Annotated in this window: 54 protein-coding genes and 2 pseudogenes (1 of these 56 only partly in view); 22 read left to right on the forward strand and 34 right to left on the reverse strand. The window is 50.5% G+C overall.

Features of this window, described 5'->3' with window-relative positions:
* The 4 genes in view from gyrB to dnaA are tightly spaced (at most 28 nt apart) and all read right to left on the reverse strand, a layout consistent with a single transcriptional unit that may run on beyond the window.
* On the reverse strand, nt 1-1,086 hold the start of the coding sequence (gyrB, locus tag C3D30_RS15575; protein ID WP_000072052.1) for a DNA topoisomerase (ATP-hydrolyzing) subunit B. The gene continues 1,329 nt to the left of window position 1, outside the view; only the first 1,086 of its 2,415 coding nucleotides appear in the window; it begins with the start codon at nt 1,084-1,086; the stop codon falls past the left edge of the window.
* Nucleotides 1,087-1,114: 28 nt separating this feature from the next.
* A complete protein-coding gene (gene recF, locus C3D30_RS15580) occupies nt 1,115-2,188 on the reverse strand; it encodes a DNA replication/repair protein RecF (RefSeq protein ID WP_000060089.1) in 1,074 nt (357 codons plus the stop codon).
* Nucleotides 2,188-3,288, reverse strand: a complete 1,101-nt coding sequence (gene dnaN / locus C3D30_RS15585; protein ID WP_000673456.1) for a DNA polymerase III subunit beta — start codon at nt 3,286-3,288, stop codon at nt 2,188-2,190. Before dnaN ends, recF begins: the two co-directional genes overlap by 1 nt.
* Before the next feature lie 4 nt (nt 3,289-3,292).
* On the reverse strand, nt 3,293-4,693 hold the full coding sequence (dnaA, locus tag C3D30_RS15590) for a chromosomal replication initiator protein DnaA (RefSeq protein ID WP_000059098.1): 1,401 nt from the start codon (nt 4,691-4,693) through the stop codon (nt 3,293-3,295).
* A 296-nt stretch (nt 4,694-4,989) separates the two neighbouring features.
* Here dnaA and C3D30_RS20875 point away from each other — a divergent pair, with 296 nt between their 5' ends.
* The 13 genes from C3D30_RS20875 to yieF all read left to right on the forward strand — a co-directional run bounded on the left by C3D30_RS20875 (nt 4,990) and on the right by yieF (nt 16,150).
* Nucleotides 4,990-5,061 carry a hypothetical protein gene (locus C3D30_RS20875; protein ID WP_123056761.1) on the forward strand — a complete coding sequence of 24 codons (72 nt, stop codon included), beginning with the start codon at nt 4,990-4,992 and terminating at the stop codon, nt 5,059-5,061.
* Nucleotides 5,062-5,299: 238 nt separating this feature from the next.
* Nucleotides 5,300-5,440: a 50S ribosomal protein L34 gene (gene rpmH, locus C3D30_RS15595; RefSeq protein ID WP_000831330.1), complete on the forward strand. Its 141-nt coding sequence runs from the start codon at nt 5,300-5,302 to the stop codon at nt 5,438-5,440.
* Nucleotides 5,441-5,456: 16 nt separating this feature from the next.
* Nucleotides 5,457-5,816, forward strand: coding sequence for a ribonuclease P protein component (gene rnpA, locus C3D30_RS15600; RefSeq protein WP_000239730.1), 360 nt, complete (start codon nt 5,457-5,459; stop codon nt 5,814-5,816).
* Complete coding sequence (gene yidD / locus C3D30_RS15605; protein WP_001307474.1) at nt 5,780-6,037, forward strand: membrane protein insertion efficiency factor YidD; 258 nt, start codon at nt 5,780-5,782, stop codon at nt 6,035-6,037. Before rnpA ends, yidD begins: the two co-directional genes overlap by 37 nt.
* A 2-nt stretch (nt 6,038-6,039) precedes the next feature.
* The gene (gene yidC, locus C3D30_RS15610; protein WP_000378258.1) at nt 6,040-7,686 is read left to right on the forward strand and encodes a membrane protein insertase YidC; all 1,647 of its coding nucleotides are present in this window, start codon (nt 6,040-6,042) and stop codon (nt 7,684-7,686) included.
* A gap of 71 nt (nt 7,687-7,757) precedes the next feature.
* Nucleotides 7,758-9,122, forward strand: coding sequence for a tRNA uridine-5-carboxymethylaminomethyl(34) synthesis GTPase MnmE (gene mnmE / locus C3D30_RS15615; protein WP_000019084.1), 1,365 nt, complete (start codon nt 7,758-7,760; stop codon nt 9,120-9,122).
* 241 nt (nt 9,123-9,363) lie between these two features.
* Nucleotides 9,364-9,438, forward strand: a complete 75-nt coding sequence (gene tnaC, locus C3D30_RS15620; protein WP_032147965.1) for a tryptophanase leader peptide — start codon at nt 9,364-9,366, stop codon at nt 9,436-9,438.
* A 220-nt stretch (nt 9,439-9,658) separates the two neighbouring features.
* Nucleotides 9,659-11,074, forward strand: coding sequence for a tryptophanase (tnaA, locus tag C3D30_RS15625; RefSeq protein WP_105287100.1), 1,416 nt, complete (start codon nt 9,659-9,661; stop codon nt 11,072-11,074).
* 90 nt (nt 11,075-11,164) lie between these two features.
* Entirely contained in the window at nt 11,165-12,412 is a 1,248-nt protein-coding gene (gene tnaB / locus C3D30_RS15630; protein ID WP_105287101.1) for a low affinity tryptophan permease TnaB, read from the forward strand.
* Nucleotides 12,413-12,546: 134 nt separating this feature from the next.
* Nucleotides 12,547-13,722, forward strand: a complete 1,176-nt coding sequence (mdtL, locus tag C3D30_RS15635; RefSeq protein WP_000085976.1) for a multidrug efflux MFS transporter MdtL — start codon at nt 12,547-12,549, stop codon at nt 13,720-13,722.
* The gene (gene yidZ, locus C3D30_RS15640; RefSeq protein ID WP_105287102.1) at nt 13,697-14,656 is read left to right on the forward strand and encodes an HTH-type transcriptional regulator YidZ; all 960 of its coding nucleotides are present in this window, start codon (nt 13,697-13,699) and stop codon (nt 14,654-14,656) included. The genes mdtL and yidZ overlap by 26 nt, the downstream gene beginning before the upstream one ends.
* A 156-nt stretch (nt 14,657-14,812) precedes the next feature.
* Entirely contained in the window at nt 14,813-15,562 is a 750-nt protein-coding gene (locus tag C3D30_RS15645; protein WP_010347267.1) for a 4'-phosphopantetheinyl transferase family protein, read from the forward strand.
* Between the two features lie 21 nt (nt 15,563-15,583).
* Complete coding sequence (gene yieF / locus C3D30_RS15650) at nt 15,584-16,150, forward strand: class I chromate reductase YieF (protein ID WP_105287103.1); 567 nt, start codon at nt 15,584-15,586, stop codon at nt 16,148-16,150.
* 56 nt (nt 16,151-16,206) lie between these two features.
* On the opposite strand, the gene adeP is transcribed toward yieF, so the two are convergent.
* Nucleotides 16,207-17,544: an adenine permease AdeP gene (adeP, locus tag C3D30_RS15655; protein WP_010354153.1), complete on the reverse strand. Its 1,338-nt coding sequence runs from the start codon at nt 17,542-17,544 to the stop codon at nt 16,207-16,209.
* A 166-nt stretch (nt 17,545-17,710) separates the two neighbouring features.
* On the opposite strand from adeP, the gene yieH reads away from it, so the two are divergent.
* A complete protein-coding gene (yieH, locus tag C3D30_RS15660) occupies nt 17,711-18,376 on the forward strand; it encodes a 6-phosphogluconate phosphatase (protein WP_000078046.1) in 666 nt (221 codons plus the stop codon).
* A gap of 69 nt (nt 18,377-18,445) precedes the next feature.
* On the opposite strand, the gene phoU is transcribed toward yieH, so the two are convergent.
* From phoU to asnC, 24 genes are all read right to left on the reverse strand, one after another.
* Nucleotides 18,446-19,177 carry a phosphate signaling complex protein PhoU gene (phoU, locus tag C3D30_RS15665; protein ID WP_000377802.1) on the reverse strand — a complete coding sequence of 244 codons (732 nt, stop codon included), beginning with the start codon at nt 19,175-19,177 and terminating at the stop codon, nt 18,446-18,448.
* Between the two features lie 14 nt (nt 19,178-19,191).
* A complete protein-coding gene (pstB, locus tag C3D30_RS15670) occupies nt 19,192-19,965 on the reverse strand; it encodes a phosphate ABC transporter ATP-binding protein PstB (RefSeq protein WP_000063120.1) in 774 nt (257 codons plus the stop codon).
* Nucleotides 19,966-20,055: 90 nt separating this feature from the next.
* Nucleotides 20,056-20,946, reverse strand: a complete 891-nt coding sequence (pstA, locus tag C3D30_RS15675; protein ID WP_001251991.1) for a phosphate ABC transporter permease PstA — start codon at nt 20,944-20,946, stop codon at nt 20,056-20,058.
* Nucleotides 20,946-21,905: a phosphate ABC transporter permease PstC gene (gene pstC, locus C3D30_RS15680; protein WP_000741620.1), complete on the reverse strand. Its 960-nt coding sequence runs from the start codon at nt 21,903-21,905 to the stop codon at nt 20,946-20,948. The genes pstA and pstC overlap by 1 nt, the downstream gene beginning before the upstream one ends.
* Before the next feature lie 85 nt (nt 21,906-21,990).
* A complete protein-coding gene (gene pstS / locus C3D30_RS15685) occupies nt 21,991-23,031 on the reverse strand; it encodes a phosphate ABC transporter substrate-binding protein PstS (protein WP_000867164.1) in 1,041 nt (346 codons plus the stop codon).
* A 246-nt stretch (nt 23,032-23,277) separates the two neighbouring features.
* The gene (locus tag C3D30_RS15690) at nt 23,278-24,345 is read right to left on the reverse strand and encodes a fimbrial protein (protein WP_016231524.1); all 1,068 of its coding nucleotides are present in this window, start codon (nt 24,343-24,345) and stop codon (nt 23,278-23,280) included.
* Between the two features lie 10 nt (nt 24,346-24,355).
* The gene (gene lpfC-O113 / locus C3D30_RS15695; RefSeq protein ID WP_105287104.1) at nt 24,356-26,878 is read right to left on the reverse strand and encodes a long polar fimbrial usher protein LpfC-O113; all 2,523 of its coding nucleotides are present in this window, start codon (nt 26,876-26,878) and stop codon (nt 24,356-24,358) included.
* Nucleotides 26,879-26,902: 24 nt separating this feature from the next.
* Nucleotides 26,903-27,634 carry a long polar fimbrial chaperone LpfB-O113 gene (gene lpfB-O113 / locus C3D30_RS15700; protein WP_105287105.1) on the reverse strand — a complete coding sequence of 244 codons (732 nt, stop codon included), beginning with the start codon at nt 27,632-27,634 and terminating at the stop codon, nt 26,903-26,905.
* A gap of 46 nt (nt 27,635-27,680) precedes the next feature.
* Nucleotides 27,681-28,253 carry a long polar fimbria major subunit LpfA-O113 gene (lpfA-O113, locus tag C3D30_RS15705; protein ID WP_000827799.1) on the reverse strand — a complete coding sequence of 191 codons (573 nt, stop codon included), beginning with the start codon at nt 28,251-28,253 and terminating at the stop codon, nt 27,681-27,683.
* 305 nt (nt 28,254-28,558) lie between these two features.
* Nucleotides 28,559-30,388 (reverse strand): glutamine--fructose-6-phosphate transaminase (isomerizing), encoded by a 1,830-nt coding sequence (gene glmS, locus C3D30_RS15710; RefSeq protein WP_000334113.1) that lies wholly within the window; start codon nt 30,386-30,388, stop codon nt 28,559-28,561.
* A gap of 161 nt (nt 30,389-30,549) precedes the next feature.
* A complete protein-coding gene (glmU, locus tag C3D30_RS15715) occupies nt 30,550-31,920 on the reverse strand; it encodes a bifunctional UDP-N-acetylglucosamine diphosphorylase/glucosamine-1-phosphate N-acetyltransferase GlmU (protein ID WP_000933710.1) in 1,371 nt (456 codons plus the stop codon).
* A gap of 405 nt (nt 31,921-32,325) precedes the next feature.
* Nucleotides 32,326-32,745 carry a F0F1 ATP synthase subunit epsilon gene (locus C3D30_RS15720; protein WP_001251965.1) on the reverse strand — a complete coding sequence of 140 codons (420 nt, stop codon included), beginning with the start codon at nt 32,743-32,745 and terminating at the stop codon, nt 32,326-32,328.
* A 20-nt stretch (nt 32,746-32,765) separates the two neighbouring features.
* On the reverse strand, nt 32,766-34,148 hold the full coding sequence (atpD, locus tag C3D30_RS15725; RefSeq protein WP_000190506.1) for a F0F1 ATP synthase subunit beta: 1,383 nt from the start codon (nt 34,146-34,148) through the stop codon (nt 32,766-32,768).
* 26 nt (nt 34,149-34,174) lie between these two features.
* On the reverse strand, nt 34,175-35,038 hold the full coding sequence (gene atpG / locus C3D30_RS15730; protein ID WP_000896498.1) for a F0F1 ATP synthase subunit gamma: 864 nt from the start codon (nt 35,036-35,038) through the stop codon (nt 34,175-34,177).
* A gap of 50 nt (nt 35,039-35,088) precedes the next feature.
* Nucleotides 35,089-36,630, reverse strand: a complete 1,542-nt coding sequence (gene atpA, locus C3D30_RS15735; protein WP_001176745.1) for a F0F1 ATP synthase subunit alpha — start codon at nt 36,628-36,630, stop codon at nt 35,089-35,091.
* A gap of 12 nt (nt 36,631-36,642) precedes the next feature.
* A complete protein-coding gene (gene atpH / locus C3D30_RS15740; protein WP_001288587.1) occupies nt 36,643-37,176 on the reverse strand; it encodes a F0F1 ATP synthase subunit delta in 534 nt (177 codons plus the stop codon).
* A 14-nt stretch (nt 37,177-37,190) separates the two neighbouring features.
* Entirely contained in the window at nt 37,191-37,661 is a 471-nt protein-coding gene (gene atpF / locus C3D30_RS15745) for a F0F1 ATP synthase subunit B (RefSeq protein ID WP_001052219.1), read from the reverse strand.
* A gap of 61 nt (nt 37,662-37,722) precedes the next feature.
* A complete protein-coding gene (atpE, locus tag C3D30_RS15750) occupies nt 37,723-37,962 on the reverse strand; it encodes a F0F1 ATP synthase subunit C (RefSeq protein ID WP_000429386.1) in 240 nt (79 codons plus the stop codon).
* 46 nt (nt 37,963-38,008) lie between these two features.
* Entirely contained in the window at nt 38,009-38,824 is an 816-nt protein-coding gene (gene atpB / locus C3D30_RS15755) for a F0F1 ATP synthase subunit A (protein WP_000135622.1), read from the reverse strand.
* An 8-nt stretch (nt 38,825-38,832) separates the two neighbouring features.
* Nucleotides 38,833-39,213, reverse strand: a complete 381-nt coding sequence (atpI, locus tag C3D30_RS15760; RefSeq protein WP_105287106.1) for a F0F1 ATP synthase subunit I — start codon at nt 39,211-39,213, stop codon at nt 38,833-38,835.
* Nucleotides 39,214-39,829: 616 nt separating this feature from the next.
* Complete coding sequence (gene rsmG, locus C3D30_RS15765; protein ID WP_000932852.1) at nt 39,830-40,453, reverse strand: 16S rRNA (guanine(527)-N(7))-methyltransferase RsmG; 624 nt, start codon at nt 40,451-40,453, stop codon at nt 39,830-39,832.
* 63 nt (nt 40,454-40,516) lie between these two features.
* On the reverse strand, nt 40,517-42,406 hold the full coding sequence (gene mnmG, locus C3D30_RS15770; protein ID WP_000499771.1) for a tRNA uridine-5-carboxymethylaminomethyl(34) synthesis enzyme MnmG: 1,890 nt from the start codon (nt 42,404-42,406) through the stop codon (nt 40,517-40,519).
* A 378-nt stretch (nt 42,407-42,784) separates the two neighbouring features.
* A complete protein-coding gene (mioC, locus tag C3D30_RS15775) occupies nt 42,785-43,228 on the reverse strand; it encodes an FMN-binding protein MioC (RefSeq protein ID WP_000763744.1) in 444 nt (147 codons plus the stop codon).
* 89 nt (nt 43,229-43,317) lie between these two features.
* Complete coding sequence (gene asnC, locus C3D30_RS15780; RefSeq protein WP_000432970.1) at nt 43,318-43,776, reverse strand: transcriptional regulator AsnC; 459 nt, start codon at nt 43,774-43,776, stop codon at nt 43,318-43,320.
* 151 nt (nt 43,777-43,927) lie between these two features.
* On the opposite strand from asnC, the gene asnA reads away from it, so the two are divergent.
* The gene (gene asnA, locus C3D30_RS15785) at nt 43,928-44,920 is read left to right on the forward strand and encodes an aspartate--ammonia ligase (protein WP_000845138.1); all 993 of its coding nucleotides are present in this window, start codon (nt 43,928-43,930) and stop codon (nt 44,918-44,920) included.
* A 4-nt stretch (nt 44,921-44,924) separates the two neighbouring features.
* Here the strand turns inward: asnA and viaA are convergent, their stop codons facing one another.
* Both viaA and ravA read right to left on the reverse strand, forming a co-directional pair.
* A complete protein-coding gene (gene viaA, locus C3D30_RS15790) occupies nt 44,925-46,376 on the reverse strand; it encodes an ATPase RavA stimulator ViaA (protein ID WP_105287107.1) in 1,452 nt (483 codons plus the stop codon).
* A complete protein-coding gene (gene ravA / locus C3D30_RS15795) occupies nt 46,370-47,866 on the reverse strand; it encodes an ATPase RavA (protein WP_105287108.1) in 1,497 nt (498 codons plus the stop codon). Before ravA ends, viaA begins: the two co-directional genes overlap by 7 nt.
* A 222-nt stretch (nt 47,867-48,088) precedes the next feature.
* On the opposite strand from ravA, the gene kup reads away from it, so the two are divergent.
* The 7 genes from kup to rbsR all read left to right on the forward strand — a co-directional run bounded on the left by kup (nt 48,089) and on the right by rbsR (nt 55,989).
* On the forward strand, nt 48,089-49,957 hold the full coding sequence (gene kup / locus C3D30_RS15800; protein WP_000102310.1) for a low affinity potassium transporter Kup: 1,869 nt from the start codon (nt 48,089-48,091) through the stop codon (nt 49,955-49,957).
* 163 nt (nt 49,958-50,120) lie between these two features.
* Nucleotides 50,121-50,540, forward strand: a complete 420-nt coding sequence (gene rbsD / locus C3D30_RS15805; RefSeq protein WP_105287109.1) for a D-ribose pyranase — start codon at nt 50,121-50,123, stop codon at nt 50,538-50,540.
* Between the two features lie 7 nt (nt 50,541-50,547).
* Nucleotides 50,548-52,053, forward strand: a complete 1,506-nt coding sequence (gene rbsA / locus C3D30_RS15810; RefSeq protein WP_105287110.1) for a ribose ABC transporter ATP-binding protein RbsA — start codon at nt 50,548-50,550, stop codon at nt 52,051-52,053.
* A gap of 4 nt (nt 52,054-52,057) precedes the next feature.
* Nucleotides 52,058-53,023 (forward strand): ribose ABC transporter permease, encoded by a 966-nt coding sequence (rbsC, locus tag C3D30_RS15815; protein WP_105287111.1) that lies wholly within the window; start codon nt 52,058-52,060, stop codon nt 53,021-53,023.
* 24 nt (nt 53,024-53,047) lie between these two features.
* Complete coding sequence (rbsB, locus tag C3D30_RS15820) at nt 53,048-53,938, forward strand: ribose ABC transporter substrate-binding protein RbsB (RefSeq protein ID WP_001056273.1); 891 nt, start codon at nt 53,048-53,050, stop codon at nt 53,936-53,938.
* Between the two features lie 125 nt (nt 53,939-54,063).
* Entirely contained in the window at nt 54,064-54,993 is a 930-nt protein-coding gene (gene rbsK / locus C3D30_RS15825; protein ID WP_024165201.1) for a ribokinase, read from the forward strand.
* 3 nt (nt 54,994-54,996) lie between these two features.
* Nucleotides 54,997-55,989, forward strand: coding sequence for a ribose operon transcriptional repressor RbsR (gene rbsR / locus C3D30_RS15830; protein ID WP_000224459.1), 993 nt, complete (start codon nt 54,997-54,999; stop codon nt 55,987-55,989).
* Here rbsR and C3D30_RS20650 read toward each other — a convergent pair.
* The 3 genes and pseudogenes from C3D30_RS20650 to C3D30_RS15840 form a co-directional block, all read right to left on the reverse strand.
* Nucleotides 55,955-56,074 (reverse strand): annotated as a pseudogene (locus tag C3D30_RS20650) (hypothetical protein); the annotation flags it as partial. The gene rbsR and the pseudogene C3D30_RS20650 sit on opposite strands and share 35 nt — an antisense overlap.
* A 4-nt stretch (nt 56,075-56,078) precedes the next feature.
* A pseudogene (locus C3D30_RS20655) lies at nt 56,079-56,207 on the reverse strand (hypothetical protein); the annotation flags it as partial.
* A gap of 27 nt (nt 56,208-56,234) precedes the next feature.
* A complete protein-coding gene (locus C3D30_RS15840) occupies nt 56,235-56,927 on the reverse strand; it encodes a FadR/GntR family transcriptional regulator (RefSeq protein WP_001131157.1) in 693 nt (230 codons plus the stop codon).
* Nucleotides 56,928-57,385 lie beyond the last annotated feature (458 nt).

Genomic DNA, 57,385 nt, shown 5'->3' on the forward strand with positions numbered 1-57,385 from the left:
CAGCAGGTATTCTGCCAGCAGTTCGTTCATCTGCTGTTCTACCGCCGATTTCACCTCAGAAGAAACCAGTTTGTCTTTGGTCTGGGAGGAGAATTTCGGGTCTGGTACTTTCACAGACACAACCGCAATCAGCCCTTCACGCGCATCGTCGCCGGTGGCGCTGACTTTGGCTTTTTTGCTGTAGCCTTCTTTGTCCATGTAGGCGTTCAGGGTACGGGTCATCGCCGCACGGAAACCTGCCAGGTGAGTACCACCGTCACGCTGCGGAATGTTGTTAGTAAAGCAGTAGATGTTTTCCTGGAAGCCATCGTTCCACTGCAATGCCACTTCGACGCCGATACCGTCTTTTTCGGTGGAGAAGTAGAAGATATTCGGGTGGATTGGCGTTTTGTTCTTGTTCAGATACTCGACAAACGCCTTGATACCACCTTCATAGTGGAAGTGGTCTTCTTTACCATCACGCTTGTCTTTCAGGCGAATGGAAACGCCGGAGTTGAGGAACGACAACTCACGCAGACGTTTCGCCAGGATTTCATATTCGAACTCGGTCACATTGGTGAAGGTTTCGAGGCTTGGCCAGAAACGTACCATAGTGCCGGTTTTATCGGTATCGCCGGTAACCGCCAGCGGTGCCTGCGGTACACCGTGCTCGTAGATCTGACGGTGAATTTTACCTTCACGCTGGATAACCAGCTCCAGTTTTTGCGACAGGGCGTTTACTACCGAAACACCAACGCCGTGCAGACCGCCGGACACTTTATAGGAGTTATCGTCAAATTTACCGCCTGCGTGCAGGACGGTCATGATCACTTCCGCCGCCGATACGCCCTCTTCCGGGTGAATACCGGTCGGAATACCGCGCCCGTCATCCTGTACGGAGACAGAGTTATCGGCGTGAATGGTGACGATAATTTCTTTACAGTGACCCGCGAGCGCTTCGTCGATAGCGTTATCTACCACCTCGAATACCATGTGGTGCAGACCGGTGCCGTCATCCGTGTCGCCGATATACATACCAGGGCGCTTACGCACCGCATCCAGCCCTTTCAGGACTTTGATACTGGAGGAGTCATAAGAATTCGACATCAACGTTTCTCGCTCATTTATACTTGGGTTAATCCGTTATTTTACCCTTTTCCACGGTAAACATCTTCGAATTTTCGTCCGACATGTCTATAACGTGTTCAGCACTGATCGCACTGACAAAGACCTGTGATTGCGTCGCTTTTAAGCGGCTGGCAAGCAGTCCGCGACGCTCATCATCAAGCTCAGAGGCAAAATCATCTATCAGGTAGAGACACCGCCGCCCGCTTTCACGGGTGAGGAACTCTCCTTGCGCCAGACGTAAGGCGCACATCAGCAGCTTTAGCTGCCCACGCGATAAGGTATCTTCCACCGGCGCACCGTCGGCGCGAATGCGTAAGTCCGCTTTGTGCGGGCCGTGCGCGGTGTAGGTTAGCTGGCGATCGCGTTCAAAATTACGTTCCAGCACCTCAGCGTACTCTGTCTCTTTCTCCCAGCCGCGCTGGAAAGAGAAAGTCAGAGAAAACTCAGGGAGAAATTGCTTACAGGTATCAGCCATATCAGCCGCGATACCGGCGCTATACTCCGCGCGCCAGGTGCTGATTTGCTCCGCCAGCGGGATCAGTTCTTTATCCCACGGGCGTAGCTGTTCGTAACGTGTCACCTGGCGCAGCGCCGCATTGCGCTGCTTGAGCAAACGCTTGAGATTGCTCCAGGCGGTGAAAAACCCGGGTTCGTTGTGAAAGCATCCCCAGTCGAGGAATGCTCTTCTGTATTTGGGGCCGCCGTTGAGTAAAGTAAACCCTTCTGGCGTTATCAGTTGCATCGGCATCAGGTGCGCCAGCTCCGCAACTTTATGCCCGTCAGTACCATCGATACGGACTTTGCTGTCGCCCTGTTTATCTTTGGTTAAGCCAATTGCCGTCTCACGCTCTTCACCCTGTAATCGCCCGTGGAGAATAAACGCCTCCTGCTCATGGCGAATGACGCGACCAATCTGCAAACTACGAAACGCCCGACCGTGACCGAGCGTATAGATGGCTTCCAGCACGCTGGTTTTGCCACTGCCGTTGGCACCCACCAGAAAGTTAAAGCCGGGAGATAAAGCGAGATCCGCGTTTTCGATATTGCGGAAATCGCGGATCAACAAGCGGGTGAGGGACATTACAGTCTCATTGGCATGACAACATAGGCAGCCGACTGTGATGCTGCATCTTCAATCTGTACGCTGGAAACCGAATCAGTCAGCATCATGCGCACGTTTTCGCATTTCAGCGCGTTCAGAACATCCAGCACATAGCTGACATTAAAGCCGATTTCCATCTCTGCGCCGCTGTAGGTGACGTCGAGGATCTCTTCCGCTTCTTCCTGTTCTGGGTTATTAGCGGTGATTTTCAGCTGATTTTCACTGACATACAGACGCACGCCACGGAATTTCTCGTTAGAGAGAATCGCCGCACGAGCAAAAGCCTGCTTGAGGAGATCGCAGCCTGCTTCCAGATGTTTGTCCGGGTTCTTCGGCAGAACGCGACGGTAATCCGGGAAGCGACCATCCACCAGTTTGGAGGTGAAAATAAAGTCGCCAACGTGAGCGCGAATGTTGTTGCTGCCAATTTGCACGCGCAGCGGATTGTCGCCGCCGTCGAGCATACGCATCAGTTCAATCACACCTTTACGCGGCACAATCACCGAATGACTCGGCAAAGACTGACCAATCGGCATTGAGCAGACCGCCAGACGGTGACCGTCGGTCGCCACGGTGCGCAGCTCTTCGCCTTCGGTTTCGAACAGCATACCGTTTAAATAATAGCGAACGTCCTGATGGGCCATGGAAAACTGGGTCGCTTCAATCAGACGCTTCATCGTCGCCTGCGGCAGGGTAAATTCAACTTCGCTCTGCCAGTCATCAAGGTTCGGGAAATCCGCCGCTGGCAGGGTAGAGAGTGAAAAGCGGCTACGCCCGGAGCGTACCAGCATCCGCTCACCTTCCAGTTGCACGGCGATTTCCGCGCCTTCAGGCAGACCACGGCAGATATCAAAGAATTTGCGCGCCGGAACGGTCGTCGCCCCTGGTTCGTGCGGCTGAATCAGCGCAACACGTGCCACCATTTCCATCTCGAGATCAGTACCGGTCAGCGACAACGTACCGTCAGCAACCTGTAACAGCAGATTACCGAGAATCGGCAGCGTAGGACGACCACCTAACGGACCGCTCACCTGTTGTAGCGGTTTTAATAAATGCTCACGTTCTACGGTAAATTTCATAGGATTAAGATGACAATGTTCTGATTAAATTTGAAAAATCTTCTTTGATATCATGGCTCTCTTCACGCAACTGCTCGATCTTACGGCAGGCATGAAGCACCGTCGTGTGGTCACGACCGCCAAACGCATCGCCGATCTCTGGCAGACTGTGGTTAGTCAGCTCTTTCGCCAGCGCCATCGCCATCTGGCGCGGACGCGCCACCGAGCGAGATCGACGCTTGGAAAGGAGATCTGCGACTTTGATCTTGTAGTACTCTGCCACCGTCTTCTGAATATTGTCGATGGTGACCAGTTTTTCCTGCAATGCCAGCAAGTCGCGCAGCGCCTCACGCACGAAGTCGATGGTGATCGCCCGTCCGGTAAAGTTAGCGTTAGCAATGACGCGGTTCAGCGCCCCTTCCAGCTCACGTACGTTAGATCGTAGACGCTTGGCGATAAAGAACGCCACTTCGCCCGGCAAACGAATGTCGTTTTCGTCAGCCTTTTTCATCAGGATCGCCACGCGAGTTTCCAGCTCTGGCGGTTCGATCGCCACAGTCAGTCCCCAGCCAAAGCGGGATTTCAAACGATCCTCAACGCCGTTGATCTCTTTCGGATAGCGATCCGAGGTGAGAATGATCTGCTGATTACCTTCAAGCAGGGCGTTGAAGGTGTGGAAAAACTCTTCCTGGGATCGTTCTTTATTAGCAAAAAACTGAATATCGTCGATCAGCAGCGCATCAACAGAACGGTAGTAGCGTTTAAACTCTTCAATCGCGTTGTTTTGCAGGGCTTTTACCATATCCTGCACAAAACGTTCGGAGTGCATATAAACAACTTTGGCATTGGGCTTGCGCGCCATAATGCCATTACCCACCGCATGGAGCAGGTGAGTTTTACCCAGCCCCGTGCCGCCATAAAGGAACAGCGGGTTATAGGCACCGCCAGGATTGTCTGCCACCTGGCGAGCCGCCGCGCGCGCCAGTTGGTTAGATTTACCTTCGACGAAGTTATCAAATGTATGTTTAACGTTAACGTTGGAACGATAGGTCGGTTCTGCCGGAGCCGGAACGTTATCCCAACCCGAGCGCGCCGCAGGTGCAGCACGTTGCGGTTGCACCTGAGCGGCCTGAGCTGGTGCAACGGTGTTACTGGCAGGGACTTTCAGCGTTTGTGTCACGGGCTTTGTGCCCACTTCAAAACGCAGCTGTGGGGCATCCGCTCCGCAGAAACTGGTTAGCAGTCCATTGATATTATTGAGGTACTTGTCCCGTACCCAGTCGAGGACAAAACGGTTTGGCGCGTACAAGGCCAGCGTGTTATCGCTCAGTTCCGCCTGCAATGGGCGTATCCACATACTAAATTCTGTGGCTGGTAACTCATCCTGCAATCGGGCAAGACACTGCTGCCAAAGCGAAAGTGACACGGCGGACTCCACTCGAACAAAAGTCGATTATGACTAAGGCTGAAACATTCATGATTGTTGACGCACGTCGAAAAGACCCTGCATGAGGGTGACGCACGAACCGCTGTCTGCGGTTATATGCCCGATCAAGATCCTGCAAAACGATCGGGACCGAGGATCATAGCCTAAACTGCGCAAGAGATCTTCTGTTTCTCACAGATTTTCCCGATTTATCCACAGGGCTTTCCAGAACCCGTTAAGTGTAAACGATCCAGGCACAAGGCGGGCACGATTTAGGCCGCATATTGGAAAATTTAATGACCATAAACAAAATTAGTCTTAATCGATCTAATAAAGATCCTGAGCGATCCTTGCGCTTTACCTGGTAGCCCGTATAATCCTCCACCCGGCGCGCAATGCTGGTTTTCACCGGTATACAGTTGCACTTTTTCCCTGTGAAAAGGTGCGCAAAAGCGCGGTAAATAAGGAAAGAGAATTGACTCCGGAGTGTACAATTATTACAATCCGGCCTCTTTAATCACCCATGGCTTCGGTGTCCATCGTTCGATTTTCGGACGGATATCCAATAAAGCCATTGAATTTATTCAAGTTTAGGTAGAAATCGCCATGAAACGCACTTTTCAACCGTCTGTACTGAAGCGCAACCGTTCTCACGGCTTCCGTGCTCGTATGGCTACTAAAAATGGTCGTCAGGTACTGGCACGTCGTCGTGCTAAAGGCCGTGCTCGTCTGACCGTTTCTAAGTAATAAAGCTAACCCCTGAGTGGTTAAGCTCGCATTTCCCAGGGAGTTACGCTTGTTAACTCCCAGTCAATTCACATTCGTCTTCCAGCAGCCACAACGGGCTGGCACGCCGCAAATCACCATCCTCGGCCGCCTGAATTCGCTGGGGCATCCCCGTATCGGTCTTACAGTCGCCAAGAAAAACGTTCGACGAGCGCATGAACGCAATCGGATTAAACGTCTGACGCGTGAAAGCTTCCGTCTACGCCAACATGAACTCCCGGCTATGGATTTCGTGGTGGTGGCGAAAAAAGGGGTTGCCGACCTCGATAACCGTGCTCTCTCGGAAGCGTTGGAAAAATTATGGCGCCGCCACTGTCGCCTGGCTCGCGGGTCCTGATAGCCCTCATTCGGGTCTACCAACGCCTGATTAGTCCGCTACTCGGGCCGCATTGTCGTTTCACTCCAACCTGTTCAAGCTACGGAATTGAGGCATTGCGCAGGTTTGGAGTGATAAAAGGCAGTTGGTTGACGGTGAAACGCGTATTAAAATGCCACCCTTTACACCCTGGTGGTGACGATCCCGTCCCGCCCGGACCATTTGATACCAGAGAACACTAACGATGGATTCGCAACGCAATCTTTTAGTCATCGCTTTGCTGTTCGTGTCTTTCATGATCTGGCAAGCCTGGGAGCAGGATAAAAACCCGCAACCTCAGGCTCAACAGACCACGCAGACAACGACCACCGCAGCGGGTAGCGCCGCCGACCAGGGCGTACCGGCCAGTGGCCAGGGGAAACTGATTTCGGTTAAAACCGACGTGCTTGATCTGACCATCAACACCCGTGGTGGTGATGTTGAGCAGGCCCTGCTGCCGGCTTACCCGAAAGAACTGAACTCTACCCAGCCGTTCCAGCTGCTGGAAACCTCACCGCAGTTTATTTATCAGGCACAGAGCGGTCTGACCGGTCGTGATGGCCCGGATAACCCGGCTAATGGCCCGCGTCCGCTGTATAACGTCGAAAAAGACGCTTATGTGCTGGCGGAAGGTCAAAACGAACTGCAGGTGCCGATGACGTATACCGACGCGGCAGGCAACACGTTTACCAAAACGTTTGTCCTGAAACGTGGTGATTACGCTGTCAACGTCAACTACAACGTGCAGAACGCTGGCGAAAAACCGCTGGAGATCTCCACTTTTGGTCAGTTGAAGCAATCCATCACTCTGCCACCGCATCTCGATACCGGAAGCAGCAACTTTGCGCTGCATACCTTCCGTGGCGCGGCGTACTCCACGCCTGACGAGAAGTACGAGAAATACAAGTTCGATACTATTGCTGACAACGAAAACCTGAACATCTCTTCGAAAGGTGGTTGGGTTGCGATGCTGCAACAGTATTTCGCAACTGCATGGATCCCGCATAACGACGGCACCAACAACTTCTATACCGCTAATCTGGGTAACGGCATTGCCGCTATCGGCTATAAGTCTCAGCCGGTACTGGTTCAGCCAGGTCAGACTGGCGCGATGAACAGCACCCTGTGGGTTGGCCCGGAAATCCAGGACAAAATGGCGGCCGTTGCTCCGCACCTGGATCTGACCGTTGATTACGGTTGGTTGTGGTTCATCTCTCAGCCGCTGTTCAAACTGCTGAAATGGATCCATAGCTTTGTGGGTAACTGGGGCTTCTCCATTATCATCATCACCTTTATCGTTCGTGGCATCATGTACCCGCTGACCAAAGCGCAGTACACCTCCATGGCGAAGATGCGTATGCTGCAGCCGAAGATTCAGGCAATGCGTGAGCGTCTGGGCGATGACAAACAGCGTATCAGCCAGGAAATGATGGCGCTGTATAAAGCTGAGAAGGTTAACCCGCTGGGCGGCTGCTTCCCGCTGCTGATCCAGATGCCAATCTTCCTGGCGTTGTACTACATGCTGATGGGTTCCGTTGAGCTGCGCCAGGCGCCGTTTGCACTGTGGATCCACGACCTGTCTGCACAGGACCCGTACTACATCCTGCCGATCCTGATGGGCGTAACGATGTTCTTCATTCAGAAGATGTCGCCGACCACCGTGACCGACCCGATGCAGCAGAAGATCATGACCTTCATGCCGGTCATCTTCACCGTGTTCTTCCTGTGGTTCCCGTCAGGTCTGGTGCTGTACTATATCGTCAGCAACCTGGTAACCATTATTCAGCAGCAGCTGATTTACCGTGGTCTGGAAAAACGTGGTCTGCATAGCCGCGAGAAGAAAAAATCCTGATTCGGTGAGTTTTCGCTAAAATAAGGGCGGTCAGTTGACCGCCTTTTTTATTTGTATTGATGAGATAAACCATGAGCCATAACGACACTATCGTCGCCCAGGCAACCCCACCGGGACGCGGTGGTGTGGGCATCCTGCGCATCTCCGGCCTCAAAGCCCGTGAAGTTGCCGAAACCGTGCTGGGTAAATTGCCGAAGCCGCGCTACGCCGATTATCTTCCGTTCAAAGACGCCGACGGCAGCGTGCTGGATCAGGGCATCGCGCTATGGTTCCCTGGCCCGAACTCGTTCACCGGTGAAGATGTGCTGGAACTGCAAGGTCATGGCGGTCCGGTCATCCTCGACCTGCTGTTAAAACGTATTCTGACCATTCCTGGACTGCGGATTGCTCGCCCTGGTGAGTTTTCAGAACGCGCGTTTCTTAACGATAAACTCGATTTAGCCCAGGCCGAAGCGATTGCGGATCTTATCGACGCCAGCTCAGAACAGGCGGCTCGTTCGGCGCTTAACTCACTGCAAGGCGCGTTCTCCGCACGGGTCAATCATCTGGTTGAAGCCCTCACCCACTTGCGCATTTACGTCGAAGCGGCGATTGATTTCCCCGATGAAGAGATCGATTTCCTCTCCGACGGTAAAATTGAAGCCCAGCTCAATGACGTGATTGCCGATCTCGATGCAGTACGTGCAGAAGCACGTCAGGGCAGTCTGCTGCGCGAAGGGATGAAGGTGGTGATTGCCGGGCGTCCTAACGCCGGTAAATCGAGCCTGTTAAACGCGCTGGCAGGGCGTGAAGCGGCAATAGTGACTGATATCGCCGGAACCACGCGTGACGTGCTGCGTGAGCATATCCACATTGACGGAATGCCACTGCATATCATCGATACCGCCGGGCTACGTGAAGCCAGCGATGAAGTTGAACGTATTGGTATCGAGCGAGCGTGGCAGGAAATTGAACAGGCCGACCGCGTGCTGTTTATGGTTGATGGCACGACGACAGACGCCGTTGATCCGGCAGAAATCTGGCCGGAATTTATCGCCCGTCTGCCTGCGAAACTACCGATCACTGTTGTGCGCAATAAAGCTGATATCACCGGCGAAACGCTGGGAATGAGCGAAGTGAACGGTCACGCGTTGATTCGTCTCTCTGCAAGGACTGGCGAAGGCGTGGATGTGTTGCGTAACCATCTCAAACAGAGCATGGGTTTCGACACAAATATGGAAGGTGGTTTCCTGGCGCGCCGTCGTCACCTGCAGGCGCTGGAACAAGCGGCGGAGCATCTGCAACAGGGCAAAGCGCAACTGTTAGGTGCATGGGCGGGTGAATTGCTTGCGGAAGAACTACGCCTGGCACAGCAAAACTTAAGCGAAATCACCGGGGAATTTACTTCTGACGATCTGCTGGGGCGAATTTTCTCCAGCTTCTGTATCGGTAAGTAACCCGTACCTACAAAGCCGCATCCAGATTGCCTGATGCGGCTTTGCTTTCTTGTTAGCACTCTTATTATTACTCAACCCTTTTTATAAACCTTAGCCTTCTTACGTAACTTATTTTCTTAAAAAAGCATTTAATATTGTTTCGCAACCGTTTGTGATTCGATTCACATTTAAACAATTTCAGAATAGACAAAAATCTTGAGTATTATACTGTAACGTTGTGTCTTTCGAGGATAAGTACATTATGAATACTTTACATATATGTGTGACCTCAAAGTGGTTTAATATTGACAACAGAATTGTCGATCACCGCCCTTAATTTGCCCTTCTGTAGCCATCATCAGAGTCAAACCGAATTAGATTCAATGTGATCTATGAGTTTGCTACGTCTTTATTTTCTTTTTTTATATACGCTATTACTGATTTAATTGCTTTCTTAAAGCAGTAACGGTTCTTGTATATATGTGGGAAATTAATAGATATTGCAAATGTAATATTCACAGGGATCACTGCAATTAAAATAAATGAAGGATTATGCAATGGAAAACTTTAAACACCTCCCTGAACCGTTCCGCATTCGTGTTATTGAACCAGTAAAACGTACCACTCGTGCTTACCGTGAAGAAGCGATTATTAAATCCGGTATGAACCCATTTCTGCTGGATAGCGAAGATGTGTTTATCGATTTACTGACCGACAGTGGCACTGGGGCGGTGACGCAGAGTATGCAGGCAGCGATGATGCGCGGCGACGAAGCCTACAGCGGCAGCCGCAGCTACTACGCATTAGCCGAGTCAGTGAAGAATATCTTTGGTTATCAATACACTATTCCAACTCACCAGGGTCGTGGTGCAGAGCAAATCTACATTCCGGTACTGATTAAAAAACGCGAGCAGGAAAAAAGTCTGGATCGCAGCAAAATGGTGGCGTTCTCTAACTATTTCTTCGACACCACTCAGGGCCATAGCCAGATTAACGGCTGTACCGTGCGTAACGTCTATATCAAAGAAGCCTTCGATACTGGCGTGCGTTACGACTTTAAAGGTAACTTTGACCTCGAAGGTTTAGAACGCGGTATTGAAGAAGTTGGCCCGAATAACGTGCCGTATATCGTTGCTACCATCACCAGTAACTCCGCAGGCGGTCAGCCGGTATCTCTGGCAAATATGAAAGCGATGTACAGCATTGCGAAGAAATATGACATTCCTGTAGTGATGGACTCCGCGCGCTTTGCTGAAAACGCCTATTTCATCAAGCAACGTGAAGCTGAATACAAAAACTGGACTATCGAGCAGATTACCCGCGAAACCTACAAATATGCCGATATGCTGGCAATGTCCGCCAAGAAAGATGCGATGGTGCCGATGGGCGGCCTGCTGTGCGTGAAAGACGACAGCTTCTTCGATGTCTATACCGAGTGCAGAACCCTTTGCGTGGTGCAGGAAGGCTTCCCGACTTATGGTGGGCTGGAAGGCGGCGCGATGGAGCGTCTGGCGGTAGGTCTGTATGACGGCATGAATCTGGACTGGCTGGCTTATCGTATCGCGCAGGTGCAGTATCTGGTCGATGGTCTGGAAGAGATTGGCGTTGTCTGCCAGCAAGCGGGCGGTCACGCGGCATTCGTTGATGCCGGTAAACTGTTGCCGCATATTCCGGCAGATCAGTTCCCGGCACAGGCGCTGGCGTGCGAGCTGTATAAAGTCGCCGGTATCCGTGCGGTAGAAATTGGGTCTTTCCTGTTAGGCCGCGATCCGAAAACCGGTAAACAACTGCCGTGCCCGGCAGAATTGCTGCGTTTAACCATTCCACGCGCAACCTATACTCAAACACATATGGACTTTATTATTGAAGCCTTCAAACATGTGAAAGAAAATGCAGCCAATATTAAAGGATTGACCTTTACCTACGAACCGAAAGTATTGCGTCACTTCACCGCAAAACTGAAAGAAGTTTAATTAATACACTCAGAGTGGCTATAAGGATGTTAGCCACTCCATTCCCTACATCCTCAATAACAAAAATAGCCTTCCTCTAAAGGTGGCATCATGACTGAACAAGCAGAAAAAAAACACTCTGCATTTTGGGGTGTTATGGTTATAGCAGGTACAGTAATCGGTGGAGGTATGTTTGCTTTACCTGTTGATCTTGCCGGCGCCTGGTTTTTCTGGGGTGCCTTTATCCTTATCATTGCCTGGTTTTCAATGCTACATTCTGGGTTACTATTATTAGAAGCAAATTTAAATTATCCCGTCGGCTCCAGTTTTAATACCATCACTAAAGATTTAATCGGTAACACCTGGAACATTATCAGCGGCATTACCGTTGCCTTCGTTCTCTATATTCTCACTTACGCCTATATCTCTGCTAACGGCGCGATCATTAGCGAAACGATATCAATGAATTTGGGCTACCATGCCAATCCCCGCATTGTCGGGATCTGCACGGCCATTTTCGTCGCCAGCGTATTATGGATAAGTTCGTTAGCCGCCAGCCGTATTACCTCATTGTTCCTCGGTCTGAAGATTATCTCCTTTGTCATTGTGTTTGGCTCTTTCTTCTTCCAGGTCGATTATTCCGTTCTACGTGATGCCACCAGCACGACTGCGGGGACGTCTTACTTCCCGTACATTTTTATGGCTCTGCCAGTGTGCCTTGCGTCATTTGGTTTCCACGGCAATATTCCCAGCCTGATTATTTGCTATGGCAAACGCAAAGATAAGCTAATCAAAAGCGTGGTTTTCGGTTCGCTGCTGGCACTGGTGATTTATCTCTTCTGGCTGTATTGCACGATGGGGAATATTCCGCGTGAAAGTTTTAAAGCGATTATCTCCTCCGGCGGCAACGTCGATTCACTGGTGAAATCGTTCCTCGGCACCAAACAACATGGCATTATCGAGTTTTGCCTGCTGGTGTTCTCTAACTTGGCTGTCGCCAGTTCGTTCTTTGGCGTCACGCTGGGATTGTTCGATTATCTGGCGGATCTGTTTAAGATTGATAACTCCCACGCCGGTCGTTTCAAAACCGTGCTGTTAACCTTCCTGCCACCAGCGTTGTTGTATCTGGTCTTCCCGAACGGCTTTATTTACGGGATCGGCGGTGCCGGGCTGTGCGCCACCATCTGGGCGGTCATTATCCCTGCGGTACTGGCAATCAAAGCCCGCAAGAAGTTTCCCAACCAGATGTTCACGGTTTGGGGCGGCAATCTCATTCCAGCGATTGTTATCCTCTTTGGCATAGCCGTGATTTTGTGCTGGTTCGGTAACGTCTTTAACGTGTTACCTAAATTTGGCTAAGCTCTTCAAGAAGTCAGCGAACATTCGCTGGCTTCTTGCCTGCCAGGAAATCACTCATGTCCAAATGGCAACTCGCCTGATTTTCCTTCACCACGTATGCTTTGCGTCACCTTTCCGTCAGGACGCTTTAGCTCATGTCCCGTTTCTTAATTTGTAGTTTTGCCCTGGTTTTACTTTATCCCGCAGGGATTGATATGTACCTCGTTGGTTTACCGCGCATCGCCGCCGACCTCAATGCCAGCGAAGCGCAGTTGCATATTGCGTTCTCCGTTTATCTGGCGGGGATGGCGGCAGCGATGTTATTTGCCGGTAAAGTGGCCGATCGTTCAGGGAGAAAACCGGTCGCCATACCCGGCGCGGCGCTATTTATTATCGCCTCGGTGTTCTGTTCACTGGCTGAAACCAGCACGTTATTTCTTGCCGGGCGATTTCTGCAGGGGCTGGGCGCGGGCTGTTGTTACGTGGTGGCGTTCGCCATTTTGCGCGACACGCTGGATGATCGACGTCGGGCAAAAGTGCTGTCGTTACTCAACGGCATTACCTGCATCATTCCGGTGTTAGCGCCAGTGCTCGGACATCTGATTATGCTTAAATTCCCGTGGCAGAGTCTGTTCTGGGCGATGGCAATGATGGGCATCGCGGTACTGATATTGTCTTTGTTTATCTTAAAAGAAACGTGCCCTGCCGCCCCCGCAGCTTCTGACAAACCACGAGAAAATAGCGAGTCGCTGCTTAATCGGTTTTTCCTCAGCCGTGTTGTTATCACCACCCTCAGCGTTTCGGTGATCCTCACCTTCGTCAACACGTCGCCTGTATTGATGATGGAAATCATGGGTTTTGAGCGCGGAGAATACGCCACCATTATGGCGCTGACCGCAGGCGTCAGCATGACCGTATCGTTCTCCACGCCGTTTGCATTGGGAATTTTTAAGCCGCGAACGCTGATGATCACGTCACAAGTATTATTCCTGGCAGCCGGTATCACCCTTGCATTTTCGCCTTCCCATGCGGTTTCTCTGTTTGGCATCACGCTGATTTGCGCCGGTTTTTCGGTGGGCTTCGGCGTGGCAATGAGTCAGGCATTAGGCCCGTTTTCGTTGCGCGCAGGCGTGGCCAGCTCGACCTTAGGCATCGCGCAGGTTTGCGGTTCATCACTGTGGATTTGGCTGGCGGCGGTGGTCGGTGTCGGTACATGGAATATGCTGATCGGGATTCTGATTGCCTGTAGCATAGTGAGCCTGTTGCTGATTATGTTCGTCACTCCTGGACGCCCCGTTACCGCTCATGAAGAAATCCATCACCACTCTTGACCTTAATTTGCTGCTCTGCCTGCAACTACTGATGCAGGAGCGCAGCGTAACCAAAGCGGCGAAGCGGATGAACGTAACGCCTTCGGCGGTGAGCAAGTCATTGGCAAAACTTCGGGCATGGTTTGATGATCCGCTCTTTGTGAATTCACCGCTGGGTCTGACGCCTACACCGCTGATGGTCAGCATGGAACAAAATCTGGCGGAATGGATGCAAATGAGCAACCTGCTGCTGGATAAACCGCATCACGAAACGCCGCGCGGCCTGAAGTTTGAGCTGGCGGCGGAGTCGCCGCTGATGATGATCATGTTTAACGCGCTATCAAAACAGATCTACCAGCGTTACCCACAGGCGACTATTAAATTACGCAACTGGGATTACGATTCGCTGGATGCGATTACCCGTGGCGAAGTGGATATCGGCTTTTCCGGTCGTGAAAGCCATCCCCGTTCGCGGGAGCTACTAAGTTCACTGCCGTTATCCATTGATTATGAAGTGCTGTTTAGTGATGTACCCTGCGTCTGGCTACGCAAAGATCATCCGGCACTACGTGAAGCGTGGGATCTGGATACCTTTTTACGTTATCCGCATATCAGCATTTGCTGGGAACAGAGCGACACCTGGGCGCTGGACAATGTGTTACAGGAGCTAGGCCGAGAACGTACGATTGCCATGAGTCTGCCAGAATTTGAGCAGGCGCTATTTATGGCGGCGCAGCCCGACAATATGCTACTGGCAACCGCGCCGCGCTACTGTCAGTACTACAATCAGCTCCACCAACTGCCGTTGGTTGCTCTTCCTCTCCCCTTTGACGAAAGCCAGCAAAAAAAGCTGGAAGTACCGTTTACTCTGCTGTGGCACAAACGGAATAGCCATAACCCAAAGATCGTCTGGTTACGGGAAACCATAAAAAATATTTACGCCTTGATAGCATAATAAAATCGTATAAAACGCGACCATATTTCACGATGGAATGTAAAAAACATGTAATAAACTTATCCAAATCGAACTTTTCGCCTCTTTAGTCTGTCCATAGTTCCAGCAAATGATTACTCTTGTATTCATAATGGACCATTAAGCATGGAGCGAAAAATGGCGACTCACTTTGCCCGAGGGATTTTAACGGAAGGACATCTGATATCTGTTCGTCTCCCCTCCCGGTGTCATCAAGAAGCCCGAAATCTACCCCCTCATCGTCAAAGTCGTTTTCTGGCGTCCAGAGGTTTACTCGCAGAACTGATGTCTATGCTGTATGGCATAAGCGAATTACCAGAGATCGTCACCCAGGCTAAAGGAAAGCCGGTTTTCCTAGATAAAAATTTGCCATCATTTTCAATATCCTATGCCGGAAATATGGTCGGCGTGGCGTTAACAACCGAAGGTGAGTGTGGTCTCGATATGGAGCTACAGCGCGCGACACGCGGGTTTCATAGTCCCCACGCACCCGATAACCCTATTTTTTCCAGCAATGAATCGTTATGGATCAGTAAGCAGAACGATCCTAACGAAGCGCGGGCGCAACTGATCACTTTGCGCCGAAGCGTGCTAAAACTTACCGGCGATGTACTGAATGACGACCCGCGCGATCTGCAATTGCTGCCCATTGCCGGACGCCTGAAATGTGCCCATGTAAATCATGTAGAAGCGTTATGCGACGCAGAGGACGTGCTGGTGTGGTCCGTGGCGGTCACTCCAGCGATTGAGAAGCTCAGTGTCTGGGAGTTAGATGGTAAGCAAGGCTGGAAAAGTCTGCCGGATATTCACAGTCGCGCCAACAACCCCACCAGCCGGATGATGCGTTTTGCCCAGCTCTCTACCGTGAAGTCTTTTTCGCCAAATTGATAGACAACCACAGGAGTCATCATGTCTGAAAAATTGAAGGTGGTTACGTTACTGGGGAGCCTGCGCAAAGGCTCATTTAATGGCATGGTTGCACGTACACTGCCGAAAATTTCCCCTGCGGGTATGGAAGTCAATGCGTTACCTTCCATTGCCGACATTCCCCTGTATGACGCTGACGTACAGCAGGAAGAAGGTTTTCCAGCGACAGTTGAAGCTCTGGCGGAACAGATCCGTCAGGCTGACGGCGTAGTGATCGTCACGCCGGAATATAACTACTCCGTGCCGGGCGGACTGAAAAATGCCATCGACTGGCTATCTCGCCTGCCGGATCAACCGCTGGCCGGTAAACCGGTGTTGATTCAGACCAGCTCAATGGGCGTGATTGGCGGCGCGCGCTGTCAGTATCACCTGCGCCAGATTCTGGTTTTTCTCGACGCGATGGTAATGAACAAACCAGAGTTTATGGGCGGTGTGATTCAGAACAAAGTCGATCCGCAAACCGGAGAAGTGATTGATCAAGGAACACTGGATCACCTGACCGGGCAATTGACCGCATTTGGCGAGTTTATTCAGCGGGTGAAACTCTAAATAAAAAAACCCGCCAGCGGTAACTCATGGCGGGTTTTTTTAACGAGTTATCGATTTTAGTGGGCGTCGATAAACACAATCTTCAGGATAAACAGCAGCGCAACGATGATTACGCACGGACTTAGATCACGCAGACGTCCGGTGCCGATTTTCATTACGCAGTAGGAAATGAAGCCCAGCGCGATACCTTCGGTAATAGAAAAGCTGAACGGCATCATCACGGCGGTAATAAACGCCGGAACAGATTCAGTAAGATCCTGCCATTTCACGCGAGCAAGACTTGAAGTCATTAGTACGCCCACGTAGATCAGCGCGCCAGCAGCGGCATAGCCAGGCACCATTCCCGCCAACGGTGACAGGAAGATAACCAGCAGGAATAGCAGGCCGACAACCACTGCCGTCAGACCGGTACGACCGCCAACGGAAACGCCGGAAGAAGACTCAATGTACGCCGTGACGGAAGATGTACCGATAAATGAACCGGTAACAGAAGAGATACTGTCGACATACAGCGCCTGCTTCATGCGCGGAAATTTACCTTTCTCATCCGCCAGACCCGCTTTATCGGTCACGCCAATCAACGTACCGGAAGAGTCAAACAGGTTGACCAGCATGAAAGAGAAAATCACCCCTGCCAGTCCGAGGTTAAACGACCCGGCCAAATCCACATGACCCACTACCGTCATCACGCTCGGCGGTGCGGAGACAATGCCGTTGTAGTGCACATCACCCAGCATCCAGCCCAGCAGCGTCGTCACCACGATGGAAACCAGTACCGCCGCGTGAATGTTGCGCGAGGCCAGAATAGCAATGATGAAGAAGCCGAGGATACCTAGCAGCACGCTGTGAGAAGTCAGGTTACCGATGCTAACCAACGTTTCCGGGTTAGCGACAATAACACCTGCGTTTTTCAGCCCCATCATACCAATGAACAGGCCGATACCGCTGGTGATCCCCACACGCAGACTCACCGGAATGTTGGCAATCATCCAGTAGCGAACGCGGAAAATCGTCAGTAACAGCAGACCAATCGCGCCCCAGAAGATTGCGCCCATCCCGACCTGCCATGGCAAGCCCATCGCCTGCACAACGACAAAAGCGAAGAACGCATTCAGACCCATAGCGGGAGCCAGCGCGACTGGCAGGTTAGCAAACAGCCCCATCAGAATACTGCCGAACGCAGCAATCAGACAGGTGGTGACGAAGACGGCGCTGGTATCCATGCCAGCGACGCCGAGAATTTGCGGGTTAACAAAAACGATGTAAACCATCGTCAGGAAGGTGGTAAAACCAGCGATCACTTCGGTCCGTGCCGTCGTGCCATGTTCGCGCAGTTTAAACACGCGTTCCAGCATCCCCTGGCCAGAAGCCTGGGTTGTGTGTTGTTGACTCATTATCTATTTCCGAACAAGGAGGGAAAATCCGTCGCTATCGTATACCAAAATGAGACAATATGGACGGCTGAAGATAACTTTTTTTCATTGTATTTGCTTATACGGCAACGATTGCGTCACGCCAATCTGCATGACGAAAACGTTAAACTAACGATAAAGGAAAGACATGTCCCAGATAGAAGCGGTATTTTTCGACTGTGACGGTACGCTGGTCGATAGCGAGGTCATTTGCTCTCGCGCCTATGTCACAATGTTCAGGGAATTTGGCATTCACGTTGACCTGGAAGAAATTTTTACCCGTTTTAAAGGCGTAAAACTCTACGAAATCATCGACATCATTAGCAAAGAACAGGGCGTAGAAATAGTTCGTGCCGATGCCGAGCACGTTTACCGTGCGGAAGTGGCGCGTCTGTTTGATAGCGAACTGGAGGTGATTGCTGGTGCTAACGAATTGCTGGCGAGCGTTAACGTGCCGATGTGCGTCGTCTCTAACGGCCCGGTCAGCAAAATGCAACATTCGCTTGGCAAGCTCAATATGCTGCACTATTTCCCGGAAAAACTGTTCAGCGGTTACGACATCCAACGCTGGAAGCCCGATCCGGCGTTAATGTTCCATGCGGCAAAAGCGATGAATGTGAACGTTGAAAACTGCATTCTGGTCGATGACTCCAGCGCCGGTGCGCAGTCAGGAATCGATGCCGGTATGGAAGTGTTTTACTTCTGCGCTGACCCGCACAATAAGCCGATCGTTCATCCGAAAGTCACTACCTTTACCCATCTTTCGCAGTTACCGGAACTGTGGAAGGCGCGTGGTTGGGATATCACTCAGTAAATAAAGAGACCGGTGATATATCTCACCGGTCAGATTACGTACTCGCAGATTGCCGGATGCGGTATACGCTTAGCGTGACGCTTTCGGATCTTTCTCTGCCAGCAGTTTATCCAGTTCATCGCCGCCGACGTGACGGAAATCCTGCCCTTTCACGTAGTAGAAGATGTATTCACAGATATTCTGGCAACGGTCGCCGATACGCTCGATGGAGCGCGCGCAGAACAGCGCGGTAAGTACGCTCGGAATGGTACGCGAATCTTCCATCATGTAGGTCATCAGTTGACGAACAATACCTTCGTACTCCTGATCGACTTTTTTATCTTCACGATAAATACGTACCGCTTCGTCAATGTCCATCCGCGCGAACGCGTCCAGCACGTCGTGCAGCATCTGGATTGTGTGACGCCCCAGAGACTCCAGACTTACCAGCAACGGCTGATGCTGCTGGGAGAATTTCTCCAGCGCGGTGCGGCAGATTTTATCCGCCACGTCACCAATACGCTCCAGCTCGGCAATGGTTTTACTAATTACCATCACCAGACGCAGGTCGCTCGCCGTCGGCTGGCGTTTAGCTATAATACGCACGCAGGCTTCATCGATCGCGACTTCCATCATGTTGACGTTTTTGTCGCCTTCGATCACGCGCTTCGCCAGATCGCTGTCCTGGTTGTGCATGGCGGTGATGGCATCAGTAAGCTGTTGCTCCACCATGCCGCCCATGGTCATCACCTGCGTGCGGATGCTTTCCAGTTCGGCATTGAACTGGCCAGAAATATGTTTATTAAGATTGAGACTGTCCATAACGCACTCCTGAATCAACCGTAACGACCGGTGATGTAGTCTTCTGTTTGTTTCTTCGCTGGCTTGGTGAACAGATCGTCCGTGTTGCTGAACTCAATCAATTCGCCCATATACATAAATGCCGTGTGGTCGGAACAACGCGCAGCCTGCTGCATGTTGTGGGTGACGATCACCACGGTGTAATCCTGCTTCAGTTCGGTGATCAGCTCTTCAATACGCCCGGTGGAGATAGGGTCGAGTGCCGAACACGGTTCGTCGAGCAGCAGCACTTCCGGGCGAATGGCGATACCACGTGCAATGCACAGACGCTGTTGCTGACCACCAGAGAGAGAGTAACCGCTCTGGTGCAATTTATCTTTGGTTTCGTTCCACAATGCCGCCTTGGTCAGTGCCCACTGTACGCGCTCGTCCATGTCGGCACGAGAGAGCTTCTCAAACAGACGGACACCAAAAGCGATGTTGTCGTAGATGGACATCGGGAACGGCGTCGGTTTCTGGAACACCATGCCCACTTTCGCACGAAGTAGGGCGATATCCTGAGTGTTAGTCAGGATGTTGTCGCCATCGAGCAGAATTTCACCTTCCGCACGCTGATCCGGGTACAGTTCAAACATTTTATTGAAGGTACGCAGCAGCGTCGATTTACCGCAGCCGGACGGCCCGATAAACGCCGTAACCTGGTTTTTAGCGATATCCAGGTTGATGTTTTTCAGGGCATGGAATTTGCCGTAGTAGAAGTTCAAATTACGAACCTGAATTTTACTCGGGGCAGTTTCAACCATACTCATTGCAATCTTTTCCTCATCGTGCCTGATGCACTTCGCTAATCAGGCTTACCGTAGGCCGGATAAGGCGCTCACGCCGCATCCGGCAAAGTGTTAACCGTGTTTATTCTTCGCAAAAACAACGCGCGCCAGAATGTTCAGCAGCAGGACGCACAGGGTGATGATCAATACCCCGGCCCAGGCCAGTTGCTGCCATTCCGCAAATGGGCTCATCGCAAACTTAAAGATCGTCACCGGCAGGTTGGCAATCGGCTGCATCATGTCGGTGCTCCAGAACTGGTTGGAGAGCGCGGTAAACAGCAGCGGCGCAGTTTCACCAGCAATACGGGCAATCGCCAACAGGATACCGGTCATGATCCCGGATACCGACGCTTTCAGCGTAATCGCGGAGATCATCTTCCACTTCGGCGTACCCAGCGCATAAGCCGCTTCACGCAGGCTGTCCGGCACCAGTTTCAGCATGTTCTCGGTGGTACGGATAACAATCGGCACCTGCAACAGCGCCAGGGCAATTACGCCCGCCCAGCCGGAGAAGTGCTCCATCTGCGCCACCACGATGGTGTAGACAAACAGACCAACCACAATCGACGGCGCAGAGAGCAAAATGTCGTTAATGAAGCGAATCACTTCTGCCAGCCAGGATTTACGGCCATATTCCGCCAGATAAATCCCCGCCATGATGCCCAGCGGCGTACCGAATACCGTGGCCCACAAAATTAACAGACCGCTACCCGCCAGGGCGTTCGCCAGACCACCGCCTTCGGTATTTGGCGGCGGCGTCATTTCGGTGAACAGCGCCAGCGACATACCGTCGATACCGCGAGTGATGGTGGACATTAAAATCCAGATCAGCCAGAACAGGCCGAAGGCCATCGTCGCCATTGAGAGCGTCAGCGCAATACGGTTTTTGAGGCGGCGACGCGCCTGCATTTTGCGGCGGGATTCCGCCAGCGCCGCAGTGGTTTGCATTTCAACCATAGCCATTAGCGTGCCCCCTCATTCTTAGCCAAGCGCATAATCATAAACTTCGATGCGGCCAGTACGATGAAGGTAATTACAAACAGGATCAGGCCGAGTTCCATCAGTGCGGCAACGTGCAGGCCAGATTCAGCTTCCGCAAATTCGTTGGCCAGCGCGGACGTAATACTGTTACCTGGCATGTACAGCGAGGCGCTGTCGAGCTGGTAGGTGTTACCGATAATAAAGGTCACCGCCATGGTTTCACCGAGCGCACGCCCCAGCCCCAGCATGATGCCGCCGATAACCCCATTTTTGGTGAACGGAAGAACGATACGCCAGATAACTTCCCAGGTGGTGCAGCCAATACCGTAGGCCGACTCTTTCATCATCACCGGAGTTTGCTCGAACACATCGCGCATTACCGCCGCAATGTACGGAATAATCATGATGGCGAGGATCACGCCTGCCGCGAGGATACCGATACCAAATGCCGGGCCAGAGAACAGCGCGCCAACAATCGGGATATTCGACATGATATTGCCGACCGGCTCCTGGAAGTAAACGGCGAACAGCGGCGCAAAGATAAACAGGCCCCACATGCCGTAAACGATACTTGGAATGGCTGCCAGCAGCTCAATGGCGATCCCCAGCGGGCGTTTCAGCCAGCCTGGCGCAAGCTCGGTCAGGAACAGGGCGATACCGAAACTCACCGGAACGGCGATCAGCAGCGCGATAAACGAGGTCACCAGCGTACCGTAGATCGGCACCAGCGCCCCGTAAATATCGTTCGGTGCATCCCACTCTTTGGTCCACAGGAAAGCCAGACCAAATTTTTGAATGCTCGGCCAGGAGGAGATGATCAGAGAGACAATAATGCCACCCAACATCAATAGCACAATCAGCGCCGCCAGTTTTACCAGCACGCTGAAAATTATGTCGCCCTTTTTACCCGGTGGGTTAAAAGCAGGCTTGGTTGCAGCCATAAGTTACTCTTCAGTTAAACGCGTTTACAAAGTCATTTTGTAATGCCGGATACGACGTAAAGACCTTATCCGGCATGGTGTTTTATTAGTACAGCGGCTTACCGCTACTGTCTTTAATATTGGTCTTCCACGCAGCGCGAACCTGTTCTACAACGCTCTCCGGCAGGCTGGCGTAATCCAGGTCATTAGCCTGTTTAGCCCCGGTTTTGTATGCCCAGTCGAAGAACTTCAGCACTTCTACACCCTGCTCAGGTTTCTTCTGATCTTTGTGAATCAGTATGAACGTGGTAGAGGTGATCGGCCATGCATCTTCGCCTTTCTGGTTGGTCAGATCCTGAGCGAAGGTTTTGCTCCAGTCTGCGCCTTTTGCTGCATTGGCAAAGTTTTCTTCGGTCGGACTAACCGGTTTACCATCAGCGGAGATCAGTTTGGTGTACGCCAGGTTATTCTGCTTAGCGTAAGCATATTCAACGTAACCAATGGCACCCGGCAGACGCTGAACGAACGCGGCGATACCGTCGTTACCTTTACCGCCCAGACCGATCGGCCATTTTACGGTAGAGCCAGTACCAACGTTGTTTTTCCACTCTTCGTTCACTTTCGCCAGGTAGCTGGTGAAGACGAAGGAAGTACCGGAGCCATCTGCGCGGCGCACTACGGCAATGTTCTGTGAAGGCAGTTTCAGACCCGGATTGAGTTTAGCGATGGCTTCGTCATCCCACTTTTTGATTTTGCCCAGGTAGATGTCACCGAGAGTTTTACCATCCAGCACCAGTTCACCAGATTTCAGACCCGGCAGGTTAACCGCCAGCACCACGCCGCCAATCACGGTCGGGAACTGGAAAAGACCTTCCTGAGCCAGTTTTTCGTCAGACAGCGGCGCGTCAGAAGCACCGAAATCAACGGTGTTAGCGATAATCTGTTTTACGCCACCGGAAGAACCGATACCCTGGTAGTTAACTTTATTACCGGTTTCTTTTTGGTAAGTGTCAGCCCATTTGGCATACACCGGCGCAGGGAAGGTTGCACCTGCACCTGTCAGGCTTGCTTCTGCAAACACAGAGAAAGCACTCATCGATAAGGTCGCGGCGACAACAGTTGCGACGGTGGTACGCATAACTTTCATAATGTCTCCTGGGAGGATTCATAAAGCATTGTTTGTTGGCTACGAGAAGCAAAATAGGACAAACAGGTGACAGTTATATGTAAGGTTTATGACAGTTTTATGACAAATCAGAATTATTATTTAAACATTTGATTTATTTGAATAAAAAAAGAAAAGCGATGTCATCGTTTTGTCATGTCGAATGAAAATATGCAGGCAAAAATACGTAAAATGACAACGGTGTGAGGAGCACCGCTGTCAGTTCGGTTAGCGAACAATCTCAATTGTTATGGTTGCAGTCGCGGTAAATGTTCCTGGCGCAGGGCGAGCTCCAGTGAGGCTTGCAGGTGCGGCAGAAAAAGTGACGTTGCCAGCTTTCTCGCCATAGACGGTTGTTTTGCCCATATCTGTCGACAATTCGCCTCCGTTTACTTTGATTTCCTTATTATTTTTATCGTAGATTTTTACCCCCACGTTGGGGTTTGACGTTACAACCATTGAGTTATCGGTACTGGATTCTGTAGCATAAAATGATGTGGTGATATCGTCTGTATTCAGTAATCCTAAGTTTTCACACTCAATAGTGACGGTTTTAGTAATTTTATGCGTTGTTACCGCATTCCCGGCAACAGATGAAAAATCTGCGGCGGGTATTTCTTTAAAATCAAAATAAATCGGCTGTAAATTATTAATCTCGCAGGTTTGTGCCGCAGTTATATCGCCACGAATGTAAACGTCTGCCAGCGGTTGAGAATAATCAACCGGAGTATCACGACTTATAGTTCCATACAACGTAGATATATGTGTTTCAGGAATAATTAACTTTCCTGCAAATGTTTTTTTAATGTAAAAATAAATTTGAGCTTTAGCACCACTGGAAATATTTAAAGGAGCTGCGCGACCACAATCATAATAAGAAGATGGTTTATTAGCTTTATATTCAAATGGCGCATTAACCATTCCTACACCGAGAATATCTATCGCAATCCCCACATCGAGATTGGGATTAAGATTATAATAATTCAAATTTGAATGAACACCAGAGAAACTTAACGCATTATTAATTATGGCAGTATAGTAAATATAGGAAAACCGACCTATAGATCCTGTATCACAATGACAGCGCCCCGGGTAAGAAGCCCCATTAGTCACTGTGGTATTGAATAACGTCCCAACCTTATTCTGGTTTGCTGTAATAAGGTAGCCTGAAAAATCAAGCGTACTATGAAAAGCACCATTGTCTGGGGTGCAGATACCTTTAGGAGCAGCTAAAGTTGTGCCACTAAAAGAGATAATAAGAACAGCTAGCCACCATCGTATAATATTCTTGTTCATAAAAATCCTTTTAATGACATGTCACGTCTTGCTCAATTAATCCACTTTCACTTGCAGGTAATGAGAGTGTGTAATCGAAGGTACATTTTGTGGTCGCATTTTCGCCCCAGGATAATGTTACTTGCCCCTTTTCAGGAAGTCCCGAGAGATAAAGCTCGCCATGCTCCCCCACAATCCCTGAGTTTGCAGAGGACGTACTTTGTACTGAAGCCATCGCACCAAATGGTGCTGGCTTACCGTTTACATTCATGACTCTGAATAAAACACGGTAACCCACATGCGTAACAAACTCTGCTTTAACCACCGCGCCACGCGTCGGAATCATCGTCACGACGGTATTATCAAGCTCGATATTTGCTTTCGAGAAATAGTTATCACTGATTGCCACTCGGTTTTCATCATACGGATTTAGTTGTGTCTTGACCGTGTAGCCACGCCAGTCCGTTGCGGCACCGCGCATATTATCAATTTCCAGCCCGGCTGCGCCTGGTGCTTTAACCAGAGCGATGGTTTCACCTAACTCCTGACTTAACGTTACCCCTTCGCTGTGCGCCAGAATACCGCCCTTAATGCCGTAATTGAGTCGCTGGGAATTTTGGCTGTAATTATAACTGCCGTTCAGTGAACCGTAGGTGCCGTCATAAGACAGCGACATATTACCGCCAACTTCATCATCGTGGCTGTTATAAGTCTGCATTAAATTCCAGGACAGATTATTTTTTTCCAGGGCTGTTCCGCTTATCCCTACTTGATGTGAACTACCGGAATTATCATTTTGTGAAACGGAATACGTGGCGTAGCTATTTCCCCACCAGCCAGATAAAGGCACAGATAAAGAGAGCATGTAGATCTGCTCACTGCTGTTATCACTGGCATAATTATTACTCGTCCCCTGACGAGCGGTATTGGAATAACTCCAGGATATATTCCACGAGAGACGCTTCCAGCTACTGCTGTAGCCAAATTGCATTAATCGTTCAACATCATCGGTATGCCAGTACTGCTGACGACTTAGTGTCAGGTATACGTTGCCGTAATCTCTTCCCAGCGACTGCGTTAGCGTTCCTTCCACACGACTGCGGCGGTTACCTGTTTGCCAGAAATCGTCAGGACTGTTGCTCCGTGACGCCCATTCGTTGAGGGTATAGTAGCCTTCGGTGGAATAACGATAGCCAACCAGACGTAAACTGGTGTCCGTATCATCAAAACGTTTCGAATACAGAAAGCGATAGGACTGTCCGGTTTCCGTATCAGCATGACTAAATTTTGCACGCGCATGAGTCACATCGAACGAGATAGCGCCCAAAGAACCAAGATCTTTACCCATCCCCAACGCTGCTGAACCATAATTCTCGGCAGCCTGTAAACCACCATATAACGTAAACCCGTGCGGCAGGCCATGAAGGATCTGCGCCTGGATGACATCTGGCGCAAATCCATCTTCATCACGTAATTCACCCACACTGATATCGACATCCGTTTGACCTTCACGCTTAAGGATTGCCAAAGTGGCGTAAGGTTGGGTGAATCGTTGTTCGCTACCATCTTCTTCCTTGATAGTTACGTCCAAATCTCCCCCCGAACTGGCAGTGTTCAGGTCGGTAATTTCAAAGGCACCTTGTGGAACGGCAGACTGGTAAATCACATAACCACTTTGACGAATGATGACCGTGGCGTTGGACTTGGCAATGCCACGTACCACAGGGGCAAACCCATTCTGGCTGGCAGGCAACATATCGTTATCGGTATAAAGACGTGCGCCACGGATTTGCGTACTGTCGAAAATATCGCTCGCCGTCCAGGTATCGCCGATCATAATCTGGCTTCGTAACGCGGCAATATTACGTTGTATCCAGGTGCTTATAGAGTTGTAATCCGCACGACCATCGGTTGTGTTTAAGGTACTGTAATTGCGTAATCGCCACGGCCCAATATTCAGTCCGTTGCGCAGGTTGAGATAACTGGTATTCGTCTCCTGAGAACCATAATCCGAACGCAGGGTATGTGAACCGGAAAAATCGTAGTTGATGGTGAGTGCATTAATTCCCTCATCCCAACGCGTAGGGCTTATGTAATCGTAGGCCATCGCGTCCATGTAGATTTGGGGAATGGAGATATTCAGTTGCAGTTTATCGCTGTCCAGTTGCCAGGATGAGCCTTCAATGCGTGGCTCAGGATCAATACAGACCGTTTCATCCACATCATTGAGCGATTTCAGTGCATCAACTTTTACGCCAAAGGAGGTCAGCGTTTTTTTAATAGCGACAAAGCAGGCGTGTAAATCAGCATCGGGATTATCCTGAACAAATGTCACATCCTGACGTTCAAACATTTTACCGTTGATAAAAATATCAACGCTATAAACGCCGGGAGGCATCATATTTGCCCGGTTAAACTGACGAATGTCGACCCCGGATTGATGGTCGATTTCCAGTAGCGCCGGATTAAATACGCTGACCTGGGCCATCAGACTATGTGAGAATATCAGACACGTCCCTGCCATCAGGCCAACCGCTATTCTGGTCGTAACCATAATACGCCTATCCTTATGCCATGCTTACAGCGCGTTTTTTAGCGGTTCGCTTATCGCGCCATAATCATTTATGAATCGCCAGGTCATTTGGTTACCCGCAGAATTGGCAGGCAACGGTAAAGAGAGCGTTTCGAAAGGACGGATCATGTTGAGAGGCACATCATGGCCATCAACAATGACATCCATCACACTGATATGAATCGGGTTTGGATTTTCAGCAATCAGATTTTTTCCTTCACGACGCCACTTAACCTTAGGTGCTGCATCTTCAGGAATAAGGCTAATAGTTGCTGGTCGCCAGAACAGCTTGATACGCGTTTTAACAGCAATTTCCAATGAGTTCGCTGCTTTATTGGTTGCTGCAGGCGGAATATTTTTGATATTCAGCCAGAAGACGGATTCACGGTCGTCGGGTAATGACATTCCCTTCATGTGAAGAATACGTAATACTTTTTCTTGTCCGGGTTCAAGTCGGGATACAGGAGGTATAACAGTAAAGGGCGCTTTACTTTTATCATCTTTATTAAACGGATCCACCCATGACTGGATGAGATAAGGGATCTTTTCTTCCTTGCTGAATACAGAAATAGATTTATCTGCATTATTACTTATGTAAACAACCCGCGTACCGCCAATGACAACGCCTGCATAGGTTAATGCTGGCTGGTCTAAAAAAAGGCTTAATATAATCGCGATAAATAATTTGTACCAAAGGGTTGTTTTAAAGAGCCTGATTAAACAACTTTTTCTGGACATAATAACTCCCTGGCCAAAGCCAACTGAATAAAAAGGCTCTGATAAATTATTTCTTATATTCGATAGTAAATTGTGAATCGGCGTTCGCTGTACCCGCCGTTACGACTGCATTTGTTGCAACATAGCGTGCAATAAATTTCATTTCCGCAGCGCCGTTACCATCGATAGTGGTATAAGCTGAGTCGTTATAAAGTTTGACCTGAGAGTTGTCAGCCTGGTTAAAGATACGGATACCAACACCAGTGGCCACAATCGCTGCCCCGGTGCCGGTATAATCACCCGGATCGGCAGCTGTAGTCGGAGTACCCACTTTCAGATCGCCATCGCCGCCAGGTGCTTCTGTACCATCAAAACGAACCGCAGCCTGCGTGTACGTTGCCGGACATTTCTCCAGTTTAATACTAAACTGCTGTGGCGATGCCATGCTGCCTACACCCGAAAATGCATTTTTACTGACTTTTCCAAGAGGAACGGTTTGATCCGCTGTATCGGAGGTAACTTCACAACTACTGTCAACAATTTCACCAACAAAGTGAACAACACCATCCTCTGCGAGCGCATGTCCGGCCAGCATTAAAGATGCCAGCGTGAATGCACCACCAATAATATTACGTTTCATAAAAACTCCATTGATATAATATATCCTTCAACCCGAACCATACACTTATATTAATAAGTGTATTTATGATTCGCACACATATTACATCAATGACACAGGTTTAGCTAAATTAATATTTATAAATCAATCTGAGAATATAAATTTATTATATAAATATTATTAAAATAATAGTAAATCAAGTTCGTAAGCGGACATTGGTAAAAATTCGGAATATATTTATTTAGTTATCTAAATGGAAAGTTTATTGAAAATAAATATGAAAAAGGGCCACCCACTGGCAGCCCTTGCTTACTTAACAGTTAGTATTACTCAACCGTAACCGATTTCGCCAGGTTACGCGGCTGGTCAACATCAGTGCCTTTGATCAGTGCGACATGGTACGCCAGCAGTTGCAGCGGAACGGTGTAGAAGATTGGTGCAATCACCTCTTCCACATGCGGCATCTCGATGATGTGCATGTTGTCGCTGCTCACAAAACCAGCGTCCTGATCGGCAAAAACGTACAACTGACCGCCACGCGCGCGAACTTCTTCAATGTTGGATTTCAGTTTTTCCAACAGTTCGTTGTTTGGCGCAACGACGATAACCGGCATATCTGCATCAATCAGCGCCAGCGGACCGTGTTTCAGTTCACCCGCAGCGTAGGCTTCAGCATGAATATAGGAGATCTCTTTCAGCTTCAATGCGCCTTCCAGCGCGATGGGGTACTGATCGCCACGGCCCAGGAACAGCGCGTGATGTTTGTCAGAGAAATCTTCTGCCAGGGCTTCAATGCGTTTGTCCTGAGACAGCATCTGCTCAATACGGCTCGGCAGCGCCTGCAGACCATGCACGATGTCATGTTCAATGGAAGCATCCAGACCTTTCAGGCGAGACAGTTTGGCCACCAGCATCAACAGCACAGTTAACTGAGTGGTAAATGCTTTGGTAGATGCCACGCCAATTTCAGTACCGGCATTGGTCATCAGCGCCAGATCGGATTCACGCACCAGAGAAGAGCCAGGAACGTTACAGATCGCCAGCGAACCAAGGTAACCCAGCTCTTTTGACAGACGCAGGCCAGCCAGAGTATCTGCCGTTTCACCAGACTGCGACAGAGTGATCATCAGACTGTTACGACGCACGGCTGATTTGCGATAGCGGAATTCAGAGGCGATTTCGACGTCGCACGGAATGCCTGCCAGCGATTCAAACCAGTAGCGGGAAACCATACCTGAGTTGTAAGAAGTGCCACAGGCGAGGATCTGAATATGCTCAACCTTCGACAGCAGTTCATCAGCATTCGGGCCCAGCTCGCTTAGATCAACCTGACCGTGGCTGATACGTCCGGCGAGAGTGTTTTTGATGGCGTTTGGCTGTTCGTAGATCTCTTTCTGCATGTAGTGGCGGTAAATACCTTTATCGCCTGCGTCATATTGCAGATTGGATTCGATATCCTGACGTTTTACTTCCGCGCCAGATTTATCGAAGATGTTTACCGAACGGCGAGTGATTTCCGCAATATCGCCCTCTTCAAGGAAGATAAAGCGACGAGTCACTGGCAACAGCGCCAGCTGGTCAGAAGCGATAAAGTTTTCGCCCATACCGAGGCCAATCACCAGCGGGCTACCGGAACGTGCCGCCAGCAAAGTATCCGGGTTGCGGGTGTCCATGATCACCGTACCGTACGCGCCACGCAGTTGCGGGATAGCACGCAGAACGGCCTCACGCAGGGTGCCGCCCTGTTTCAGTTCCCAGTTAACCAGGTGAGCAATAACTTCGGTGTCAGTTTCAGAAACAAAGGTATAGCCACGCGCTTTTAACGCTTCGCGCAGCGGCTCATGGTTTTCGATGATGCCGTTATGCACCACCACAATGTGTTCAGAAACATGCGGATGCGCATTCGCTTCAGAAGGTTCGCCGTGGGTTGCCCAGCGAGTGTGAGCAATACCGGTGCCGCCATGCAGAGGATGTTCTTCCGCTGCCTGAGCCAGCATCTGGACTTTACCGAGACGACGTAAGCGGGTCATATTTCCGTTTGCGTCGACAACAGCCAGACCGGCAGAGTCATAACCACGGTATTCCAGACGACGTAAACCTTCGAGAAGGATTTCAGCTACATCACGTTGCGCGATCGCGCCAACAATTCCACACATAGTTTTTAATTCCGATTGATATCGTTGTCGGTCAACCTGTATGCCCGATTTTTCGGGCGCCCCGAGCCTTGTAGAGAGTGGGGTTATTTTTATAGTTACTGCTTGTGGGCGGGAGATTATGTTATCTCCTCATCCCTGATGGCCGGATTACTCAGCCAGAATTACTTTTTCTTAACCGGACGACGCCAGCCTTCTTTTTGTGCCTGCGGCACACGGCTGATTGCCAGGGCATTTTCACCAACATTGCGCGTTACAGTAGTACCCGCAGCAATGGTCGCGCCTTTACCAACCGTTACCGGTGCAACAAGTTGGGTGTCAGAACCGACAAATACATCGTCGCCAATAATGGTTTTAAATTTATTCGCACCGTCGTAGTTGCAGGTAATGGTTCCCGCGCCGATGTTAACGTTATCGCCGATTTCCGCATCGCCCAGGTAAGTCAGATGACCGGCTTTCGAGCCTTTACCCAAACGCGCTTTTTTCATCTCAACGAAGTTACCGACGTGTGCGCCTTCCAGCAGCTCTGCACCGGGGCGCAGACGGGCAAACGGGCCAATGGTACAGGCCGCAGCCAGATTCGCGTCTTCCACCACGGTATATGGGCTGATTTCGCAATCATCACCAATCACGCTGTTTTTAATCACGCAACCAGTGCCAATTTTCACGCGATTGCCGAGAGTAACATTACCCTCGATGATAACGTTAGTATCAATTTCAACATCGCGCCCGTGAGTAAGTGTACCGCGCAGATCAAAACGCGCCGGATCGCGCAGCATAACTCCCGCCAGCAGCAGTTTTTCTGCCTGTTCGGACTGATAAACGCGCTCCAGACGGGAGAGTTGCAGACGATTATTTACACCTTCAACTTCGCTTAAACGCTGCGGATGTACAGCGACAATTTCACGCCCTTCCTGATACGCCAGCGCAATAATATCGGTAATGTAGTACTCGCCCTGTGCATTATTATTGGTCAGCTTCGCCAGCCAGCGTTTCATATCTGCACCGTTGGCGATCAGAATACCGGTGTTGATCTCCTGGATTTGACGCTGCTCGTCGGTAGCATCTTTATGCTCAACAATGCCGGTAACTTTGCCATTCTCACGGGTAATGCGGCCATAACCGGTCGGGTCATCCAGTTTCACTGTCAGCAGACCAATGCCACCCTGCGGTTTTGCATCACGCAGGCGCTGGAGTGTTTCGACCGAGATCAGCGGTACATCGCCGTAGAGCATTAAAATGTCTTCATCATCGGCAAAGAAAGGTGCGGCCTGCTGCATTGCATGACCAGTACCCAACTGCTCAGCCTGAAGCACCCAGTTCAGATTGTCATCTTTCAACGACTGTTTAAGCAGATCGCCGCCGTGACCGTAAACCAGGTGAACGTGCGCTGCGCCTAATTCATTCGCAGCATCAATGACATGCTGAACCATCGCTTTCCCGGCAAGGGTATGCAGCACTTTTGGAATATCGGAATACATGCGAGTGCCTTTGCCTGCTGCAAGGATCACTACGCTCATAGCATTATTCAACATACGCGTCCTGACTGTGATTTGAGAACGAATTTAAACCGCTTCACCTTGAAAAAACTACATTTTTTTCATCGTGAAATGGACAGAGGATAAATTGTGCAATAAAGGATTATCCCTACTGACGAAAACACCATTTTCGACCATTGGCGCGCCTTTTGTCTGCATAAAAGTAAGGTAGCACCTTCATTTAAGTGTCTACATGATGTTTTTGCTCTTATTTCGATCAATGAATAAACGAGAAAACCAGCAAAGAATTTCGCTGGTTTATATAAAAAGTGTTAATCGCGGAACATGAATGATCACAGCACAAATCCTGCTGTACTACTATCCAGATGAAAATATGCGCGGCGCACGCAATAAAAAAGCCAGCCTGTTTCCAGACTGGCTTTCGTGCTTTTCAAGCCGGTGTTACATCGCTTTTTTGGTCAACTCGATAACGCGCAGCTGCGCGATCGCTTTGGCCAGTTCCGCAGACGCCTGAGCGTAATCTACGTCGCCGTGAGAGCTGCTAATGTGCTCTTCAGCCTTACGTTTCGCTTCCATGGCTCGCGCTTCGTCGAGATCCTGGCCGCGAATTGCGGTGTCGGCCAGAACGGTCACGTTGCCAGGCTGCACTTCAAGAATGCCGCCAGACAGATAGATAAACTCTTCGTGACCGTGCTGTTTCACGATGCGAATCATACCAGGCTTAATGGCGGTGAGCAGCGGTGCGTGCCCTGGGTAGATCCCCAGTTCACCTTCGCTACCCGTTACCTGGATTTTCTCGACCAGACCAGAGAACATTTGTTGCTCTGCGCTGACGACGTCCAGGTGGTAAGTCATTGCCATATCACCCTCCGATTAAGGCGTTAAAGTTTTTTGGCTTTTTCCACTGCTTCTTCGATGGAACCGACCATGTAGAACGCCTGCTCCGGCAGGTGATCGTATTCGCCTTCCATGATGCCTTTAAAGCCACGGATGGTGTCTTTCAGGGAGACGTATTTACCCGGAGAACCGGTGAATACTTCTGCCACGAAGAACGGCTGGGACAGGAAACGCTGGATCTTACGAGCGCGCGCTACCACCAGTTTGTCTTCTTCAGACAGTTCATCCATACCCAGGATGGCGATGATGTCTTTCAGTTCCTGATAACGTTGCAGGATGGACTGAACGCCACGAGCGGTGTCGTAGTGTTCCTGACCAACCACCAGCGGGTCCAGCTGACGGCTGGTGGAGTCCAGCGGGTCAACTGCCGGGTAGATACCCAGAGACGCGATCTGACGGCTCAGTACCACGGTTGCGTCAAGGTGCGCAAAGGTGGTTGCCGGAGACGGGTCAGTCAAGTCATCCGCAGGTACGTATACCGCCTGTACAGAGGTGATAGAACCGGTTTTGGTGGAGGTGATACGTTCCTGCAGAACGCCCATCTCTTCCGCCAGAGTTGGCTGATAACCTACCGCTGAAGGCATACGACCCAGCAGTGCGGATACTTCCGTACCGGCCAGGGTGTAACGATAGATGTTGTCAACGAACAGCAGTACGTCACGACCTTCGTCACGGAATTTCTCAGCCATGGTCAGACCGGTCAGAGCAACGCGCAGACGGTTTCCCGGCGGCTCGTTCATCTGGCCATACACCAGGGATACTTTGTCGATAACGTTGGAGTCGGTCATTTCGTGGTAGAAGTCGTTACCCTCACGAGTACGTTCACCTACGCCCGCAAACACAGAGTAACCGGAGTGCTCGATCGCGATGTTACGAATCAGCTCCATCATGTTTACGGTTTTACCTACACCCGCACCACCGAACAGACCAACTTTACCGCCCTTAGCGAACGGACACATCAGGTCGATAACTTTGATACCGGTTTCCAGCAGTTCCTGAGAGTTTGACAGCTCTTCGTAGGAAGGTGCTGCGCGGTGAATCGCCCAACGCTCTTCTTCACCGATCTCGCCTTTCATGTCGACCGGTTCACCCAGTACGTTCATGATACGGCCCAGAGTCGCTTTACCTACCGGGACTTCGATCGGGTGTTCGAGGTCTTTTACATCCAGACCGCGACGCAGACCGTCGGAAGAACCCATTGCGATGGTACGCACGATACCGCCGCCGAGCTGCTGCTGAACTTCCAGCACCAGACGCTCATTACCATTTTGCACCTCAAGAGCATCGTACACGCGCGGTACGGCATCCTGAGGGAATTCGACGTCAACTACGGCGCCGATTACCTGGACAATCTTTCCAGTAGCCATCTTAAATCCTCTACGAAATAACCTGTTTAAACCGCGGCGGCCCCCGAGACGATCTCGGTGAGTTCCTGAGTAATGCTGGCCTGACGAGCTTTGTTGTATACCAACTGCAGCTCTTTAATCAGGCTGCCGCCATTGTCGGTCGCGGCTTTCATCGCCACCATACGGGCGGCCTGCTCGCTGGCCAGGTTTTCAACCACGCCCTGATAAACCTGAGATTCGACATAACGACGCAGCAGGGTATCCAGCAACGCCTTCGGATCGGGTTCGTACAGGTAATCCCAGGATTTATGTTTCAGATCATCATCATCTGATGCCGGTAACGGCAGCAGCTGGCTGATGGTCGGAACCTGAGACATGGTGTTAATAAATTTGTTGCTGACAATGTAAAGCTTGTCCAGACGGCCTTCGTCGTAGGCCTGCAACATCACTTTTACCGGACCGATCAGTTCGGACAGGGAAGGGTTATCCCCCATGCCGGTGACCTGGGCAACTACATTGCCGCCCACGGAGTTGAAGAACGACACGCCTTTCGAGCCGATCATTGCGAGGTCGCATTGAACGCCTTTGTCGGTCCAGGTCTTCATTTCCGCCAGCAGTTTTTTGAACAGGTTAATGTTCAAACCACCGCACAAACCACGGTCGGTCGACACCACCAGGTAGCCCACGCGTTTAACGTCGCGGTCTTCCAGGTAAGGGTGCTTATATTCCAGATTACCGTGTGCAAGGTGACCAATCACTTTGCGCATGGTTTCTGCATAAGGACGGCTGGCCGCCATGCGATCCTGCGATTTACGCATTTTGGAAGCGGCGACCATCTCCATCGCTTTAGTGATCTTTTGCGTGTTCTGGACGCTTGCGATCTTACTACGTATCTCTTTTGCGCCGGCCATGAGCTTCTCCTCAATGCCTTGCGGCCTGCCCTAAGGCAAGCCGCCAGACGTTACCAGGATTGGGTTGCTTTGAAGGAATCGAGGATGCCTTTCAGCTTGCCTTCGATTTCGTCGTTGTAGCCACCGGTCTGGTTGATCTCTTGCATCAACGGAGCGTGATCACGGTCGACGTAAGCCAGCAGAGCGGCTTCGAAGCTGCCGATTTTCGACAGTTCAACATCCGCCAGATAACCACGTTCTGCTGCGAACAGAACCAGAGACTGTTGCGCTACGGACATTGGCGCATACTGTTTCTGTTTCAGCAGTTCGGTCACTTTCTGACCGTGGTCAAGCTGCTTACGGGTTGCATCGTCAAGGTCGGATGCAAACTGAGAGAACGCTGCCAGTTCACGATACTGTGCCAGAGCGGTACGGATACCACCGGACAGTTTTTTCATGATCTTGGTCTGTGCTGCACCACCAACACGGGATACGGAAATACCCGGGTTAACCGCAGGACGAATACCGGCGTTGAACAGGTTGGTTTCCAGGAAGATCTGACCATCGGTAATGGAGATTACGTTGGTCGGAACGAACGCAGAAACGTCACCTGCCTGAGTTTCGATAATCGGCAGTGCGGTCAGAGAACCGGTTTTCCCTTTCACTTCACCTTTGGTGAAGGCTTCAACGTATTCGGCGTTAACACGCGCAGCACGCTCCAGCAGACGAGAGTGGAGGTAGAATACGTCGCCCGGGAATGCTTCACGTCCTGGCGGACGACGGAGCAGCAGGGAGATCTGACGGTAAGCAACAGCCTGTTTAGACAGGTCATCGTAAATGATCAGCGCATCTTCGCCACGGTCACGGAAGTATTCGCCCATTGCGCAACCGGCATACGGTGCCAGGTATTGCAGTGCTGCGGATTCAGACGCGGTTGCTACCACAACGATGGTGTTAGCCAGTGCGCCGTGCTCTTCCAGTTTACGTACCACGTTAGAAATGGTGGACGCTTTCTGACCGATAGCGACATAGATACATTTGATACCGGAATCGCGCTGGTTGATGATGGCATCGATAGCCAGTGCGGTTTTACCGGTCTGACGGTCACCGATGATCAATTCACGCTGACCACGACCGATTGGGATCATGGAGTCAACGGCTTTATAACCGGTCTGTACCGGCTGATCTACGGACTGACGTTCGATAACGCCCGGAGCGATTGCTTCTACAGCAGAGAAGCCGTCGTGATCCAGCGGACCTTTACCGTCGATTGGCGCACCCAGAGTGTTAACCACACGACCCAGCAGGCCACGGCCAACCGGAACTTCCAGGATACGACCAGTACACTTAACTTTCATGCCTTCGGCAAGGTCAGCGTACGGACCCATAACTACCGCACCTACAGAGTCGCGCTCGAGGTTCAGTGCGATAGCGTAACGGTTACCCGGCAGGGAGATCATTTCACCCTGCATACAATCGGCCAGGCCGTGGATGCGGATAACACCGTCACTTACAGAAACAATAGTACCTTCGTTGTGAGCTTCACTCACAACATTGAACTGAGCAATGCGCTGCTTGATCAGTTCGCTGATTTCGGTGGAATTCAGTTGCATGCTCCAGTCCCCTTAAGACTGCAAGACGTCTGCAAGGCGCTCAAGACGACCGCGTACGCTGCCATCAATGACCATATCACCCGCTCGGATGATAACGCCTGCCATTACAGACTTATCGATTTTGCAATTCAGCTTAACTTTGCGTGACAGACGTTTTTCCATCGCAGCAGAAATTTTCGCGAGCTGTTGTTCACTCAATGCAGCAGCGGAAATGACGTCTACCTCAGCGGTAGCCTCACTCACGGCACGCAGGTGAATAAACTGCTCCAGAACATCCGGGAGCGCGTTAAGACGACCATTTTCAGCCATTACCCGAATCAGGTTCTGACCATTTTCGTCCAGTTGCTCACCACAAACTGCGATAAACGACTCGGCGAGCGTTTCTGGCGCTAGCGCGCCAGAGAGAAGCTCTGCCATCTGTTCGTTTTTGGTTACCTCGGCGGCAAACGCCAGCATGTCCTGCCAGCGTTCTACACTTTGGTGTTCGACGGCAAAGTCAAAAGCTGCTTTGGCGTAGGGGCGAGCTACCGTAATAAATTCAGACATCAGCCCCTCCCTCCTTACAGTTCAGCGACAAGTTTATCCACGATGTCGCTGTTAGCAGCTTCATCCACGGAACGTTCGATGATCTTCTCGGCGCCAGCAACAGCCAGGATAGCAACTTGCTTACGCAGCTCTTCACGGGCACGTTTACGCTCGGCTTCAATTTCCGCCTGCGCCTGAGCCACGATTTTAGTACGTTCCTGTTCTGCCTCAGCTTTCGCTTCGTCCAGAATCTGCGAGCGGCGTTTGTTCGCCTGCTCGATGATTACCTGGGCTTCCGCTTTCGCTTTTTTCAGCTGGTCGGTCGCGCTGGCCTTTGCAAGGTCAAGGTCCTTATGTGCTCGTTCTGCGGAAGCAAGGCCGTCAGCAATTTCTTTTTGACGTTTTTCGATGGCTGCCATTAATGGCGGCCATACGTACTTCATGCAGAACAGAACGAACAGGACAAACGCGATGGCCTGGCCGAGGATTGTTGCGTTAAGATTCACAGCACAATGCCTCTATTTAGTTAACGTTCTGATATTGCTCTTTAAATAAAAGCAACGCTTACTACGCGACAGCGAACATCACGTACAGACCCAGACCTACAGCGATCATCGGGATAGCATCCACCAGACCCATAACGATAAAGAACTGAGTACGCAGCAGAGGAATCAGATCAGGTTGACGCGCTGCGCCTTCCAGGAATTTACCCCCGAGGATGCCGATACCGATCGCAGCACCGATTGCCGCCAGACCCATCATCACAGCGGCAGCCATGTACAGCAGATCCATATTCAGGTTTTCCATGACAGTCTCCAGTTTGTTTCAGTTAAAACGTAGTAGTGTTGGTAAATTAATGTTCTTCAGACGCCATCGACAGATAGACGATCGTCAGAACCATGAAGATGAAGGCTTGCAGCGTAATGATCAGGATGTGGAAAATGGCCCACGGCACATTCAGGATCCACTGTGACCACCACGGCAACAGACCAGCAATCAGAATGAAAATCAGCTCACCTGCGTACATGTTACCGAACAGTCGCAAACCGAGTGAAACTGGTTTGGACAGCAGGCTTACCCCTTCAAGGATTAAGTTGACAGGGATGAACGCCCAGTGATTGAACGGCTGCAGCGTCAACTCTTTCGTGAAGCCGCCGATGCCTTTCATTTTGATGCTGTAGAACAGAATCAGGATAAATACGCCCAGTGCCATCGACAGCGTCACGTTCACGTCAGCAGACGGAACCACACGCAGTGCCGGCAAACCGATCCAGTGTTCTGCGATATACGGCAGCAGATCGATAGGCAGTAAGTCCATCAGGTTCATCAGGAATACCCAAACGAAGATCGTCAGGGCCAGCGGTGCAATCAGCTTGCTTTTGCCATGGTACATGTCTTTCACGCTACCATTAACAAAGCCGATTACCAGCTCAATCGCGGTCTGAAACTTACCTGGTACGCCGCTGGTCGCCTTTTTGGCTACGCTACGGAACATAAGCAGGAACAACAGACCCAGCACCACCGAGAAGAACATGGAGTCAATATTGATTGTCCAGAAGGTGGCTGGGGGGTTTTGTGGATCCACCAGCGAGAATGTACGCAGGTCCAGCTGAAGGTTATTCAGGTGGTGTCCTATGTAATCCTGCGGCGTCATATTTTCTGAAGCCATGATGCCTTTTACCCTTTGTTGTTAATTACAGCCGGTGCCAGTATCTGAACCACCAGCACCAAAACCCACGTAACGATCAGCGGCAAGAATACCGCCTTTAAAACCGCCAACGCCACCACCAGTAACACCAACATCGCCAGAACTTTGAAAGCTTCGCCAAATGCGAATGTCCAGGCCACCCGGCCTTTCGCTGGTGTATGCGCCTGGTGACGCCAGGCAAATATCATAAACAAAACGTTAGGCAGAAAGACTGCCAGGCCCCCGCTTATTGCAGAGACGCCCCAGAAGGGGTCTTTGAGGCTGAACAGCAATCCACTTGCTATCACCGCCAGTAACTGAACGAGCAGAAGCTTCCGAGCAACGTTTCGACTCAAGAGCGACACAGACATCACGTTTTTCACTCCTGCTCCCTTCGAGGTATGCCGCGTGTCGTATAAAACTTTCTTTAAGGCTTAGAGTCAAGCATCAAAAAGCGGTCAAATTATACGGTGCGCCCCCGTGATTTCAAACAATAAGTAGCCAAAAGGTGAATAAATGTTTAAATATTTTTCCAGTGCATACAATTGCGACTTTTCTGCTAACCATGCCAGATCATGAAAAACTGTAAATAACGCGTAAACACTGGTGGTAAAGAGTGCTTCAGATCACAGATTGAGCATGTTCGCGCACAGCATATTTATTTACTTGGCAAATGATGCCATTGCAAGTTTCTGATATTTCAGTCTAAAAACAGATACTGTTTTCATAAATGGCATTTACATAACAAAAACCAGGCATTGACATTCTTAATAATATTTTAACAGCGAATTATGGTTCTTAGCGCCGATTTTTAGCAGACTGATATTTTCACCGATGACTTATTTCCTGCTTACCCAAAAAAGCCACGTTAGATCATTGATGCAAAATGGTAAACGTGGCGTTAAATGTAACCAGTTATATCAGTAGAAAACCTGGTTGTTGTTAACAGTCAAACCGATAAATTTTTTATGATTTTTTTGATAAAAATTAAATTTTATTTGCTTTAATCACAACCAAATGCCGTTCGCCATCCAGAGCCGGAACCTGAAGTTTAACCACTGATTCAACCTGATATTCTGCAGGCAATAGGGCTATTTCATCTTCCGGCATTTGTCCTTTCAGCGCATAGAAGCGGCCTTGCTCACCTGGAAGATGGTGGCACCAGCTCACCATATCGTTCAGAGAGGCAAAAGCACGGCTAATTACACCATCAAACGGTGGCTCTGACGGAAACTCTTCTACCCTACTCTGTACCGGCTCAATGTTCTCAAGTTTCAATTCATGTTGAACCTGACGCAGGAAACGCACGCGTTTACCGAGGCTATCCAGTAGTGTGAAGTGGGCGTCAGGGCGTACGATAGAGAGAGGAATGCCGGGCAGACCCGGGCCGGTGCCGACATCAATAAAACGTTCACCTTGCAGATAAGGTGCAACGACAATGCTGTCGAGAATATGGCGTACCAGCATCTCATTAGGATCGCGTACCGAAGTCAGGTTGTACGCTTTGTTCCATTTGTGCAGCATATTTACGTAGGCAATAAGCTGATTTTTCTGGTGATCGGTAAGCGAAATTCCTGCGTCTTTCAGCAGTGAAGAGAGTTTATTGAGCACGGTGATTACCTGTTCTTGATGCGTTGCCTGGTAAGCAGGTGCTTACCAGGCATTTTTAATTCGTTATGCGCTACGACGCAGCATACCCTGTTTTTTCAGCCATACCAGCAGAATGGAGATAGCCGCAGGCGTGACGCCAGAAATACGCGAAGCCTGACCGATAGAGGCCGGTTTGTGATCGTTGAGTTTGGCGATCACTTCGTTAGAAAGACCGGATACCTGGCGGTAATCCAGCGTCGCAGGCAGCAAGGTATTCTCGTTACGCAGCTGCTTTTCGATCTCATCCTGCTGACGCGCAATATAACCTTCGTATTTAACCTGAATCTCAACCTGTTCCGCCGCCTGTTCGTCTGTCAACGCAGGAGCAAACGGCGTCAGTGTAGTTAATTTGTCATAGGTCATTTCCGGACGACGCAGCAGATCTTCACCACTGGCTTCACGGGAAAGCGGTGCAGTCAGGTGAGCATTCACTTCGGCTGCAGCTTCCGCAGACGGCGTTACCCAGGTCGATTTCAGACGCTGACGCTCACGCTCGATGTTCTCAAGCTTCTCGTTAAAGCGCGCCCAACGTTCATCATCAACCAGCCCCAGCTCACGACCAATTTCAGTCAGACGCAGGTCTGCGTTATCTTCACGCAGCATCAGTCGATATTCTGCGCGCGAGGTAAACATACGGTACGGTTCTTTGGTTCCTAAAGTGCACAGATCATCGACCAGTACGCCAAGGTAAGCCTGGGATCGCGCAGGCGCCCAGCCTTCTTTGTCAGCAGACAGGCGAGCGGCGTTAAGACCGGCCAGCAAACCTTGCGCTGCAGCTTCTTCGTAACCGGTAGTGCCGTTAATCTGACCAGCAAAGAACAGCCCCTGAATAAACTTGCTTTCCAGCGTCGGTTTCAGGTCGCGCGGATCGAAAAAGTCATACTCAATGGCATAACCCGGACGCACGATTTTCGCGTTTTCCATCCCCTGCATGGAGCGGACGATTTGCATCTGCACATCGAACGGCAGGCTGGTGGATATGCCGTTCGGATAAATTTCGTTCGAGGTTAGCCCTTCCGGCTCAAGGAAGATCTGATGCTGATTTCTGTCAGCGAAGCGCATGACCTTGTCTTCGATCGACGGACAGTAGCGTGGGCCGACACCTTCGATCACTCCGGCATACATCGGACTACGATCGAGGTTACTGCGGATCACATCATGCGTTTTCTCGTTGGTATGGGTGATATAGCACGGCACCTGCTGTGGATGCTGCGCTGCGTTGCCCATAAACGAGAACACCGGCATTGGGTTATCGCCATGCTGTTGCGCCAGCACACTGAAATCGATGGTGCGCGCGTCAATACGCGGCGGCGTACCGGTTTTCAGACGACCAACGCGCAGTGGAAGTTCACGCAAACGGCGTGAGAGCGGAATGGAAGGCGGATCTCCAGCACGACCACCACTGTAATTATCCAGGCCGATATGAATCTTACCGTCAAGAAAAGTGCCGACAGTAAGCACGACTGCTTTAGCACGGAATTTCAGCCCCATTTGGGTGACAGCACCGACCACACGATCGTTTTCGACAATAAGATCCTCAACCGCCTGCTGGAAGATCATCAGGTTCGGTTGATTCTCAAGAGCAGTGCGTACTGCCTGACGGTAGAGCACACGATCCGCCTGTGCTCGGGTTGCACGAACCGCCGGCCCTTTGCTGGCGTTTAGTATCCTAAACTGAATACCCGCCTGGTCGATCGCTTTTGCCATCAGACCGCCGAGTGCATCCACTTCTTTTACCAGATGTCCCTTCCCAATACCGCCGATTGCCGGGTTGCAGCTCATCTGCCCCAGGGTGTCGATATTGTGTGTCAAAAGCAGAGTCTGTTGACCCATACGCGCCGCAGCCATCGCGGCCTCGGTGCCTGCATGACCCCCGCCAATGATGATGACGTCAAAAGGATCCGGATAAAACATGGTGATTGCCTCGCATAACGCGGTATGAAAATGGATTGAAGCCCGGGCCGTGGATTCTACTCAACTTTGACGGCTTGAGAAAGACCTGGGATCCTGGGTATTAAAAAGAAGATCTTTTTATTTAGAGATCTGTTCTATTGTGATCTCTTATTAGGATCGACCTTGTCTGTGGATAACGCAGATCTATCTTTTAGGATCAACAACCTGCTGAGGATCATTAGCTGTGAATGATCGGTGATCCTGCTCCGTATAAGCTGGGATCAGAATGAGGGGTTATGCACAACTCAAAAACTGAACAACAGTTGTTCTTTGGATAACTACCGGTTGATCCAAGCTTCCTGACAGAGTTATCCACAGTAGATCGCACGATCTGTATACTTATTTGAGTAAATTAATCCAGGATCCCAGCCATTCTTCTGCCGGATCTTCCGGAATGTCGTGATCAAGGATGTTGATCTTCAGTGTTTCGCCCATCTGTTTCGCACCGGAATTTTTGAGTTCTGCCTCGAGTTTATCGATCGCACCACAAAAAGTGTCGTATTCACGACTACCAATACCGATTGCGCCAAAGCGTACCGCAGAAAGATCGGTTTTTTGTTCCTGCAATGCTTCATAGAAAGGAGAAAGGTTGTCCGGGATGTCTCCGGCGCCGTGGGTAGAACTGATAACCAGCCAGATCCCAGAGGCAGATAAATCTTCTAACAACGGACCGTGCAGCGTTTCGGTGGTAAAACCCGCCTCTTCCAGCTTTTCAGCCAGGTGTTCTGCTACATATTCGGCACCGCCGAGGGTGCTGCCGCTGATAAGAGTGATATCTGCCATAAACCGCCACCTTTATTAAGAGTGGCGTATTGTACGCTGTGAACGCGCTGGGATCTACCTGTGGAAAAGTATGGGATTAAAAAAGCCGATCATGGCTTGATAGTACGCATGATCGGGTTCTGCAGGACGATCAGTGTTTCAGTGGACTGAATTTCATCAATTGTTTGGATCTTGTTGATAAGTACATGCTGGAGGGCATCGATCGAACGGCACATCACTTTGATAAAGATGCTGTAGTGCCCGGTGGTGTAGTAGGCTTCGGTGACTTCGTCGAGGCTTTCCAGTTTTGCCAGAGCGGAAGGATAGTCTTTGGCACTCTTCAATATAATGCCGATAAAGCAACCTACATCATAACCGAGCTGTTTCGGGCTAACGTCGATACGCGCACCGGTAATGATCCCCGCCTGCTTCATTTTCTCTACACGAACGTGAATCGTCCCCGGGCTGACGCCAAATTGTTTCGCCAGTTCAGCGTAAGCGGTGCGCGCATTGCCCATTAATGCTTCCAGGATGCCACGGTCCAGATTGTCGATTAGATAATTTTCCATAGGATTTTCTTATTCATATTGATGATTCATTCTATTTTAGCCTTATTTTTTAATGAATCAAAAGTGAGTAAGGCTTTTTATTGAATGATTATTGCATGTGTGCTGGTTTTTGTTGCTTAATCATAAGCAACAGGACGCAGGAGTATAAAAAATGAAAACCGCTTACATTGCCAAACAACGTCAAATTAGCTTCGTGAAATCTCACTTTTCTCGTCAACTGGAAGAACGCTTAGGACTGATTGAAGTCCAGGCGCCAATCCTTAGTCGTGTGGGGGATGGCACGCAGGATAACTTGTCGGGCTGTGAAAAAGCGGTGCAGGTAAAAGTGAAAGCTCTGCCTGATGCCCAGTTCGAAGTGGTTCATTCACTGGCGAAGTGGAAACGTCAGACGTTAGGGCAACACGACTTCAGCGTGGGCGAAGGGCTGTACACGCACATGAAAGCCCTTCGCCCCGATGAAGACCGTCTTTCCCCGCTGCACTCGGTTTATGTTGACCAGTGGGACTGGGAACGCGTAATGGGCGACGGCGAGCGTCAATTCTCGACTCTGAAAAGTACTGTAGAGGCGATCTGGGCGGGAATTAAAGCAACCGAAGCTGCTGTTAGTGAGGAGTTTGGCCTGACACCGTTCCTGCCGGATCAGATCCACTTCGTACACAGCCAGGAATTACTGTCTCGTTATCCGGATCTTGATGCCAAAGGGCGTGAACGGGCGATTGCGAAAGATCTTGGCGCGGTATTCCTCGTCGGGATTGGCGGCAAGCTGAGTGATGGTCATCGCCACGACGTGCGTGCACCGGATTATGATGACTGGAGCACTCCGTCAGAACTGGGCCATGCAGGTCTGAACGGCGATATTCTGGTGTGGAACCCGGTGCTGGAAGATGCGTTTGAACTTTCTTCTATGGGGATCCGCGTGGATGCCGATACGCTGAAGCACCAACTGGCGCTAACCGGTGACGAAGATCGCCTGCAACTGGAGTGGCATCAGGCGCTGCTGCGCGGTGAAATGCCGCAGACCATCGGCGGCGGTATCGGTCAGTCTCGTTTGACCATGCTACTGCTGCAACTGCCGCATATCGGCCAGGTTCAGTGTGGCGTTTGGCCTGCGGCAGTTCGTGAGAGCGTCCCTTCTCTGCTGTAATAATTTATCGCCGCCAGCGTCTGAGCAGGCGGCTACGCATCCCGGTATCAAAGCGCCAGATATGATCGAAAATGCGCATGATACCGGGTTTGCCGTGTGCCGACATCGCCACGGCATGAAAGCGATGCTGATGTACCCGCTGCAACTCTTTCACTTTACTCGTCACGTCGTCAGGCAACCGCTGGGCGATAAAATCAGAAATCACCACCGCATCGGCGTCAAACCATTCCCGACTTTGCAAGCGTTCCATAATGGCGCGAAAACAACTGGCAAGATCGGTGCCGCCACGAAACTTCTGGCTTAAAAAGCGAATCGCTTGTTCGATGCCTTGTGAGCCTGAAAGCTCATAACGGACGATCTCGGTGGAAAATAACATAATAAAGCAGCGCCGGTTTTCAGCGAGGGCAATGCGCATTAATGCCAGGCAGAACGCTTTCGCACACTGTTCATTAAAGCCGCCCATTGAGCCGGAAGTATCCACGCAGACAATAAACGGTCCGCGCGGCTGTTCGTCGTAATCTTTATGTACCACCGGGCGTTCGATAACTTTTTCACGCCACGATTCACCGTGCAGACGATAGGTGAGTAACTGCTTTTCCACCAGCCGACGGTAAAACTCATACTCCAGTTCAGTTATCCCAAGCGTCGCCAGTTCCGGCGGTAGAAGGCGTAAAATATCATCGCTTTGTTGCAGACCATCAACCTGCTCAGGAACGGTCGCCGGTTCGCGCACCATGGTGCGGAAGGTTTCCATCTGCGCATCGTTGCGGGGTATTGATTTGGCTTCCCGCGAACGCCCCAGCTGTTCCGCCAGGCGCTTCAGTTCCGGCTGTTCGTTAAGAAATTCACCGTATTTTACAATTAACTGATAGTCGCCGCGTTTAAGCTGACCAGAGCTCATATCCCACAGACGACCGGCTGCGGTGTTGTTTTCTGCCAGAATCGGTTCAAGCTGCCCACTTAGCGTCATGCGTTCCTGAACTTCACTCAACAGTTGTTCGCGTTCTTCTTCTAATAACTGTTGATTTAACGTCGTCGCTTGCACGATCAGACTTAAGCGCCAACGCTGGAGAAAAAGCGTGTGTAATGCCGGAGTGATCGTGCCGTTGGCATCAACCAACTGCTGGGCTTGTTCGGCCCACGGGGAATTCAGTCGATGCAGTAAGTCCAGTATCTGCGGTAGCTGCACAATAAATTGCGGCGTGGAAAGAAGCTGGCTTTGCTGATAGCACATGACCTCTTCCGTGAGTTCCTGCGGAACTCTGGCATCTTTCAGCCGACTGCGCAGCACCTCACGCCAGCGGGGAATATCATCAGTGATTGCCGCCTTCAGTCGTGGGAATTTTTCAAAGAAGACCGCCAACTGCGGCGAGGCCAACAGAGCGATGATCATCTCTTCGATCAATCCCTCTTCGCTGACGGCCAGCATCACATTGAGCGTATCCAGTGTTAGCATTGTTGCGCCTGGCGAATCTGGGTGCCGACATCCTGTAGGCTGGCTTCAATGCGACCTAACCAGTCGCTATGGATAAACAGACATTTTTGCTGTTCGCTGAATAAGGCGTGTTGCTTGCGCCAGTCGCTTTCAAGATCTTCTAGTTGTTGTTTTATTTCGCTGGGTAGCCCCTCTGCCGATGCGCCGGGCAGCGCCAGAGTCGCCTCCTGCAAACTCACATCGCGTACCACCAGATGTTGGGCGCTATCAACTTCCATATTTAGCTTCTGGGCAAAACCGATACCATTTAATTTGCCGCGAATCTCGCCGCCTTTGTTCAGCCACAGTTCCAGCGCGCTACGCTCAAAAGCGATATGAACAACTTCCATATCATGCAATTTTAATGGTTTTTGCAGCAACAGGGTCAGTGTGGAGGCGGTTATGTTGGCTGGAAGTTGATACTGCGGGCGACGGCTGAACATGCCACCCTGACGAATCACCGTAAAGGCTGTTTTATCGCTTTGTTGTTGCTGAAGTTGCAGGCGACGCTGCACAATTGCGCTCAGTCGCGTCAGCATTTCCTGTTGCTGCCACGCATGACTGGTCATCAATACGTCAATTTGTTGTTGAATTAAATTCAGACTTTGGGCGTCATACCACAGGCAATCTTTCAGCAAGATGAGATCAATCGGGGCAACCGCGCTGCGACCGCTAAAAAAGGCGCTGGCCTGCAATAAGCGGATCGCTTTTTTCCAGCGACGGTCGGAGACATAAGGCGCATCCGGTAATTTATCCAGTTGCTGACGCAGCATAAAAATCAGCTCAAATACATGATCGGGCAGCGTAATTTCACCAATCTCTTTCTGCCAGCGTTCGTATTCTTCATCCGTGACCTGCAAGGATGGCTGAACGGGATTGTCGTTTTCATCCTGTTGGCTGGTCAGCATGGAGCGAAAATTCGTTTTATCCTGCACTTTATCTAACCACAGACGAATCAGCATACGGTCATATAACGCTTCCAGGCTGCTGTCTGCTTCTGGCAGTTCGTTGGATGCTGCCACCAGCAGACGCATAGGGATTTTTTCAACATGTGCGCCGTTGCGGAAGTGGCGTTCATTAATAGCGGTTAGTAGGGTATTAAGAATCGCTGGCCCGGCTTTCCAGATCTCATCAAGAAAGACGATTTCCGCTTCCGGCAGGTAGCCGCTGGTTAAACGCTCATAGCGGCCTTCATCTTTTAACGCCTGAATAGAAAGGGGGCCAAAAACTTCTTCCGGTGTGGAGAAGCGGGTCATCAGATATTCAAACGCGCGCGCATTCTGGAAAGCGAATTTTAAGCGCCGGGCGATTAAACTTTTAGCAATACCTGGCGAGCCAAGCAGGAATACGCTTTCACCACTTAATGCCGCTAACAAACACAGGCGGATGGCGTGGCTACGTTCATAAAGCCCTTTTTCCAGCGAACTGCTCAGACGGGAAATTCTTTCCGCTAATAAATGAGGGTGAGCCATAATGAAGTGGCGTCCTTTCGTCAAAAGTTCTGCGTAAACTGCGAGTATAGACGTTTCTTGCTGGTGGCAAAAATAGTCTCAAAGGAGGGCTATTTTTCTTTGAGCCAGGTTAATGTGGCCGCATTTAGGAGTACGATTTTGCCGTTAATCGTGCATACTGTGCGCTTTTTTGTGGGCCAAGGGACTACGCACACATTTCATATTTCAACGAAAGACTAGTCTATGAGCACTGATAATAAGCAATCGTTGCCCGCGATAACCCTCGCGGCGATTGGAGTTGTCTACGGCGATATTGGTACCAGCCCGTTATATACACTTCGTGAATGTTTGTCCGGCCAGTTTGGTTTTGGCGTTGAACGCGATGCCGTGTTTGGTTTTTTATCGCTGATCTTCTGGCTGCTAATCTTTGTGGTTTCCATAAAATATCTCACCTTCGTCATGCGTGCAGATAACGCCGGTGAAGGGGGGATCCTGACGTTGATGTCGCTTGCCGGGCGCAATACGTCGGCACGAACGACATCAATGCTGGTGATTATGGGGCTAATCGGCGGCAGTTTCTTCTATGGTGAAGTTGTCATAACGCCTGCCATTTCGGTGATGTCCGCTATAGAAGGTCTGGAAATCGTCGCTCCGCAGCTGGACACCTGGATAGTTCCCCTCTCAATCATCGTTCTCACTTTACTGTTTATGATTCAAAAACATGGCACTGCTATGGTCGGTAAGCTTTTTGCGCCTATCATGCTGACCTGGTTTTTGATTCTGGCAGGGCTGGGGTTACGTAGCATTATTGCCAACCCGGAAGTGTTACATGCGCTGAATCCGATGTGGGCGGTGCATTTCTTCCTTGAATATAAAACCGTTTCCTTTATTGCGTTAGGCGCGGTGGTACTGTCGATTACCGGTGTCGAGGCGCTGTATGCCGATATGGGGCACTTTGGTAAGTTCCCTATTCGCCTGGCGTGGTTCACCGTCGTATTGCCGTCTTTGACCCTTAACTACTTTGGGCAGGGGGCGCTGCTGTTAAAACACCCGGAAGCGATTAAGAACCCGTTTTTCCTGTTGGCTCCGGACTGGGCGCTGATCCCGCTACTGATAATCGCCGCACTGGCAACGGTAATTGCCTCGCAGGCGGTTATCTCTGGCGTCTTCTCATTGACGCGTCAGGCGGTACGTCTGGGATATTTGTCGCCGATGCGCATTATTCACACCTCTGAAATGGAGTCAGGGCAAATCTATATTCCGTTTGTGAACTGGATGCTCTATGTCGCGGTCGTGATTGTGATTGTCAGCTTTGAGCACTCCAGCAACCTGGCGGCGGCGTACGGGATTGCGGTGACCGGAACGATGGTACTGACGTCTATTCTTTCAACTACCGTGGCGCGTCAGAACTGGCACTGGAATAAGTATTTTGTTGCGCTGATCCTGATTGCTTTCCTGTGTGTCGATATCCCTCTGTTTACCGCTAACCTCGATAAACTGCTTTCCGGCGGCTGGTTGCCTCTGAGCCTCGGCACGGTGATGTTTATCGTGATGACCACCTGGAAGAGCGAGCGTTTCCGCCTACTGCGTCGGATGCACGAACATGGTAACTCTCTGGAAGCGATGATTGCTTCACTGGAGAAATCACCGCCTGTTCGCGTTCCCGGAACCGCTGTGTATATGTCGCGTGCAATTAATGTCATTCCCTTTGCGTTGATGCATAACCTTAAACATAACAAGGTGTTGCATGAGCGGGTTATTCTGTTAACTCTGCGTACTGAAGACGCTCCATATGTCCATAACGTCCGTCGGGTACAGATTGAACAATTGTCGCCCACTTTCTGGCGCGTGGTGGCAAGTTATGGTTGGCGAGAAACGCCAAACGTGGAAGAAGTTTTCCACCGTTGCGGTCTGGAAGGGTTAAGTTGCCGGATGATGGAAACCTCTTTCTTTATGTCGCATGAGTCGTTAATCCTCGGCAAACGCCCGTGGTACTTGCGTCTGCGTGGCAAGCTATACTTGCTGTTGCAACGTAATGCGCTGCGCGCGCCAGATCAGTTTGAAATTCCACCAAACAGGGTTATCGAACTGGGTACTCAGGTCGAAATCTAACGCCAGACGCCTCCTTTCTCCATAAGGGGGCGTTTTTTTCATGGTTACTCACGATGTAAAACGTTTCGATGTTGATCACATTTCCGTAACGTTGTGATGGTTTTCCTTTATCAGTCGGGATTAAACTGCGGGTCAGCGAAACGTTTCGCTGATGGAGAAAAAAATGAAAAAAGGCGCCGTTCTTAATTCTGATATTTCGTCGGTGATCTCCCGCCTGGGGCATACCGATACGCTGGTGGTGTGTGATGCTGGTTTACCCATCCCTAAAACGACAACGCGTATCGATATGGCATTAACCCAGGGTGTACCTTCTTTTATGCAGGTGCTGGGCGTCGTCACAAGTGAAATGCAGGTCGAGGCAGCCATTATCGCGGAAGAGATCAAACAACATAATCCGCAACTCCACGAAACGTTGCTCACTCACCTTGAGCAGCTGCAACAACACCAGGGAAACACCATTGAAATTCGTTACACCACGCATGAACAATTCAAACAACAAACCGCAGAAAGTCAGGCGGTAATTCGCAGCGGAGAATGTTCTCCGTATGCGAATATCATTCTCTGTGCTGGCGTGACGTTCTGAGGCCGCCATGGAAGCATTACTACAGCTTAAAGGCATCGATAAAGCGTTCCCGGGCGTAAAAGCTCTCTCGGGAGCCGCGTTAAATGTCTATCCAGGTCGTGTGATGGCACTGGTGGGTGAAAACGGCGCGGGTAAATCCACCATGATGAAAGTGCTGACCGGTATCTATACCCGTGATGCCGGTACGCTTTTATGGCTGGGGAAAGAGACTACTTTTACCGGGCCGAAATCCTCCCAGGAAGCCGGGATTGGGATTATCCACCAGGAACTGAACCTGATCCCGCAGTTGACCATCGCAGAAAACATTTTCCTCGGTCGTGAGTTTGTTAATCGCTTTGGCAAAATTGACTGGAAAACCATGTATGCCGAAGCGGATAAACTATTAGCCAAACTTAACCTGCGCTTTAAAAGCGACAAGCTGGTGGGCGATCTTTCTATTGGCGACCAGCAGATGGTGGAAATTGCCAAAGTGCTGAGCTTTGAGTCAAAAGTCATCATTATGGATGAACCGACCGATGCGCTGACCGATACCGAAACTGAATCCCTGTTCCGCGTTATCCGCGAACTGAAATCGCAGGGGCGCGGCATTGTCTATATTTCCCACCGCATGAAAGAAATCTTCGAGATTTGTGATGACGTTACGGTTTTTCGTGACGGGCAATTTATTGCCGAGCGCGAAGTAGCATCACTGACTGAAGATTCACTGATTGAGATGATGGTGGGGCGTAAGCTGGAAGATCAGTATCCACACCTGGACAAAGCGCCGGGGGATGTCTTACTGAAGGTCGATAATCTCTGCGGACCCGGCGTTCACGATGTCTCTTTTACTTTACGCAAAGGCGAAATTCTTGGCGTCTCTGGTTTAATGGGCGCAGGCCGTACCGAACTGATGAAAGTGCTCTACGGCGCCCTGCCGCGTACCAGCGGTTACGTCACCCTGGATGGGCATGAGGTCGTTACCCGTTCGCCGCAGGATGGCCTGGCGAATGGCATTGTGTATATCTCTGAAGACCGTAAACGCGACGGTTTAGTGCTGGGCATGTCAGTAAAAGAGAACATGTCACTGACCGCGCTACGCTACTTCAGTCGCACTGGTGGTAGCCTGAAACATGCGGATGAGCAGCAGGCGGTCAGTGATTTTATCCGTCTGTTCAACGTGAAGACGCCGTCGATGGAACAGGCAATTGGTTTGCTCTCCGGTGGCAATCAGCAAAAAGTGGCGATTGCCCGTGGCCTGATGACTCGCCCTAAAGTGTTGATCCTTGATGAGCCTACCCGTGGCGTAGATGTCGGCGCGAAAAAAGAGATCTATCAACTGATTAACCAGTTCAAAGCCGATGGCTTGAGCATCATTCTGGTGTCATCGGAAATGCCAGAAGTATTAGGCATGAGCGATCGCATTATCGTCATGCATGAAGGGCATCTCAGCGGGGAATTTACTCGAGAGCAGGCCACTCAGGAAGTGTTAATGGCTGCCGCTGTGGGCAAGCTTAATCGCGTGAATCAGGAGTAAAAAAATGACAACCCAGACTGTCTCTGGTCGCCGTTATTTCACGAAAGCGTGGCTGATGGAGCAGAAATCGCTTATCGCTCTGCTGGTGCTGATCGCGATTGTCTCGACGTTAAGCCCGAACTTTTTCACCATCAATAACTTATTCAATATTCTCCAGCAAACCTCGGTGAACGCCATTATGGCGGTCGGGATGACGCTGGTTATTCTGACGTCAGGCATAGACCTGTCGGTAGGTTCTCTGTTGGCGCTGACCGGCGCAGTTGCTGCATCTATCGTCGGCATTGAAGTCAATGCGCTGGTGGCTGTCGCAGCCGCTCTCGCCTTAGGTGCCGCAATTGGTGCGGTAACCGGGATAATTGTGGCGAAAGGTCGCGTCCAGGCGTTCATCGCTACGCTGGTTATGATGCTTTTACTGCGCGGCGTGACCATGGTTTACACCAACGGTAGCCCGGTGAATACCGGATTTACTGAGAACGCAGATCTGTTCGGCTGGTTTGGTATTGGTCGTCCGCTGGGTGTTCCGACGCCTGTCTGGATCATGGGGATTGTCTTCCTCGCGGCCTGGTACATGCTGCATCACACGCGTCTGGGACGTTACATCTACGCGCTGGGTGGTAACGAAGCGGCAACGCGCCTTTCTGGTATCAACGTCAATAAAATCAAAATCATCGTCTATTCTCTTTGTGGTCTGCTGGCATCGCTGGCCGGGATCATTGAAGTGGCGCGCCTCTCATCCGCACAACCCACGGCGGGTACTGGCTATGAGCTGGATGCTATTGCTGCGGTGGTTCTGGGCGGTACGAGCCTGGCGGGCGGAAAAGGTCGCATTGTTGGGACGTTGATCGGCGCATTAATTCTTGGCTTCCTTAATAATGGTTTGAATTTGTTAGGTGTTTCCTCCTATTACCAGATGATCGTCAAAGCGGTGGTGATTTTGCTGGCGGTGCTGGTAGACAACAAAAAGCAGTAATAACGACTACAGGACATCTTGAATATGAACATGAAAAAACTGGCTACCCTGGTTTCCGCTGTTGCGCTAAGCGCCACCGTCAGTGCGAATGCGATGGCAAAAGACACCATTGCGCTGGTGGTTTCCACGCTCAATAACCCGTTCTTTGTTTCGCTGAAAGATGGTGCGCAGAAAGAGGCGGATAAACTCGGTTATAACCTGGTGGTGCTGGACTCCCAGAACAACCCGGCGAAAGAGCTGGCGAACGTGCAGGACTTAACCGTTCGCGGCACCAAAATTCTGCTGATTAACCCGACGGACTCCGACGCAGTAGGTAATGCCGTGAAGATGGCTAACCAGGCGAACATTCCGGTTATCACTCTTGACCGCCAGGCAACGAAAGGTGAAGTGGTGAGCCACATTGCTTCAGATAACGTACTGGGAGGCAAAATTGCGGGTGATTACATCGCGAAGAAAGCTGGCGAAGGTGCAAAAGTTATCGAACTGCAAGGCATTGCCGGTACATCCGCTGCTCGTGAACGTGGTGAAGGTTTCCAGCAGGCCGTTGCAGCTCACAAGTTTAACGTTCTCGCCAGCCAGCCGGCAGACTTCGATCGCACCAAAGGTTTGAACGTCATGCAGAACCTGCTGACCGCTCACCCGGATGTGCAGGCTGTGTTCGCGCAGAATGATGAAATGGCGCTGGGCGCGCTGCGCGCACTGCAAACTGCCGGTAAATCGGATGTGATGGTCGTCGGATTTGACGGTACACCGGATGGCGAAAAAGCGGTGAATGATGGCAAACTAGCAGCGACTATCGCTCAGCTACCCGATCAGATTGGCGCTAAAGGCGTCGAAACCGCTGATAAAGTGCTGAAAGGCGAGAAAGTTCAGGCTAAGTATCCGGTTGATCTGAAACTGGTTGTTAAGCAGTAGTTTTAATCAGGTTGTATGACCTGATGGTGACATAAATACGTCATCGACAGATGAACGTGTAATATAAAGAAAAGCAGGGCACGCGCCACCCTAACACGGTGGCGCATTTTATGGACATCCCGAATATGCAAAACGCAGGCAGCCTCGTTGTTCTTGGCAGCATTAATGCTGACCACATTCTTAATCTTCAATCTTTTCCAACTCCAGGCGAAACAGTAACCGGTAACCACTATCAAGTCGCATTCGGCGGTAAAGGCGCGAATCAGGCTGTGGCAGCAGGGCGTAGCGGCGCGAATATCGCGTTTATTGCCTGCACGGGAGATGACAGTATTGGTGAGAGCGTTCGCCAGCAGCTCGCCACTGATAATATTGATATTTCGCCGGTCAGCGTGATCAAAGGCGAATCGACAGGCGTGGCGCTGATTTTTGTTAATGGTGAAGGCGAGAACGTCATTGGTATTCATGCCGGGGCTAACGCTGCCCTTTCCCCGGCGCTGGTGGAAGCGCAACGTGAGCGTATTGCTAACGCGTCGGCATTATTAATGCAGCTGGAATCACCACTCGAAAGTGTGATGGCGGCGGCGAAAATCGCCCATCAAAATAAGACTATCGTCGCGCTTAACCCCGCTCCGGCTCGCGAATTACCTGATGAATTGCTGGCGCTGGTGGACATTATTACGCCAAACGAAACTGAAGCAGAAAAGCTCACCGGTATTCGTGTTGAAAATGATGAAGATGCGGCGAAGGCTGCGCAGGTACTGCATGAGAAAGGTATCCGTACCGTACTGATTACCTTAGGAAGTCGTGGCGTGTGGGCTAGCGTGAATGGCGAAGGTCAGCGCGTTCCTGGATTCCGGGTTCAGGCTGTCGATACCATTGCTGCCGGAGATACTTTTAACGGCGCGTTAATCACGGCGTTGCTGGAAGAAAAACCATTGCCTGAGGCGATTCGTTTTGCTCATGCTGCCGCTGCGATTGCCGTAACGCGCAAAGGCGCACAACCGTCAGTACCGTGGCGTGAAGAGATCGAAACATTTTTAGACAGGCAGAGGTGACGCTTGGCCACAATGAAAGATGTTGCCCGCCTGGCGGGCGTTTCTACCTCAACAGTTTCTCACGTTATCAATAAAGATCGCTTCGTCAGTGAAGCGATTACCGCCAAAGTTGAAGCGGCGATTAAAGAACTCAATTACGCGCCATCAGCTCTGGCGCGTAGCCTCAAGCTCAATCAAACACATACCATTGGCATGTTGATCACTGCCAGTACCAATCCTTTCTATTCTGAACTGGTGCGTGGCGTTGAACGCAGTTGTTTCGAGCGCGGTTATAGTCTTGTTCTGTGTAATACCGAAGGCGATGAGCAGCGAATGAATCGCAATCTGGAAACGCTGATGCAAAAGCGTGTCGATGGTTTGCTATTACTCTGTACTGAAACACACCAGCCTTCGCGTGAAATAATGCAACGTTATCCAACAATCCCTACAGTGATGATGGACTGGGCGCCGTTCGATGGCGACAGCGATCTTATTCAGGATAACTCGTTGCTGGGCGGTGATTTAGCGACGCAATATCTAATCGACAAAGGTTATACCCGAATTGCCTGTATTACCGGCCCGTTGGATAAAACGCCTGCACGTTTGCGGCTGGAAGGTTATCGGGCGGCAATGAAGCGTGCTGGCCTTGACGTTCCTGATGGTTATGAAGTCACTGGCGATTTTGAATTTAACGGCGGGTTTGACGCGATGCAGCAGTTGTTATCGCATCCGCTACGCCCACAGGCGGTGTTTACTGGAAATGACGCTATGGCAGTTGGCGTTTATCAGGCGCTATATCAGGCTGGGTTATATGTCCCGCAGGATATCGCGGTGATTGGCTATGACGATATCGAACTGGCAAGCTTTATGACGCCACCGCTTACTACAATTCATCAACCAAAAGATGAACTGGGGGAGCTGGCGATTGATGTACTCATCCACCGGATGGCACAGCCAAATCTACAGCAACAACGACTACAACTTACGCCGATTCTGATGGAGCGCGGCTCGGCTTAGATTTGCGCTTTCTTTTAATCAAATTATTACCATCAGTTGCTTTCAGAAGCATGAACACTGCTACTGAAGCAACAGTAATAATTCCCCTGAATAAGCATTGCCACCGTCAGCGTATGACTGATGATGGCAGTAGTTGCGGATAAGGTGGTATTCAGGATGGTGAGATTTAGTGTCTGTATAAAGATGGCCCTTGCCGCAATGCACGGCAAACCCGCCATACTGTATTCAGCGCCCCGTTTGTTATGTTACTTATCAGGGGAGCGTAGCAGCGCCTGACAAGCTTTAAATGCAGCGTCGCCATCACTTTGGATTATTGCATCGACAATAGCCTGGTGTAGATCCAGCTTTATCACAGTGTCGCTGGTTATTGACGTAAAGTAAGTGTGATAAACCGAATGAAATAGAGAAGCGAAAGATGTCAAAAATGGATTGGCGCTCATTTCATAAATATGTTCATGCCAGGCCATATCGACCTCAATCCAACGCTCCCGGCGGAAATGTTCTTTTAACGCCACCATTTCGGCCATTAATGTATTGAGATGCGCCTTCTGTTCTGCGGTGCCTACCGTTGCTGCCAATAAGCAGGCTTGCGGCTCCAGACAGATACGCATAACCAGAAAATGATCAATAACTTGATGAAAGTTCTCTTCAGTCATCCACCAGGTGAGCAACTCTTGATCAAGAAAATTCCAGTTGGATTGTGGCATGACACGCGTACCAATTCGTGGTCGTGGCAAAACCATTCCTTTTGCCGTTAGCGTCTTGACCGCTTCGCGTACCGCAGTACGGCTCACTCCAAATTGCTCACCCAGCTCAATTTCACCAGGCAGAATGGTGCCAGGTGCGTATTCACCTTTTAAGATCCGTTGCGCTAGCTTCTCAGCCAGAACATACGAAAGGTTTTTCTGTGCAGCTAACTGTTGTGCGCTTAATGGCATACTCATCTTCCTTATTCTTTTTTTCCTTCTTAGTATGCCACCTGGAAGTGTGATTGAGGTTGCAAAAACGGCAAATTGCTTGTTTTATGGCACACCAACAGGTGTTTTGATGAAAAAACGCGCATTCGGAAAATTATTTTAAATTTCCTCTTGTCAGCTCAGAATAACTCCCTATAATGCGCCACCACTGACACGGAACAACGGCAAACACGCCGCCGGGTCAGCGGGATTCTCCTGAGAATTCCGGCAGAGAAAAGCAAAAAAATGCTTGACTCTGTAGCGGGAAAGCGTATTATGCACACCCCGCGCCGCTGAGAAAAAGCGAAGCGGCACTGCTCTTTAACAATTTATCAGACAATCTGTGTGGGCACTCGAAGATACGGATTCTTAACGTCCTCGGACGATAAATGAATACCAAGTCTCAAGAGTGAACACGTAATTCATTACGAAGTTTAATT

The sequence above is a fragment of the Escherichia sp. MOD1-EC5433 genome, assembly GCF_002966005.1.
GTDB lineage: Bacteria > Pseudomonadota > Gammaproteobacteria > Enterobacterales > Enterobacteriaceae > Escherichia > Escherichia ruysiae.

Bases quoted from the DNA above. Each gene is read 5' to 3' on its own strand.
- yidC (WP_000378258.1), top strand. From the start codon at position 6,040: ATGGATTCGCAACGCAATCTTTTAGTCATCGCTTTGCTGTTCGTGTCT.
- mioC (WP_000763744.1), bottom strand. From the start codon at position 43,228: ATGGCAGATATCACTCTTATCAGCGGCAGCACCCTCGGCGGTGCCGAA.
- mdtL (WP_000085976.1), top strand. From the start codon at position 12,547: ATGTCCCGTTTCTTAATTTGTAGTTTTGCCCTGGTTTTACTTTATCCC.
- kup (WP_000102310.1), top strand. From the start codon at position 48,089: ATGAGCACTGATAATAAGCAATCGTTGCCCGCGATAACCCTCGCGGCG.
- glmU (WP_000933710.1), bottom strand. From the start codon at position 31,920: ATGTTGAATAATGCTATGAGCGTAGTGATCCTTGCAGCAGGCAAAGGC.
- atpD (WP_000190506.1), bottom strand. From the start codon at position 34,148: ATGGCTACTGGAAAGATTGTCCAGGTAATCGGCGCCGTAGTTGACGTC.
- rbsB (WP_001056273.1), top strand. From the start codon at position 53,048: ATGAACATGAAAAAACTGGCTACCCTGGTTTCCGCTGTTGCGCTAAGC.
- rbsK (WP_024165201.1), top strand. From the start codon at position 54,064: ATGCAAAACGCAGGCAGCCTCGTTGTTCTTGGCAGCATTAATGCTGAC.
- adeP (WP_010354153.1), bottom strand. From the start codon at position 17,544: ATGAGTCAACAACACACAACCCAGGCTTCTGGCCAGGGGATGCTGGAA.
- yieH (WP_000078046.1), top strand. From the start codon at position 17,711: ATGTCCCAGATAGAAGCGGTATTTTTCGACTGTGACGGTACGCTGGTC.
- yieF (WP_105287103.1), top strand. From the start codon at position 15,584: ATGTCTGAAAAATTGAAGGTGGTTACGTTACTGGGGAGCCTGCGCAAA.
- pstC (WP_000741620.1), bottom strand. From the start codon at position 21,905: ATGGCTGCAACCAAGCCTGCTTTTAACCCACCGGGTAAAAAGGGCGAC.
- rpmH (WP_000831330.1), top strand. From the start codon at position 5,300: ATGAAACGCACTTTTCAACCGTCTGTACTGAAGCGCAACCGTTCTCAC.
- atpB (WP_000135622.1), bottom strand. From the start codon at position 38,824: ATGGCTTCAGAAAATATGACGCCGCAGGATTACATAGGACACCACCTG.
- asnC (WP_000432970.1), bottom strand. From the start codon at position 43,776: ATGGAAAATTATCTAATCGACAATCTGGACCGTGGCATCCTGGAAGCA.
- C3D30_RS15720 (WP_001251965.1), bottom strand. From the start codon at position 32,745: ATGGCAATGACTTACCACCTGGACGTCGTCAGCGCAGAGCAACAAATG.
- lpfA-O113 (WP_000827799.1), bottom strand. From the start codon at position 28,253: ATGAAACGTAATATTATTGGTGGTGCATTCACGCTGGCATCTTTAATG.
- glmS (WP_000334113.1), bottom strand. From the start codon at position 30,388: ATGTGTGGAATTGTTGGCGCGATCGCGCAACGTGATGTAGCTGAAATC.
- lpfB-O113 (WP_105287105.1), bottom strand. From the start codon at position 27,634: ATGTCCAGAAAAAGTTGTTTAATCAGGCTCTTTAAAACAACCCTTTGG.
- mnmE (WP_000019084.1), top strand. From the start codon at position 7,758: ATGAGCCATAACGACACTATCGTCGCCCAGGCAACCCCACCGGGACGC.
- C3D30_RS15645 (WP_010347267.1), top strand. From the start codon at position 14,813: ATGGCGACTCACTTTGCCCGAGGGATTTTAACGGAAGGACATCTGATA.
- ravA (WP_105287108.1), bottom strand. From the start codon at position 47,866: ATGGCTCACCCTCATTTATTAGCGGAAAGAATTTCCCGTCTGAGCAGT.
- tnaB (WP_105287101.1), top strand. From the start codon at position 11,165: ATGACTGAACAAGCAGAAAAAAAACACTCTGCATTTTGGGGTGTTATG.
- asnA (WP_000845138.1), top strand. From the start codon at position 43,928: ATGAAAACCGCTTACATTGCCAAACAACGTCAAATTAGCTTCGTGAAA.
- yidD (WP_001307474.1), top strand. From the start codon at position 5,780: ATGGCGCCGCCACTGTCGCCTGGCTCGCGGGTCCTGATAGCCCTCATT.
- C3D30_RS15840 (WP_001131157.1), bottom strand. From the start codon at position 56,927: ATGCCATTAAGCGCACAACAGTTAGCTGCACAGAAAAACCTTTCGTAT.
- lpfC-O113 (WP_105287104.1), bottom strand. From the start codon at position 26,878: ATGGTTACGACCAGAATAGCGGTTGGCCTGATGGCAGGGACGTGTCTG.
- pstS (WP_000867164.1), bottom strand. From the start codon at position 23,031: ATGAAAGTTATGCGTACCACCGTCGCAACTGTTGTCGCCGCGACCTTA.
- mnmG (WP_000499771.1), bottom strand. From the start codon at position 42,406: ATGTTTTATCCGGATCCTTTTGACGTCATCATCATTGGCGGGGGTCAT.
- C3D30_RS15690 (WP_016231524.1), bottom strand. From the start codon at position 24,345: ATGAACAAGAATATTATACGATGGTGGCTAGCTGTTCTTATTATCTCT.
- tnaA (WP_105287100.1), top strand. From the start codon at position 9,659: ATGGAAAACTTTAAACACCTCCCTGAACCGTTCCGCATTCGTGTTATT.
- atpH (WP_001288587.1), bottom strand. From the start codon at position 37,176: ATGTCTGAATTTATTACGGTAGCTCGCCCCTACGCCAAAGCAGCTTTT.
- recF (WP_000060089.1), bottom strand. From the start codon at position 2,188: ATGTCCCTCACCCGCTTGTTGATCCGCGATTTCCGCAATATCGAAAAC.
- pstB (WP_000063120.1), bottom strand. From the start codon at position 19,965: ATGAGTATGGTTGAAACTGCCCCGAGTAAAATTCAGGTTCGTAATTTG.
- atpA (WP_001176745.1), bottom strand. From the start codon at position 36,630: ATGCAACTGAATTCCACCGAAATCAGCGAACTGATCAAGCAGCGCATT.
- pstA (WP_001251991.1), bottom strand. From the start codon at position 20,946: ATGGCTATGGTTGAAATGCAAACCACTGCGGCGCTGGCGGAATCCCGC.
- phoU (WP_000377802.1), bottom strand. From the start codon at position 19,177: ATGGACAGTCTCAATCTTAATAAACATATTTCTGGCCAGTTCAATGCC.
- atpI (WP_105287106.1), bottom strand. From the start codon at position 39,213: ATGTCTGTGTCGCTCTTGAGTCGAAACGTTGCTCGGAAGCTTCTGCTC.
- atpE (WP_000429386.1), bottom strand. From the start codon at position 37,962: ATGGAAAACCTGAATATGGATCTGCTGTACATGGCTGCCGCTGTGATG.
- rbsD (WP_105287109.1), top strand. From the start codon at position 50,121: ATGAAAAAAGGCGCCGTTCTTAATTCTGATATTTCGTCGGTGATCTCC.
- atpG (WP_000896498.1), bottom strand. From the start codon at position 35,038: ATGGCCGGCGCAAAAGAGATACGTAGTAAGATCGCAAGCGTCCAGAAC.
- dnaN (WP_000673456.1), bottom strand. From the start codon at position 3,288: ATGAAATTTACCGTAGAACGTGAGCATTTATTAAAACCGCTACAACAG.
- yidZ (WP_105287102.1), top strand. From the start codon at position 13,697: ATGAAGAAATCCATCACCACTCTTGACCTTAATTTGCTGCTCTGCCTG.
- rbsA (WP_105287110.1), top strand. From the start codon at position 50,548: ATGGAAGCATTACTACAGCTTAAAGGCATCGATAAAGCGTTCCCGGGC.
- rbsC (WP_105287111.1), top strand. From the start codon at position 52,058: ATGACAACCCAGACTGTCTCTGGTCGCCGTTATTTCACGAAAGCGTGG.
- viaA (WP_105287107.1), bottom strand. From the start codon at position 46,376: ATGCTAACACTGGATACGCTCAATGTGATGCTGGCCGTCAGCGAAGAG.